Origin of the sequence: Tateyamaria armeniaca (assembly GCF_045797845.1) — a bacterium.
Classification (GTDB): domain Bacteria; phylum Pseudomonadota; class Alphaproteobacteria; order Rhodobacterales; family Rhodobacteraceae; genus Tateyamaria; species Tateyamaria armeniaca.
Window position 1 is genome coordinate 1,861,909 of record NZ_JBHDIY010000002.1, and the last position, 57,671, is coordinate 1,919,579.

Annotated in this window: 41 protein-coding genes (2 of these 41 only partly in view); 30 read left to right on the forward strand and 11 right to left on the reverse strand. The window is 60.8% G+C overall.

Features of this window, described 5'->3' with window-relative positions:
• From ACERZ8_RS09520 to ACERZ8_RS09610, 19 genes are all read left to right on the forward strand, one after another.
• A protein-coding gene (locus tag ACERZ8_RS09520; RefSeq protein WP_407591966.1) for an ATP-binding protein crosses the window boundary here: on the forward strand, nt 1-1,376 show its 3' portion. 568 nt of this gene lie to the left of the window's left edge; 1,376 of the gene's 1,944 nt are visible here — the last part of the coding sequence; its start codon lies off the left edge, out of view; its stop codon occupies nt 1,374-1,376.
• An 85-nt stretch (nt 1,377-1,461) separates the two neighbouring features.
• Nucleotides 1,462-1,686: a hypothetical protein gene (locus tag ACERZ8_RS09525; RefSeq protein WP_407591967.1), complete on the forward strand. Its 225-nt coding sequence runs from the start codon at nt 1,462-1,464 to the stop codon at nt 1,684-1,686.
• Nucleotides 1,686-2,384 (forward strand): hypothetical protein, encoded by a 699-nt coding sequence (locus ACERZ8_RS09530; RefSeq protein ID WP_407591968.1) that lies wholly within the window; start codon nt 1,686-1,688, stop codon nt 2,382-2,384. The genes ACERZ8_RS09525 and ACERZ8_RS09530 overlap by 1 nt, the downstream gene beginning before the upstream one ends.
• Nucleotides 2,385-2,396: 12 nt before the next feature.
• On the forward strand, nt 2,397-2,684 hold the full coding sequence (locus ACERZ8_RS09535) for a hypothetical protein (protein ID WP_407591969.1): 288 nt from the start codon (nt 2,397-2,399) through the stop codon (nt 2,682-2,684).
• Nucleotides 2,685-2,687: 3 nt separating this feature from the next.
• A complete protein-coding gene (locus ACERZ8_RS09540; RefSeq protein ID WP_407591970.1) occupies nt 2,688-3,848 on the forward strand; it encodes a hypothetical protein in 1,161 nt (386 codons plus the stop codon).
• Entirely contained in the window at nt 3,845-4,375 is a 531-nt protein-coding gene (locus ACERZ8_RS09545) for a phage baseplate assembly protein V (RefSeq protein ID WP_407591971.1), read from the forward strand. Before ACERZ8_RS09540 ends, ACERZ8_RS09545 begins: the two co-directional genes overlap by 4 nt.
• Nucleotides 4,375-4,752 carry a GPW/gp25 family protein gene (locus ACERZ8_RS09550; protein ID WP_407591972.1) on the forward strand — a complete coding sequence of 126 codons (378 nt, stop codon included), beginning with the start codon at nt 4,375-4,377 and terminating at the stop codon, nt 4,750-4,752. Before ACERZ8_RS09545 ends, ACERZ8_RS09550 begins: the two co-directional genes overlap by 1 nt.
• A gap of 16 nt (nt 4,753-4,768) precedes the next feature.
• Nucleotides 4,769-4,936, forward strand: coding sequence for a hypothetical protein (locus ACERZ8_RS09555; protein WP_407591973.1), 168 nt, complete (start codon nt 4,769-4,771; stop codon nt 4,934-4,936).
• Nucleotides 4,937-5,013: 77 nt separating this feature from the next.
• The gene (locus ACERZ8_RS09560; RefSeq protein WP_407591974.1) at nt 5,014-7,317 is read left to right on the forward strand and encodes a baseplate J/gp47 family protein; all 2,304 of its coding nucleotides are present in this window, start codon (nt 5,014-5,016) and stop codon (nt 7,315-7,317) included.
• Nucleotides 7,317-9,890 (forward strand): baseplate J/gp47 family protein, encoded by a 2,574-nt coding sequence (locus ACERZ8_RS09565; RefSeq protein WP_407591975.1) that lies wholly within the window; start codon nt 7,317-7,319, stop codon nt 9,888-9,890. The genes ACERZ8_RS09560 and ACERZ8_RS09565 overlap by 1 nt, the downstream gene beginning before the upstream one ends.
• On the forward strand, nt 9,887-12,307 hold the full coding sequence (locus tag ACERZ8_RS09570; RefSeq protein ID WP_407591976.1) for a hypothetical protein: 2,421 nt from the start codon (nt 9,887-9,889) through the stop codon (nt 12,305-12,307). Before ACERZ8_RS09565 ends, ACERZ8_RS09570 begins: the two co-directional genes overlap by 4 nt.
• A 163-nt stretch (nt 12,308-12,470) precedes the next feature.
• Nucleotides 12,471-13,592, forward strand: coding sequence for a hypothetical protein (locus ACERZ8_RS09575; RefSeq protein WP_407591977.1), 1,122 nt, complete (start codon nt 12,471-12,473; stop codon nt 13,590-13,592).
• Nucleotides 13,589-14,725: a hypothetical protein gene (locus ACERZ8_RS09580; protein WP_407591978.1), complete on the forward strand. Its 1,137-nt coding sequence runs from the start codon at nt 13,589-13,591 to the stop codon at nt 14,723-14,725. Before ACERZ8_RS09575 ends, ACERZ8_RS09580 begins: the two co-directional genes overlap by 4 nt.
• Nucleotide 14,726: 1 nt before the next feature.
• Nucleotides 14,727-16,577, forward strand: a complete 1,851-nt coding sequence (locus ACERZ8_RS09585; protein WP_407591979.1) for a hypothetical protein — start codon at nt 14,727-14,729, stop codon at nt 16,575-16,577.
• Nucleotides 16,538-17,593 carry a right-handed parallel beta-helix repeat-containing protein gene (locus tag ACERZ8_RS09590; protein ID WP_407591980.1) on the forward strand — a complete coding sequence of 352 codons (1,056 nt, stop codon included), beginning with the start codon at nt 16,538-16,540 and terminating at the stop codon, nt 17,591-17,593. The genes ACERZ8_RS09585 and ACERZ8_RS09590 overlap by 40 nt, the downstream gene beginning before the upstream one ends.
• Nucleotides 17,594-17,613: 20 nt before the next feature.
• Nucleotides 17,614-18,351: a hypothetical protein gene (locus ACERZ8_RS09595; protein ID WP_407591981.1), complete on the forward strand. Its 738-nt coding sequence runs from the start codon at nt 17,614-17,616 to the stop codon at nt 18,349-18,351.
• Entirely contained in the window at nt 18,348-22,097 is a 3,750-nt protein-coding gene (locus ACERZ8_RS09600; protein ID WP_407591982.1) for a DUF6519 domain-containing protein, read from the forward strand. The genes ACERZ8_RS09595 and ACERZ8_RS09600 overlap by 4 nt, the downstream gene beginning before the upstream one ends.
• A gap of 326 nt (nt 22,098-22,423) precedes the next feature.
• On the forward strand, nt 22,424-25,150 hold the full coding sequence (locus tag ACERZ8_RS09605) for an eCIS core domain-containing protein (RefSeq protein ID WP_407591983.1): 2,727 nt from the start codon (nt 22,424-22,426) through the stop codon (nt 25,148-25,150).
• Nucleotides 25,151-25,260: 110 nt separating this feature from the next.
• Nucleotides 25,261-28,437 carry a hypothetical protein gene (locus ACERZ8_RS09610; RefSeq protein WP_407591984.1) on the forward strand — a complete coding sequence of 1,059 codons (3,177 nt, stop codon included), beginning with the start codon at nt 25,261-25,263 and terminating at the stop codon, nt 28,435-28,437.
• Between the two features lie 15 nt (nt 28,438-28,452).
• On the opposite strand, the gene ACERZ8_RS09615 is transcribed toward ACERZ8_RS09610, so the two are convergent.
• The 8 genes from ACERZ8_RS09615 to ACERZ8_RS09650 all read right to left on the reverse strand — a co-directional run bounded on the left by ACERZ8_RS09615 (nt 28,453) and on the right by ACERZ8_RS09650 (nt 36,325).
• On the reverse strand, nt 28,453-28,869 hold the full coding sequence (locus ACERZ8_RS09615; RefSeq protein WP_407591985.1) for a hypothetical protein: 417 nt from the start codon (nt 28,867-28,869) through the stop codon (nt 28,453-28,455).
• Nucleotides 28,870-29,310: 441 nt separating this feature from the next.
• Complete coding sequence (locus ACERZ8_RS09620; protein ID WP_407591986.1) at nt 29,311-30,090, reverse strand: HpcH/HpaI aldolase family protein; 780 nt, start codon at nt 30,088-30,090, stop codon at nt 29,311-29,313.
• Complete coding sequence (locus tag ACERZ8_RS09625; protein WP_407591987.1) at nt 30,087-30,488, reverse strand: RidA family protein; 402 nt, start codon at nt 30,486-30,488, stop codon at nt 30,087-30,089. Before ACERZ8_RS09625 ends, ACERZ8_RS09620 begins: the two co-directional genes overlap by 4 nt.
• A gap of 4 nt (nt 30,489-30,492) precedes the next feature.
• On the reverse strand, nt 30,493-32,520 hold the full coding sequence (locus ACERZ8_RS09630) for an alpha-ketoacid dehydrogenase subunit alpha/beta (protein WP_407591988.1): 2,028 nt from the start codon (nt 32,518-32,520) through the stop codon (nt 30,493-30,495).
• A 6-nt stretch (nt 32,521-32,526) separates the two neighbouring features.
• Nucleotides 32,527-33,900 (reverse strand): TRAP transporter large permease, encoded by a 1,374-nt coding sequence (locus ACERZ8_RS09635; protein WP_407591989.1) that lies wholly within the window; start codon nt 33,898-33,900, stop codon nt 32,527-32,529.
• A complete protein-coding gene (locus ACERZ8_RS09640; RefSeq protein ID WP_407591990.1) occupies nt 33,843-34,334 on the reverse strand; it encodes a TRAP transporter small permease subunit in 492 nt (163 codons plus the stop codon). Before ACERZ8_RS09640 ends, ACERZ8_RS09635 begins: the two co-directional genes overlap by 58 nt.
• Before the next feature lie 55 nt (nt 34,335-34,389).
• Nucleotides 34,390-35,394: a TRAP transporter substrate-binding protein DctP gene (gene dctP, locus ACERZ8_RS09645; RefSeq protein WP_407591991.1), complete on the reverse strand. Its 1,005-nt coding sequence runs from the start codon at nt 35,392-35,394 to the stop codon at nt 34,390-34,392.
• A 31-nt stretch (nt 35,395-35,425) separates the two neighbouring features.
• Complete coding sequence (locus ACERZ8_RS09650) at nt 35,426-36,325, reverse strand: BKACE family enzyme (RefSeq protein ID WP_407591992.1); 900 nt, start codon at nt 36,323-36,325, stop codon at nt 35,426-35,428.
• Nucleotides 36,326-36,455: 130 nt separating this feature from the next.
• On the opposite strand from ACERZ8_RS09650, the gene ACERZ8_RS09655 reads away from it, so the two are divergent.
• From ACERZ8_RS09655 to ACERZ8_RS09690, 8 genes are all read left to right on the forward strand, one after another.
• Nucleotides 36,456-37,154: a PAS domain-containing protein gene (locus ACERZ8_RS09655; RefSeq protein ID WP_407591993.1), complete on the forward strand. Its 699-nt coding sequence runs from the start codon at nt 36,456-36,458 to the stop codon at nt 37,152-37,154.
• Nucleotides 37,155-37,174: 20 nt separating this feature from the next.
• The gene (locus ACERZ8_RS09660) at nt 37,175-37,324 is read left to right on the forward strand and encodes a LuxR C-terminal-related transcriptional regulator (protein WP_407591994.1); all 150 of its coding nucleotides are present in this window, start codon (nt 37,175-37,177) and stop codon (nt 37,322-37,324) included.
• A 295-nt stretch (nt 37,325-37,619) separates the two neighbouring features.
• Nucleotides 37,620-38,006 carry a PAAR domain-containing protein gene (locus tag ACERZ8_RS09665; RefSeq protein ID WP_407591995.1) on the forward strand — a complete coding sequence of 129 codons (387 nt, stop codon included), beginning with the start codon at nt 37,620-37,622 and terminating at the stop codon, nt 38,004-38,006.
• Nucleotides 38,003-38,494 carry a DUF4123 domain-containing protein gene (locus ACERZ8_RS09670; protein WP_407591996.1) on the forward strand — a complete coding sequence of 164 codons (492 nt, stop codon included), beginning with the start codon at nt 38,003-38,005 and terminating at the stop codon, nt 38,492-38,494. Before ACERZ8_RS09665 ends, ACERZ8_RS09670 begins: the two co-directional genes overlap by 4 nt.
• Nucleotides 38,491-39,192, forward strand: coding sequence for a hypothetical protein (locus ACERZ8_RS09675; protein WP_407591997.1), 702 nt, complete (start codon nt 38,491-38,493; stop codon nt 39,190-39,192). Before ACERZ8_RS09670 ends, ACERZ8_RS09675 begins: the two co-directional genes overlap by 4 nt.
• Complete coding sequence (locus tag ACERZ8_RS09680) at nt 39,192-40,880, forward strand: polymorphic toxin type 15 domain-containing protein (RefSeq protein WP_407591998.1); 1,689 nt, start codon at nt 39,192-39,194, stop codon at nt 40,878-40,880. Before ACERZ8_RS09675 ends, ACERZ8_RS09680 begins: the two co-directional genes overlap by 1 nt.
• A gap of 7 nt (nt 40,881-40,887) precedes the next feature.
• Nucleotides 40,888-41,613, forward strand: coding sequence for a GAD-like domain-containing protein (locus tag ACERZ8_RS09685; RefSeq protein ID WP_407591999.1), 726 nt, complete (start codon nt 40,888-40,890; stop codon nt 41,611-41,613).
• On the forward strand, nt 41,594-42,145 hold the full coding sequence (locus tag ACERZ8_RS09690; RefSeq protein WP_407592000.1) for an SMI1/KNR4 family protein: 552 nt from the start codon (nt 41,594-41,596) through the stop codon (nt 42,143-42,145). The genes ACERZ8_RS09685 and ACERZ8_RS09690 overlap by 20 nt, the downstream gene beginning before the upstream one ends.
• A gap of 298 nt (nt 42,146-42,443) precedes the next feature.
• Here ACERZ8_RS09690 and ACERZ8_RS09695 read toward each other — a convergent pair whose 3' ends face one another.
• From ACERZ8_RS09695 to ACERZ8_RS09705, 3 genes are all read right to left on the reverse strand, one after another.
• Entirely contained in the window at nt 42,444-42,671 is a 228-nt protein-coding gene (locus ACERZ8_RS09695; RefSeq protein WP_407592001.1) for a hypothetical protein, read from the reverse strand.
• Nucleotides 42,672-43,259: 588 nt separating this feature from the next.
• Nucleotides 43,260-45,422: a xanthine dehydrogenase family protein molybdopterin-binding subunit gene (locus tag ACERZ8_RS09700; protein WP_407592002.1), complete on the reverse strand. Its 2,163-nt coding sequence runs from the start codon at nt 45,420-45,422 to the stop codon at nt 43,260-43,262.
• A gap of 3 nt (nt 45,423-45,425) precedes the next feature.
• Nucleotides 45,426-45,890, reverse strand: a complete 465-nt coding sequence (locus ACERZ8_RS09705) for a (2Fe-2S)-binding protein (protein WP_407592003.1) — start codon at nt 45,888-45,890, stop codon at nt 45,426-45,428.
• A 126-nt stretch (nt 45,891-46,016) separates the two neighbouring features.
• Here ACERZ8_RS09705 and ACERZ8_RS09710 point away from each other — a divergent pair, with 126 nt between their 5' ends.
• The 3 genes from ACERZ8_RS09710 to ACERZ8_RS09720 form a co-directional block, all read left to right on the forward strand.
• Complete coding sequence (locus ACERZ8_RS09710; RefSeq protein ID WP_407592004.1) at nt 46,017-46,619, forward strand: TetR/AcrR family transcriptional regulator; 603 nt, start codon at nt 46,017-46,019, stop codon at nt 46,617-46,619.
• A gap of 380 nt (nt 46,620-46,999) precedes the next feature.
• The gene (locus ACERZ8_RS09715; RefSeq protein ID WP_407592005.1) at nt 47,000-54,733 is read left to right on the forward strand and encodes a two-partner secretion domain-containing protein; all 7,734 of its coding nucleotides are present in this window, start codon (nt 47,000-47,002) and stop codon (nt 54,731-54,733) included.
• Between the two features lie 2,092 nt (nt 54,734-56,825).
• Nucleotides 56,826-57,671, forward strand: partial view of an HNH/ENDO VII family nuclease gene (locus ACERZ8_RS09720; protein ID WP_407594227.1) — the 5' end (the start) only. The gene runs 1,848 nt beyond the window's last position; 846 of the gene's 2,694 nt are visible here — the first part of the coding sequence; its start codon is at nt 56,826-56,828; its stop codon lies off the right edge, out of view.

A 57,671-nucleotide genomic window follows, 5' to 3' on the forward strand; every position in this document is an offset into this window, starting at 1 on the left:
GGGCATCGGATGTTGATCCCGACGTCGCAATGCTATGCCGAGTGATCAATGAGACGCCCGAGCCCCTTCCCAACTGGCCGGTGGAGGAGCTGACCGAGCGGCTGATCGGTGCCTTGCAACGGGGCATGCCGACGCGTGTGACCGTCCTCGGCCAACCTTTGAGCGGTCGGACAACCCTCGCATCCCTGATCAGCGCGCGCCTGGGGCGGTCTGTCAGCGTGATCGACACCGGTCGTATCAAGGGACAGATCTGGGACCTTATCCGCATGCGCGTGCAGCGTCAGGCGCTTTTGCACAATTCCACAATCGCCTGGGCCGGTGAAAACGCGCTCAAGGGGATCGAGCCTTTGCCGGACAGCATCGATGTCGAGTTTGTGATCATCGAAACGCAAGAGGATGCGATGCCCGCCATCGGCTGGCACGAAGAACGGGTCAAGATCCCCTCTCTGACCAGCGTTGAGCGCAAAACGCTCTGGCAACGGTATCTGCCCGGGGCACAGGTTTGGCCGGACGGTGCCTTGGATCAACTCGCCGACCGGTTTCGCGTGACGATTGGCGAAATACGTCATGTCGCAGCACAAGGGGATGACAGCTTCGAAGGCGTTCGGCAGCGCACACGCGCCTTGTCGCATGGCAAGCTGGGCGATTTGGCGCGGCTGGTTGAGTGCCCGTTTGATCGCACGGACCTGCACCTGCCCGATGGGGTGTCGGACCAGTTGGATGAATTCCTGTACGAGGCAAAAACCCGTAACGCTTTCTGGGAAGACCCAGGCGCGCGTCGGCTGTTTCCGCGCGGGGTCGGTCTGATCGGTCTGATGTCCGGCCCGCCGGGCACGGGCAAGACGATGGCTGCACAGGTGATCGCCAATGAACTGGGTCTTGATCTGTTCCGGATCGATGTGGCGACGATGATCGACAAGTATATCGGTGAGACGGCCAAACGGCTCAAACGGCTCTTTGCCCGGGCGAGCGAGATCAACGCGGTGCTGCTGTTTGACGAGGCGGACGCCCTGTTTGCGCGGCGCACCGACACCAAGGACTCGCTCGACAAGCATTCCAACGCCGATACCAGCTATTTGCTGCAACTGGTCGAGGATTATCCCGGCGTGGCCCTGCTGGCGACCAACAAGCGCCAGCAGATTGACGACGCCTTCGTGCGGCGCATTCGGTACGTGTTCTACCTGCCCAGACCCGAACGCGCAGAACGGCTGGCGATCTGGCAGCAGGTCGTATCGGTGCTTGCCTCGCCACAGCAAGCTGCAGATCTGAGGCCCGATCTGGAGCGGCTTGCCTCTGATCTGCCGATGACCGGTGCGCAGATCAAGAACGCGGCCTTGGCCGCCGTGTTTTTGCCAAGCGGGACGGAACGGCGCTGAAGGCCGCGCATCTGACGCGCGCAGTGGACCAGCAAATGATCAATCAAGGCGGCGGTATAGGAGCCGAAAACGTGAGGGCAGGGCGATGAGTATCAAAATCAACCGGATCAAGTTGCGGATCCCCGCAGGCATGGCCGGCACCCCCGAGGGTTTTGCGCGCTCGTTTGCTGCGCGTCTTGCTCAACAGACATCTACGGCATCCGCGCCTCTGGACACAGTGCGCGTGCGCGTGCCGCAGACCAAGGGCGATCCCGCAGGCACAGTTGCCCGCGCGGTCGGGCGCGCCATCCAAAACAGGGGAAAAGACTGATGGAGACGCAAACAGGGTTCACCGGCAGTCCCAAGCTTTCGCGTGGTGCGCTTGTGCAGTTGGTGGACAGCGTGATCGGCGTTGAGCCGTCGATTGTGCCCTTCCAGTACAATCCCATGACGCTGAGCATTTCGATCGCGCCGTTCAACCCCAACGAGGTAGAGCAATCCGGGCGCGGACAAATCGCACCAACGTCGCAACCTTATGAGCCCAAGCGCACGTTCACAGCCGAGATCGAACTCGATGCCACGGATCAACTCGCCGATGAAGAAGTCGTGGCCACCGCTGTCGGTGTTGGCGACAGGTTGGCCGCGCTTGAACAACTGCTCTTTCCAAGCGAGGGTCTGATCGGAGAGCTGATCTCGGCAGTGGGCGATCTGACCGGCAATCCACAACCGCCCAAACGGGCAAGCGTGCCGATTTCTCTGTTTATCTATGGCGGGTCACGCATTCTGCCGGTTCGGATCACCAACTATTCGGTGGAAGAGTCGCAGTTCCTGCCGTCACTCAACCCGATGATGGCCAAGGTCAGCCTGACGATGGAGGTGCTGACGCCGGATGTCTTCCGCTGCGAAAGTGGTCCGTCGGTCGAGATTGCCCGCGCCACTTACAATTTCTTCCAGGTGCAACAGGCCACGCTGGCCATCGCGCATAACGCCCGCAATGCCTCCAAGGCGTTGAGCCTGTTGCCGTTCTAGAAAGGAGGTCCAATGGCTGTTTTTGATCCCAAAAGCCGATATGTCAGCCCCCCGCTGGAACCCTACGCCGTGACCGACCGAAGGGGCCGCACGGTCATGGCCCTGCCGATGCCCGAACCGCCGGTTGATCAATCTGTGGGTCGCTATCTGCCGAAACAGGGACAACGGCTCGACCATCTCGCGGCGGCGCTGGTGCTGGATCCATTTGGCTATTGGCGCATTGCCGAACTGAACGCAGCGCTCTTGCCAGATGCGCTGGATGAGGAGGAGCGGCTGATGATCCCTCCTGTCACGAGGTAGCCCATGCCCGATATCCGCTATCAGATCGCCGTCAACCGCGTCCCCGACAATGGTCTCACTTCTGAAGTGGCCGAAATCGAGGTCACGCAAACGATCGAGGGGCCTGCAACGGGGCGGGTCAAGTTCGCCGTGGACATCTGCGGTGAAGACCTCAGTCTGATGAATGATGCGCGGCTGAACCCCGGGCCCAACGACAACGAGTTGACGGTGATTGCCAGCATCGACGGCGCGCAGCACGTGCTGATCCACGGCATCGTCACCGAACGTCAGGCGAATTTCGTCGAGGGGGGCCCGGGATCGTTCCTTGAGGTCAAGCTGACGGACCGTCGGGCCGTGATGTCGCGCCAACAGCGCACGCAGGCCCATTCCGGCACAGCAGCCGAGATCGTGACCGGCATCCTCAATGGTCCCACCCCGCCGGGGGAAAAGAAATACGGGTTCGAACCAGATGTTGTGGACACGCCCATCGAGTATGATGAGGACAGCAACACCCTGAACCAGACCGAAGACGATCTGGCCTTCGTCGAAAAGCTGGCCGGACGCACCGGGTCACGCTTCTGGATCGACTGGTCGGTTGAGACCGGGTTGACCGGGTTCAACGTGGTTGAAACGGCGCATTTCAAACCGTCCCCGCCGCGTCCGTCGTCCAATCCGCTGGGCTTTGTCCCCCCGATCCAACTGGCCCCAACATCTGCGCCCAAGCTGACGCTGAATACAGGCGACGGATGTTCGACACTTGCCAGTTTCGATGTCAGTTCCAACAACGAGGCCCCAAACGAGACTGGCCCGGTTCAGCGCGTCGCAACGGACGGCGAAATCGACGACACCGATGTGCCCGGGCCGTCCGATCCGCCGCTGGGCGCTGACCCGCCCGCCACAGCCTCAAGATCGCGGCGGATTGTGTCTGCGGGCTCTGCGCAAGAGGCGCAATTGCGCAATCAGGCCGCGCTCAACGATGCCTCTTACTCCACCCGCGCCACGGCAGAAACCAGCGTGCAGGCGCTGAACGGCATACTGAGCGCCCATCAGGTCGTCACGGTGGAAGGTGCGGGCAGCATCAACAGCGGCGACTACTTTCTCGCCTCTGTCACGCATTCGGTCGATCCATCAGCCCACAAGATGCGCCTGGAAATGATGCGCAACGCCGCAGGAGCTAACCCATGAACCAGATGGCAGATCGCCCGGGCCAGGCCCAAACGGAATTTTACGGCAAGTACCGCGGTCAGGTGGTTGATAACACCGATCCGCAAAGCAAGGGCCGTCTGCTGATCACGGTGCCGCAGGTGCTGAACGAGGTCCCGGTCTGGGCCGAACCCTGCGTGCCCTATGCCGGGCGCAATATCGGGTTTTACGCCATGCCCGAGATCGGCGGCGGCGTGTGGATCGAGTTTGAGGCGGGCGATCCGTCCTATCCGATCTGGACGGGTTGTTTCTGGGCGGATGGCGACATCCCGTCCGAGGACGCGGACCCCAGCATCAAGTTTTTCCGGATGAACAAGGCGACCATCCGCATCGACGACTCAAATGGTGAAATCCTGATCGAAAATGACAGCGGTCATTCGATCACGATGACCACGAGCGAAATCACGATCAAATCGAACACCGTCAAACAAGAGGCGTCGGGCAGCAAAGTCACCGAGCTTTCGGCGTCCTCTTTCAAAGTCAACAACGGCAATCTGGAGGTGCTCTGATGGAACCTCCGTTCCAAGGGTTCCGCTATCCGCCCACACTTGAAGGGCCTATCGGTCGGTTTCGGCCCGAAACGGATTACGAGGCCTATGTAAACCAGCTGATCCGGCAGGTTTTGCTGACGGCGCCCGGCGAGCGGGTGAACCGGCCGGACTTTGGGGCCGGGCTGCGTCGTGCGCTTTTTGCGCCGTCCAGCCCGGAAACCGCCACCATGCTGAAAGCGACGATTTTTCAGGCGCTCACTCAGTGGCTCGGCAACATCATCGACGTCAACGAGGTCGAGACCCTCTTTGAGAACGGGCGGCTCGACGTGACGGTCGTCTACACGATCAAGGCGCGCGGTGATGAGCAGATCATCAACCTTGAGGTGGCGCTATGAAGGAGGCTTGGATCTGATGCCCACCAGCGCTGATCGCCTTTCACAACTGCGCGCGCGCGCCGCCGAATTCACCGGCATCGCATTTGTGCAGGTGGTGGACGTTTGCGATCAGCGTTTATTGCGCATCTACTTTGCGACCGATCCCACCGCGCTGGATGACCCGTTCGAGGGGGAACGCCGCTGACGCCGGACGACATCCGCATCTATTCGCACCGCAACGAGGCTGAGGATGTCGAGATCGAAACCGATCCTGCACTCTTTTTGTGGGCAGATGATCCGGTGGTGGGGCGCCGGTATCTGCAAGTCGAAGTCCGCGAACCAGGGGGCTTCACCGATTACCGCCTGCGGATTGACGACGAACGCATCGACACCGGGTTCAACGATGTCAGTTTCTCCTTCAAGGTCGGGTGCGATGACGACCTGGATTGCGCCGAGCCTGTCGACCCGTGCCGCCCACCTTTGCCCGAGGATGTGGACGTTGACTACCTTGCCCGGGATTTTGTCAGCCTGCGCAACGCGCTTTTGGACTTTACGGCGCAACGCTATCCCAACTGGCAAACTCCGCTTGAGGCCGACGTGGCCATGGTGCCGCTCGAGATCATTGCCGCCCTCGGGGACGAGTTGTCGTACTTGCAGGACCGCTACAATCGCGAAGCCTATCTTGAAACGGCCACCGAACGTCGCACGCTGCGGCGCAAGGCGCGGTTGGTTGACTATGAAATCCATGACGGACGGCAAGCCACCACCGCTCTTGAACTGACAATTGCGGACACGATGCCAGCAACCATCCAGGTGCCCGCAGGCGCGGCTGTCTGGGCCCTGGCCGAGGGTCAAGACCCCATTCCCTTCGAACTGGGCAGAGGGTTGCGCGATGCCATAGACAACTTGGTGTTCGGCGTGGACACCCGTTGGAATCCTGGCCAGATCACGCCCTACGCATTGGATGACAATGATGCCTGCCTTGTGCCGGGCGCGACCGAGCTTTTGGTGCGCAACGATCCCGCCGGACCCGAGAACCCGGGCGGCATCGTCTTTCTTGAGGCCGATCTGCCGGAATGGGTTGGACGCCAGATCCTGCTGCGGGATCTGGCCGCTGATGTGACAGAGACCGAGCGTCTTGTGCTGGTGACCGTAGAAGAGGTCGAATTGACCAGCGACCCCCTGTTTGCGCTGGACCTTGCGCGCATCCGGTGGCGCGCGGACACCGCACCTCGCTTCCATATCCCGCTGGATGACCTTGAGATTTCAGGAAACGTCGTGCCCGCCACGTCTGGCGAGACCCGCCGCCAAAGCTTTCGGCTGGGACCGCTGCAGGACGGTGACCCCAATGACTTGTTGCCCGCCGTCGAACGCGAAGGGCCGCTTTACTCCGATGCGGATCCCAGCCTCGTTGTGTCAAGCCATGAGACGGACGGCGATGCCGCGCGTCCGCCGATCTATCTTCTGAGCTTGCCCGGAACTGAAACCGATGGGCTGGCCTTCATCGACATGCTGGACGATCTGCGCGCCACGCAACCGGAAATCCATCTCACCGAAGACGGGCAACCTTTTCAACCTTGGGATTTCCAGCGCGCCCTGTTGTTGTGCGACAGCGACGATCAGGTGTTCACGCTGGAAGACGGCAGTTGGCGGCGCATCGTCGCCTATCAAAGCGGCGCGGAACAGATCGTGCATCGCGACTATGCCACCGGAGCCGGGTACACCATCCGTTTTGGCGATGGCGAATTTGGACGTTTGCCAGCCCGCGACGCAGTGTTTCACGTTGATTACCGCCTTGGATCGGGGACGCGCGCCAACTTGCCTGCCGGTGCGGTGAACGCACTGTCCATCCCCAACCAGACGCCGCCGCATGTGGGTTCTCTGGTGGGGGCGGTCGAGTCTGTGCGCAACCCGTTTCCCGTCCGCAACGGACTGGACCCCGAAAGTGCGACCGAGATCAAGTTGCTCGCCCCCGACGCGTTCAAGGCCGAGACGTTCTTTGCCGTGCGCCCCGAAGACTACGGCGCACAGGCCGCAAGGCTCGATAGTGTGCAGCAAGCGCAAGGGGCCTTTCGCTGGACCGGCTCGTGGTTGTCCGCCACCACTGCGGTCGATCCTGCAGGCGCGGGACTGCTCACGGATACGGTCAGGCAAGAGGTGCAGACCCTGCTGGACGCACGGCGCCAAGCGGGGCGTGAAGTGATCGTTGTGCCGCCCCGCTACGTCAATCTGGACCTGATCATAACGGTCTGTCTGGCGCGCAACGCCTTTGCCGGACAGGTCGAACCGCGCATTCACACGGCCCTGTTTGGCGATGTTCTGGGCATGACAACGGGCTTCTTTTCACCTGACCAATTCACCTTTGGCACACCGCTCAGCCGTCCCGCGCTGGAGGCTGCGATCGGGGGCGTTTCTGGCGTTGAAGCCGTGGTGGATGTTCAAGTGCGCATCCATGGCGTCACCGACTTTGCGCCCTTTACCGATTTCTCCCTTGACGTGGCGGACGACGAATTGATCCGCCTCGAAAACAGCCGCCAGTTCCCTGAACGCGGCTCTTTGCAACTGTCCATGGTCGGAGGCGCGTGATGGCTGAGTGCTGCGACGACAATACGCCCCATCCCCTTGAGGTACTGCCTGCCGGGCTCGACGTCATCCCGCGGCAATTGGCGGGATTTCCCGAGATACGCCAGCGCTTGCTTGAACGGTTGGCGGATTCGGGCACTGCTTTGGCTGGATGGCGGCCCTATTCAGACGATTTCGGTTCGATGTCTCTTGAGATGTGGGCCTATACCGCCGACATCCTCGGCTTTTACGATGAACGTGTCGCGAACGAGAGCTATCTGGGCACCGCGCAGCGTCGTCCGTCGCTGCGGCGGCTGGTGGGCGTGCTGGGCCACACGCCGATTGCCGGGATCGCGGGCACCGCGACCTTGGCCGCGCTGGCGGATGGTTCGGTGGCCGTGACTGTGCCCATGGGCACCGGTGTGAGGTCGCGCAGCTTTGACGGCAACCCCGCACAGGTTTTCGAGACAAATGCAGAGACCGTCATTCACCCGCTCCTGAATGCGTGGTCTGTCGACCCGTTCCGGCGGCGGCCGACGGTGGATGGATCGTTTTTTGTTGGTGATACGTCAGTGGCCGATGGTGACAAGTCCAAGGACAAGGCTGGCAGCGGTGAAAATCGGGTCAATCGGCTGTTGATGCTGACCGAAGGGTTTGGGCTGGCCGAAGCGGAACTGGCGCTGATCGAGGCGCGCCCGGGCCACAGTTTTGCCGAACAAGTGTCGCGCGTGACGGCCATTGAACCCTTCGCAGGCGCTGACGGGAAAACCTACAACCGCGCAGCCCTTGATCCGTTCATCGTCATCGACGAAGAGGTCGACCTGACGCAATTGCGGGTGCGTCGACCCACGCAACAGGTCGTGGCAACACTGAATGAACCGGTTGGCGGCGAAAGCGCGCTCAGCGCCGTGGGCAGCCAGACCCGCCTGTTTGTGGACGGGGCCCCCACGATCTTCCGCGCAGGCGATCCCATCATCGTTTCCCGTGATCTCAATGGCGACGATCCGGGCTATTTCTTCACGCGGATCGCATCCGTGGTTGCAGCGGCGGTGCGCGTCACCAGCATCCCGTCCGAGACCCTCAAGAATACCGAGGGCGATCCAATTCCCATCGAACAGCCCGTGATTGCAGCAACCCAGATGCGCCTCGACCCGCCTTTGCCCGCCGCCTTTCTTGATGCGGGGCTTGCCAGTTTCCACCACGGCTTTGTCGAAGCGGGCCAGCCCACCAACGTTTGCCGCACCACTGTCACACCGGCGGATATGGCAATGAGCGACGGGGTGCCTATCACGGGAACCGTGCGCCTGCCGCAGGACTTGCCCGGGACACCCGCCCAGATCAGCACGCTCACCGGGGGCGCGCTGGTGCTTGAAACGCGTTTTCTGCTCACGGATGCCGAAGCACGCGGCGCCTTGCTGGATGGACGGTTGAGTGTCGCTCAGGACGGCACTGCAAGGTTCGAGGCGCTTGACCCCACGCAGATTCCGCACACGCAATTGCAACTGCCTTTGACCATTCATGGCAACATCCTCGATGTGTCGCGGGGTGAAAGCGTGCGGGGCGAAGTGATGGGCAGCGGTGACGCGCGCCAGCCCAACCAGATGTTCCTGCTGCGCAAAAAGGACCTGACCTACCTGCCCGGGGCGATCACCGGGTCGGGCAATTTGCAGGATTCGACGCTGACGGTCCGAGTTGACGGGATCGCCTGGCGGCAAGTGCCCGGATTCTTTGGCTGTGGGCCGCAGGACCAAGTCTATATCGTGCGCCATGACGATCAGCAGAACACGATTGTCACGTTTGGTGATGGCAAGCGTGGCGCGCGCCTGCCTTCGGGGGTCGAGAATATCATTGCCGACTATCGATATGGCGTTGGCAAAGCCGCTCCACCCGCCAACGGTATTCGTCAGCTGTCAGGTGCGGTGAAAGGGCTGCGGGCGGTGCGTTCCCCGGTGGGCGCAGCGATGGGGCGTGATGCGGACGGACCGGAAGATTTGCGGACTTCTGCGCCGCAGACAGCGCTTTTACTGGGGCGCAGCGTGTCGAGTGTGGATTTCGAAGCACTGGCAAGCAGTGCGCCGGGCGTGATAGTGGCGACGGCGAACTGGTTGTGGATCCCGGAACAGTTTCAGGCGGGCGTCGTCGTGCACTACATCGGCGACGCAGACCCGGCCCTGATCACCCAAACGCTCAGCGATCAGGCTGACCCGACCGTGCCAATTTCGGTCACGCAAGCCACCCCGATCGCAGTGAACACCGCGCTGACGGTCAGTGCCGATCCGACCTTTGTGGCGAGTGACGTGGCGGCCGCCGTGGCCGAACACCTCATGGTGGGCATTTTCAATCTGTCCAACGCTGTGATCGGCGGAACCTTCTGGGCCACCGACATTTTCGAGGCGGTGGTCGAAGTGCCCGGTGCGCTTTCGGTTTCGGCCCTGACGTTCAGCGGGGATGAGGTCGCATTGCTGCCCAAACCCATCGGCGGCACATGCGTGCCAACGGCGCGATATTTCGACTTTTCTGCCGCCGGTGCCCTCACGGTCACAGCGGCCCCTGCCAAGACTCTCCCACCTGCCAGTGCCAAGGGAGGTGTCGCATGAACGCGCCGACCGCCCGCGACGGCTATGCCCGCTACTATACCGAAAAACTCTGGGCATTGGTTCCCGAGGTTTATCGCAATGAGGACACAAGCGGCGTCTATCGCCAGCTGATCGCACTGATTGCCACTGACGCTGTGGATGTGCGCCGCTCTATCGACCGGCTGTGGGAAGATCAGCATATCGAGACCTGTGACGATTGGGCCGTGCCTTACATCGGTGCCCTGGTCGGCACACGGCTCGTGTCGGCGCAGGATCGCCGGGCGCGGCGCGCCGATGTGGGCAACACGGTCCGCTTTCGCCGCCGCCGGGGCACGCCTGCATTGCTCGACACGCTTGCGCGGGCGCTCTCGGGCTGGGATGTGGTGCTTGAGGAAGGGTTCCGCCAACTGGCCCGTAACCGCCACAGGCTTGACGGGCCCGGCAGCCTCGGGTTCTTCACGCAGACCCCCACTGGCGGTACGGCGGATCTGCGTCGCCCCGTGGGCGCCGAGATTGCGAACGGCCCATTCGGTGAGTTTTTTCACACGCTCGATGCGCGCCGCCTGCAAGGCGACACGGGTCGCTTCGGCGTGCGCAAGCTGAATTTTCACATCTACCGCATGCGCGCCTTCGAGATGATTGATGTTGATCCCGTCCAGCTTGGTGACCCGTTGGGCGAAGGCAATTTGCGCACCTACACATTCGATCCTTCGGGGCGCGATCTGGCGCTTTATCTGGGTGGCGACAGCGGGTCAGCGGACGAAAAAGATGCCTTTCTGCGTGGCAACCTTGTCAGTGTAGAACCGCGCGAATGGCAGATTCTTCAACCCATGCGCTGCCGTTTGTTGGGACATGTGTCGTATGACATCACCGCCTCGGCCATCCTGTCGCTGGAAGGCTTGGCCGTTCCGCCGTTGCCAAGCGATCTGGTCGCGCTGAACAGTCTGATCGGGCATCAGTTCGACAGTGAACAGGCGCTGCGCCGGCGGCTCACGGATCGCGGGGCCGCCATCGGGACCACACCGCCGGACTGGTACATCGAATTGCTGGCCATGGCATTGGTGGAAGAAACCGGCAAGGCGCAGCTTTACCCCATGGCGGTCGAGGTCAGTGCGGGCGGCGCCCCCTTTCCGACCGAGCGTATCTCGGCTGGCAACCTCGCCGATCCGCGTCGTCATCCGATCCCTGCGGGCGAAGTGGCCCAACTGTTGATCTACCCCGAGGCCGGGTACTTCGCCTCCGTTCCCCCGGATGAACCGTTCGATTTTGTGCCGTTGGCCAGCCGATACTACTATGGTTTCTCGGCCGAGATCGGTGCTGGTCCCTATCCACGTCCCACGCTGGAGCAACTCCCTACCAATACGGCGGCGGATGGAATTGCCCCCAATGGGGGTGCGATGCAGGATGACGGGCTTCTGATCACCGACAACCGCAGCTATGATCTGACATTTTCCAGCGGCACGCCGCTGTCCTCTCCGTCGGTTCTGACTGTGGGTCCGCAACGACGCCCCTTTGTCCGTGTGGCGGGTGACACGCTGACCACGCCCACATTGCAGCCTGCAGATATCGACTCCGTCCTGATCATCGATGGCGGCTGGTACGCCGCTCAGGACCCGGATGGCGATCTGGCCGCAGGCGAACCGGTTGACTTCACGCTTGAAGGGGCTGCTGCAGCCGGGGCAGGGGACTTCGATTTCGATCAGGTCACCATCTCCTTTGCCACGCTTGATCCGGGTGGGACGCGTGCCGACGGTACTGTCATCCCCGCGCTGCGCCTGCGTGTCGCCGCGCGTATCCGACGCCTTCTTGTTCAAAGCGCGATCACCGGGCCCATTGTTGTTGAGGACGCGGGTGCTGACGATCCATCTGTGATCGACGAACTTGTGGTGTGCCAGTCGATTGTGGATGCGTCCCAGACGTCTTCTGGTGTCGCGATTTCGAACCCATTTGGCCGGCTGATCCTCGAAGGGGCCACGGTGTTCGGCGATCTTGAGGCGATGCGGCTGGATGCCACCAACAGCCTCGTGCGCGGTGTGATCCGCGTTGTGAACAATCAGGCCGGATGCTTCCGTTTCAGTGCGACGCTTGATGCTCCGAACCGCCGCTTGCCGCCGCGCTATCGCAGCATTATCGGGCCGATCCCGGCTGGCTACTTCAACTCCCGTCGCTTTGGCGATGCGCATTACGCACAGTTGTCGCCTTTGGCCTTGCCCTTGACCACGGCTGCTGAAAACGGGTCAGAGGTTGGTGCATTTTCGCATTTGATCACGCCGATCCGACTGGCCAGTATTCGTGCAAAAGTGAACGAATTCGGCCCAGTCGGGCAGTTGGCGCAATATTTGTTTGCTGATGATCCGGTGCTTGATGCGCCATTCGAGGCTGATCCGGTCTTTGTCACCCCCGGACATAACGCCGCCAGACCCGCCAGGTCCGGGTGAACTCATCCCCGAGCCGCCACCGTCCCCTGCACCACCACTGCCGACACGATGTCCGGATGATCCGGAGCCAGACCCTGAACCTGATCCCGATCCAGACCCTGATCCCGATCCAGATCCTGATCCCGACCCCGATCCGGACCCTGATCCTGATCCCGACCCTCAAGTGAGGGAGGGTCTGGTCGCACTCAACCTGCTCAATGCCGATTTGGGTGGCGCACCGGAGTTCTGGCGGAATGTGGACTGGCTGCCAGATCCAAATCGAGAGATCGAACCCAGCGCACCGACACGCCCGGGGATTCCTTTCGACAAGGTGGATTATCTGCTGGAATACGATGCACGTCAGAGCAGCCGACCCGAAGCGCAAGGCTGGACTGCAACTGGCCCCGCCACAGCGCGCTTCCGGCTCGAAAACGGGCTGCTGGCCATGTCGGCGCCGCCTGCGGGCAACCCCGTGTTCTTCTCGGCCTCCGCCCCGCTTGATCGCGGCGTGCCCGAGCAGATCCATTGCTATGCCGTGGTAGCACCCGGCGCTGCGGGCCGCGTCGTGGATGGTGCACCAGGCTTTTTCGAAGTGCGCCACGGGGTGCAGACCGACACGTCGATCACGGGAACGCGTGGAGGGTGGCACGACACGAGCGGCGGGCTCCAATTCCAATATGTACGGATGGATGGCAGTGGCGCGATCCGGCCCGTAACCGAAGAGGCGCGCGGCGATTTACGATCCGTCTGGCAAAGACTGTCAATGCAAGCAGATCTTCGGGCAGAAGAAACCCTGCTGAGTGTCGGTGATGCCATTGATCAACTTCCCTTGGGCGCCTTTGGATTCGTGCCTGATGCGGAAGGGGAACCGGGTTTTGTGGCACAGTTCGGCCTGTTCAATCGCAGGCTGGGCGGACAGGCTTGGCTGCGCAACGCGGTATTTTCGGCTCCGGGCCGTTTCATGCGCGTGAGACTGCGTGCCGTGGTGCCCGGCGATGATCCGACACTTCGTCTGGTGTTTGTGGCAGATCAGACAGCGCGCGGTGATGCGGTATTTGCCGTGCGTTACACCGATGATCCGCAGCAGACACGGACTGGCCTTGCCGGGACCCAAGTCACAGGAGCGGTCGCGGCCCCATCGGGCAACGACGTTGCCATCCTTGATTTACGTTTGACCGGGCTGCGCGACGGCAGTGCTGCCACGCTTTTGATCGAACGCAGTTCTCTTGCAGAAGCCGACACGTTGCGCGGGTCGCTGAGGCTGATGTCGGCCAGCCTATTGCCATCACAAGGAGGCGACAGATGATTGTTCTCGGACCCCGCGATGCCGATCTTGGTGGTGCCCCGGATTACTGGCGCGAAGGGTTCTGGCGGCCCGACACGCTGCTGCGGCGGCCTCGCATCTGTAATTTCACCTCGATCCCGTTCGATAAATGCGACCGCGTCATGGAATATGATGCCCGCCGCGCCGAAGCGCCCACCCCCGAAGAACAGGGTTGGAATTTCGATGGCACAGACCCGGGCATTTGGCGCCACGATGCCGAGAACGGAGTTCTGGAATTCCGGTCGGAGTTCCAGACACCGTCCTTGTGGCGCTTTGACGAGGATATCGAGACCCCGCCGGACCGGGGCGCCGCCTACGGGCTTTTTATGATCAGTCAAGCGGCTGCAGAAGACCGCGAACCGGGGCTTGATTTCATCTTTCGTGCGCTGCCCGAGGAAGGGCGGATGCGCGGCATGCGGGCGTGCTATTCACGTCTGTTTCACTGGCGCAGCCTCGACAGTTCGAACTTTCGACCACTTCTGCGCGCCGCGGCCCAGCCAGAGATGGAACAGGTCTGGCATGACTTCGGGATGGACGCGGAGTTTACCGGTGCCGAGATCGATCTGGATGGCTTTGATCGCGACGACGGTGGCAAGACAATCGGCAGCCTCGACGGCATCGTCACGAACGAAGACCGACGCTTCTTTCTTTATGCGCGTGAAGATGGCCCGCCGGTGTCCGCAATGTTCGGGTTTACCGACCAAGGCGCAAACATGAGTGGGATGATCCGGAACTACGTGGCCTCTTTCCCCGGTGTCTTCCTGCGGCCCGCCTTCTGGGCCTTCGTTCCGTCCGAGCGAACGCGCCTGCGCCTGGCGTTCTGCAGGGCTCCGGGCGAAGATGACGGGGGCGGGGGTGCAATCATTCAGGTGCGCTTTGCCACACCCAGCTCCGGATTGCGTGACAATACGCTTCCGCAAAACGAAGCTGACCCGGTCGAGCTGCGCTTTGACGGGGTGCCACCCGGTGCCTTGGTCGAAGTCGAGGTGCCCCTTGAAGGCCTGCGTCCGGGTGAGCCGCTGCATTTCACGGTCGAGCGGGACTGGCAGCGCCGCGAAGATTCCCTGCGGGACACCGTGCACCTGTTGTCGCTCATCCTGGAAGAGGCGCGTTGAAATGAGCAGCACGGACGTCACCCGACTGATGAAGGCCAGCAAGAAGGCTTACGTCGGCACGCGCGTCCAACAGGCGCGCCGCCTGCTCGACAGTGACGTGAATGAAGGGCGCGTGGCCCGCGCGGATGACTTTACCAGCGCATTGCGCGACGTGGTCGGACTGCGCGGCAGCCGGGATGACGGCTTTATGCCCGACCTTGTTGTGGGGCAGGTGGTGCAGTCGCGCCTGGTGCGTTTTGGCGCATTGGTGCAGGCCTTTGTGCTGGATTACGATCTCAAGCCCGGATCGATGCATCTGGGCGGGTGGTATGTGGAACAGCCCAAGGCCACATCGGTCGTGTTCCAGCGCGAGTTTCTGCAAATCGGACCGGCGGCGGCACCGCCAGCGCAGATTGGCACACAAAACCAGTTGTCTGTCTTGCGCGTCTGGGAACAACCCGTCAGCGCCACCGAAGACTCCGAGCTGTTCGAGCCTGCGATGCATGGTGCGGACGGGGCGCTGCGATTGCGCCGGATGCGGCGGGTTGAAACACGCACGGTCGATGCCGATGACTGTGCCAGCGCATTCGACGAGGTGCTGGAAACCCTCGGCAACGGCGACACGGCAACCTATCACGCGGACACTGGTGTTCTGCAATCAAACGCGCGCTTGCAACTGACATTTGGAACCGAACCACCCGGCGATTGCCCCGGCTGTGATCCGACCCTGCGCGGGCGCTATCTGGGCAGTGAGGATCAGGCCATCCGCGTGATGCTTGCCTCCACCGACACCTATGTCTGGGCAACGGATGAGGGCGCGCCGATCTACCGGGCCAAGGTCATTCTGGATGGCGGCGGAGCGCATGTGGAAATGCTGACGCCACCAAAAGACAGCTTTCACGAACCGGAAACCGACCGCGTGGTCGAATTGCTGCCGTGGTCCGTCCTTATAGAAAACGGACAACCCGGCGGCGGCAAAGGGTTCGACCAACCGCTGAGCAACGAGAAGGTGGCCGAGCGCGTCGGCCTCCTGGGGTCGGTCGACGTGCCCTACAATGGACTTGATCGCTCCTTCCACGTGCAACTGGATGCGCAGGCGGTGCAGGCGCTTGGACAGGCCGCAACCAAGAAATCGTCGCAAACACCTGAAGAGGCCGCGCAAAAGGCCGTCAAGACGGGAACCCCGCCGGGACAAGAGGTGGTCGCCCTGGAATGGGACGCCAGCCACCCCAACGCCGCAGAGCTGAATCCCGTGGAAACGGGTGACGGGGGCGATGTCGGCTATGTTTACCTGCGGATCTGGCACCGCAAACGGCCGGGCGAAGGCACGGCCCTCCCCGTGACTGCGGGGCTGCCGCTGGGCCGAACCGGCGTTGTGCCGGTCTTTACCGGTACCGGGCGGCGCGGCGACTACTGGCGCGCGACGTTGCGCACGGCGCAACCGGACCGGATACAGCCTTGGGACGTCATGTCAGTCGGCGGACAGCCTCCGGATGGTCCGGTCGAAGTGCTTGCCCCCTCGCGCTGGTGCAATGGCAATCGTTTTTTGGACAGGCGCACGAAGTGCTGTCGATCGAGGATTGCCGTCCCAACCTGCCTGCCATCACCAACCGGGGCTGTTGCACGCATGTGGTCGGGAATGGAGCGGGGACGCGGTACCGGAATGTGCAGAGCGCAATCGACGCATTGCCCGCCTCTGGTGGGCGGGTCTGCATCCGGGAAGGGGACTTTGACGGTGCTTTCGAATTGCGGGGCCGCGACAATGTCATCATCGAAGGTTGCGGCGCGCGCACAATCTTGCGCGCGACAGGCACCGACGCCCCCATCGCCCGATTGGACAGCACAGGTGGACGCGTTGTTCTGCGCAACCTGACACTTGAGGCCGCAGGTCAGATCGCGGTGGACATGGTTGGTACGGGATTCGTTCTTCAGGATCTTAGGTTGCGCTGTGCCGCCAGCGATGCCGCCCCGGTGCAGAACGCCATTCGTGCCATCGACGTGGCCCGCAGCACCATTCGCCGTTGTCAAATCCAAACCGCACCGGGCTCATCCGCCCACAGCGCCATACAAGTACGATCGCTTGGGGATGTCCTGATCGCAGACAATCAGCTCCAGCATGCGGGGGATGGCATTGACTGCGCCTGGGGCGGGATTCACGTCATGGGTGACAGCACGGGGATCGACATACGCGGCAACCGGGTCAACGGGGCGCTGGGTCACGGCATTACGATTGGCAGCGTGCAGTGGCGCGCGACCGATGGCAGCGATCTGGGGCACGCGGCGACCGGGTTCGGGCAAATGTCGCCCGACGAAGGTGTTCCTTTTCCCACAGCACGGCTTGGACCCGTCCCAGTCGATGGGCAGGACTATTTCCCCGAACCGGATTTGCCCATGTCTGATGTGCTCATTGCCGATAACGAAATTTCGGGGTGTCGGGGCAGCGGTATTGGTGCGCTAGCCTTGAATGTCGTACATTCCGACGTGTCTCGCGCCGCGCCCTTGTGCATGCGGCGCGAGACCTTTGTGCTCAGCGGAACGATCCGGGGAAACCGGCTGCGCGACAATGCGGCTGGTCCCGGCGCACCGGACGCAGACCGCACCCGAGGCGGGATCACCTTGTCCGATGTGCAAGAGGTGACGATCGAGGACAATAGGATTTCGGGTCCCGGCCGGACCGAGGCATCCGGCCCACGCTGCGGGATATTCGCCGGATTTGGCTCGGGCATCGTCTTGCGCAAAAACAAGATAGACCTGCGAACAGGTGCCTTGACCACGGACCGTGATCTTTCCGGCGGGATCGTTCTGAGTGCACGGGCACAGGACAACCTGTTGGAACTCGTCGTGCAGGACACGCCGATCAGCGATGTTCGCATCGAAAAAATACGGTGACCTGTGGCGTTGGACCAGCATTGGTTCTTCTGGCAGGCGGGTTCTGCGACATATCAGGCAATGCACTGGAAACTGCAGCCCAAAGTGTGGGCGGCGGCCCGTTTGGTGCCGCGACCGTCGCCATCGTTCATCCCACCCGCATCGCCGAAGCCATCGACTTGCCCACACAAGAACCAAGCCCGGATCGCTGGATCCAACCCGTTGGTTTGCAAGCCTTCCTGTCAGGTCCTGCGCAAAACATTGAGGCGACAGGCGGTGTGCTGGTTTGCGACAATCAGATTTCCACCCGTCTGGCCGAGGCCGGGTCCGACGACCAGCTGGTCCCGGTTCTGGTCCTTTCCCGTGGCAGCGTCACTTGCACGGACAATCAACTCAGCGCGCAGGTGCCGAATGGGTCGATTTTCGCGCATGCCATGGTCGTCGGGGCAACCGTGACAGCCACCGGAAACCGTGTCGCCGAAACTGTCGAAAGCACGCAGCTTTCGATTGCAGCGACAGCGCCGTTTCTGACCTCCGGCTTTGACAACCACCTGACCCATTGCCCCGTCATCTTCGGATGCGAGAACCATGAGGCGGATCGATACTTTGCAGAAGGCGGCAATCTGAATTGGTTCCGGTTGCAGTCCCAGCGCTGCGAAGCGCTCGCGGTGCAGACCCAGCCCACCCTGCGCGCATTCTGCACCGCCATATTCGGTTCGCAACAAACCCCCAGCCCAATTCGCGGGCTGTCCACGCTCACACGGAGGAATGGCCAATGAACGCCAGCGATATCTCCCGTTTCCTGCTTCAACCGCGCAAGCACTATGTCGACGCGATGGAACAGCAAGGCCGCGTCGTCACGGATGCTGACCGCAATGAAGGGGCGGCTCTGGACGACGAAGACCAGCGTCGCGTGCTACGCGACCTGATCGGCCCGACCGGCAGTCCCGATCAGGGCTTTGCCGTGGACCTGCAGGTGGGCGACGCAATGATTCCGCAGCCAGTGTCCTATAACGGGCAGGCCGCGGTGGATGTGCTGCCATACACGCTTTTGCCCGGTGCGCTGTATGTCGAGGGGCGGCGCTACGAACATTTGGGCGATGTGGTGGCCCTCCAGCCCGAGTACCTGCAGATGACTGCAGACACGGCTCCTCTGGCAAATCCGGGCGAGACGCATTCGCAATTCGTTTATCTGAGTGCGACGGAACAATGGGTCACATCGATCGAGGATGCAGAATTTCACGAGGTCGCGCTGGGCCAAGTGGACACCGCCACACGGGTGCGGCGGATGGCGCGCGCCGAGGTCTCCGAGGTCGAGAACGGGCAAAGTTGCGAAGACGCCTGGAACGCTGTGCGAGACGGGATCGAAGCGTCAACAGGCGGGACATTCAATGCCAGCGGTACACAGCTGCAATCTCCGGCACGGCTGCGGCTGACCCTTGTGCCGGGTGAGGCGCTCGATCCGTGCGCGCCCTGTTCGCCTGACGATCCGGGGCGGTATCTGGGGGCCGAGAACACGGCCTTGCGGATCATGATGGCCGCGCCGGACCGCTATGTTTTTGCACCCGACAACGCGGCAGGCATCTATCGCGTACGACTCACCCCCGAGGATGGGACCATCCCGGTCGAGATGCTCACGCTGCCCCGCGATGCAACCCGCTGGCCCCTGCGCAACACGGTGGTGGAAGTCATGCCTTGGGCGGCTGTCCTCGATCAGGGTGAAAAGGTGGCCGATGCAGGCGTGTTCCTGCGGGTGAGCGAAGGGTTTGATCCCGAAACAAGCCGGTTCGGCCTTGACGCAGCGGACCTGCCTGCGCTGGCAGCACTGACCCGACAGTGGGACGATGCGCACCCGAACCGGGCTTTTTTGCCGAACGACAATGACGCCGATGGGGATTACGTCTTTGTCCGGTTCTGGCACCGGCTGGAAAATGACGACGACCCGGTTCTGCTGGACACCGCTGGTCCGCATACATTGTTGAACACACTCGGAATCGAGCCGGTCTTTGACGGGGCCGGGATCGTCCGCGATTTTTGGATAGCGACCCTGCGTCCCAATACGCCCCGCACCGTCGTGCCCTGGGATCTGACGCAGGCAGGTGGCGTGCCGCCACATGGGCCTGAGCGCATGTTTGCGCCACTGTCGATGCTCACCTTCCGCCCGCCCGAACCTGGCGAGCCGGAAAACGCCGAGGTCGTCGACACGGTGCAGGATTGCCGCGCGCGCTTCAATCCGCTGGTGGACGGCGATGGGTGCTGCACCCACAGCGTGGGCGACGGTGTCACCTCGGTGGGTGATTATACTTCGATCCAAACCGCGATCGACAATCTGCCGTCCGGCGGCGGCAAGGTCTGCCTGCTGCCCGGGGTCTACGATGAGGAAGTGCGGATCGACCGTGACGACGTGATCCTTGAGGGCTGTGGTTTTCAAAGCATAATGCGCAGCCCCCTTGCCGAAGATCCCGCACCAGGCGTGATCTATGTCACCGGTTCGCGGGTGACACTGCGCGACCTGACGCTGGAAACCGTGGCGCAGGTCGGGGTGCAGATTAATGAACCGGATGGCGATGCCGACAGTGTTGTCAGCGATCAGCACCTCGACGGGCTTACGGTCTTGGCAGATCAACGCGAAGGTGAAGGCGGGCAAACCCGGTCCGGCATCGATATCCGCAACGCGCGCAACGTGATGGTAACGGGATGCGAGGTGCATCTTGATGGATCACTGACGGACGATGCCGCCCTGTTTGCGCAAGGCGAAGACATAACGATTTTGGACTGCCGGATCGAAAGCCTGCCCGACACGGGCGACAGTTCCGCCTGGGCCGGAATCCAGCTCGGCGGTGGCAGTCGCCGCACGCATCTTGATCGCAATGTGATCCGCGGCGGGGTCGGACACGGGATCACATTGGGCAGCCTCGTTTGGACGTCTGAAACCTCCACCTCCACCTCAACCACAGGCTTTGGTGCGGGAACCGGGCTTTTGAACCCCATTGACCCATGCGCGCCCAGCTTTTCCGTGGTGCGCCCGGTCACCGTCGAAGAGATACGCTATGACGCCAGTTCCGCAGGCGATCTGGAAGATATACGTATCACGGACAACCGGATCGAGGATATGTCCGCCAATGGCATCTCCGTTCTGACCCTTCTGCCGCTTGATGAAGAAGAAGGGCAGGGGGATCTGATCACAACCGACCGGATCACCATCGAACGCAATCGCATTCGCAACTGCGTGGATCAGTCGAACCGCCTGCGCGATCTCGCCCCGGCGCCCAAGGTCAAAAAGCTTGATGAAGGCGAGGCAGAGCTTGGTGGCCAGTTCACCGTCAGCGACACGCGGGATGCTGGCTTGTTTCTGGTCGAGGGCGAAGGCATTCATGTGATCGGCAACGAAATCCGCGACAACGGTACAGGTGATCCAAACCCGATCGCAGGTGTCTCAATTCTCTATGGCGACCGGATCGTGATCGAAGACAACCGCATTCGCAACAACGGCTTGCAACAATCCGGCGGTATCCCTTCGGCGGATGGCACCGGTGCTGGGATCTTTGTCTCGCTGGCCGGTGTCGCCTCGAACACGGCCACGCAGGATCAGGCGGACCCGTTTGGATTTTCATTGCGGGTCCAAGGCAATGTGGTGGACCACCCGAATGGACCTGCCCTGGCCGCGCGGGCCACAGGGCCGGTTTCGGTGGTGGGAAATCACCTCTTTTCCAATGGCAGCAACGCCGTGGCGCAAGAGGCGGGCAAGGCCGCCTGCGTGGCCATCACCAATCTGGGCGCACCGGCAGAGGCGACGGATCTGCCCGCGGGCGAACCCTCCGAAGACCGGTGGTTGATGCCCGACGGAACGCCTGAATATCTGCAGCGCGACACCGATCCTCCGGGGGCGGAACCGCGCATTGGACCCGGGGGGCGAATTCTGTTTTCCCGAAATCAGGTCACCCTGCGCTGGGTGTCACCGTCGGATGTGGGCACAGGTCTGCAAGCGGGCTTTTCCGTTGCGTTGTGCACGCAGGACAGCGTGGAGTGCACCTCAAATCAGTTTTCGCTTAACGTCGAGGATCCGGGCACCAAGAAAAGCGGCGATACTGTCTTTGCCCGCCAGCCCCGCATGTCGGCGCATGTGGTGACCGTTGGGGCCACGGCCAATTTCAGCCGCAACAGGATTGCCGAAGGCGTCAACGACGCGCTGATTTCGCATCTTACGCTGGGTGGGTTTCTTGCCTCGGGCACGGATAACCTCTCGACGCATCTGGGCTTCGTTTCGACCCTGCGCAGTTTTGAGGCCGGCACGTCCAATCCGCCCAGTGGCGATCCGCAATACCGGGTGGATCGGGGCAACCTCGTTCTGCTGACCCCAGTGGAAGAGACCAGCGGTTCGACCCTTGTCTCTCTTGCCACCGTGCGCAGTACAGCCAATCAGTTGTTCTCGGCCTTTGCAGAAGGGTGCCTGGGGGTCGATCAGGGCACCGAGTTCCGCTTCGATCTGATCGCCATTCTGGGGATATTGCCCAGAGATGGTTAGAACCGTGTCCATATCCAAGGTCCGCCTGCTGGACGATCCGAAACCTCGGCGCGGCATTGGGCGGCCCGGGCCGAGCGCGGGCGCAGGATTGGGGTTTCGCGCCCTGACCTCCTGCCGACCTGCCTTGGGTACAGACCTGGACGTCGCAACTGCGCCTGCCCAATCCGGGGTCTGCGCGCATTCGCGGCTATGTTCTGACCGAGAACGGGCGCAGTGTCGGCTACCTTGCTGCGCGGGCGACCGCCTTCAATACCGGCCAGGGCCGCGAGCCTGTGATGTGGATCGTCTGTGCGTTTCTAATGCCCGCCAGCCGCGGACGAGGCCTGTTGCCGCGGTTCTGCGAGCTGTTGTCCCGCGCGCATTATCCCAGCGGCAAGGCCGCCGCACGGATCGCCGCCGACAATGCACGGATGCACAGATTCATGGGCAAGGGGCGGTGGCGGCAGGTGCGCAAGACAGCACGCTACACGGACTACGTGCTTGATCTGGCGCACCCTTTCAAGGCGGACCGGGGAGGTAGAATGGCGCTCAAGGCCAAACCCAAGGCGCAACAGCGCCCGGCGGCAAAGCCCAAACCGACCGCCCGCGCCTCACCGGCTGCGCCCCGTCGCGACGGGGTGGCCGCATTGATGCAGGCCAAGCTGACGGTGAATGCGCCCGGCGATGTATACGAACAGGAAGCCGACAGCGTCGCTGCCCGCATCATGCAGATGCCCGAGCAGCAGGCAAAGTCCAAACGCAAGAAGCCGGGCCCGGACAGTGGCGGCGGTGTTCAGCGTCAGGCCACGAGCGGGCTACAGGCCAAGTGTGCCACCTGCGAGGATCAGGACCGGCCCAAAGACGATGCAAATGCCCCAAGCCTGCAGAGAGAGGAAGACGAGGAGGCCATGGCCGCCCCTTTGCAACGCGAGGCAGAGGAGGAAGAAGAGCTGCAGGCCGCGCCGCTTCAAAGGGAAAGCGAAGACGAGGAAGAGATTCAAGCGGCCCCTTTGCAGCGGGAGAGCGAAGAGGAAGACGTGCAGGCTGCACCGCTCCAGCGGGAGAGCGAAGAGGAAGACGTGCAGGCTGCACCGCTCCAGCGGGAGAGCGAGGAGGAAGAAGCGCAGGCTGCACCACTCCAGCGAGAGAGCGAGGAAGAGGAAGCGCAGGCGGCACCGCTTCAACGCGAAAGTGAGGAAGAAGAGGCGCAAGCCGCGCCACTGCAACGGGAAGACGATGAGGAGGACGTTCAGACCGCGGCGCAGCCCGGCGCGCGTCGTCGCCGGATGAGTTCAGGGTTCGAACACAGGTTGCACCACCTCAAAAGTGCGGGCGGGTCACCGCTTGCCCCCGGCTTGCGCAGCTTCATGGAAAGCCGGTTTGGCCATTCCTTTGCCCATGTCAGGGTCCACACTAGCATGCAGGCGAGGGCACTGTCGCAAGAGGCGCGGGCACGCGCCTTCACGGTGGGACGGCATATCGTCTTCAACCGGGGTCAGTATAGCCCTGACACGGATGCAGGGCGGCGGCTTTTGGCGCACGAGCTGACACATGTGTTGCAGCAGCAAGGCGGTCTGCACCGTGTGCAGCGTGAAGTCTTTGGGCCCGAGGCCGATAGCCAGACAACGTCGCCGCGCGATGACGCGCTGGCGCGGCACCTCGAACGTCTTGTGGGCAGTGCCAGCGGGCAACTGCCCAAAGCCATCGGCACCATAGTGGCGGAAATCCTGCGCATGGCCGCCCATGGACCGGGTGCAGAGGAATTGCGCGCGTTGCTGGCCGACGGGGCCACCGCCGCCGAAACCCGGCGGGTGATCGAAACACCGGATTACACACTGCGCCTCACCGTGCTGCGCAATGACCGTGGCGCACGGACCGAATGGGAGCTGTTGCGCGCAGGCGAACGTGACGCCATTTACCACCATCTGGAACAGACCAGCGCCAGCGCCGCCCTGCCTGACGGGGACGTCGATGAAGGGCATGTGCCTGTCACATCGCCCCTGCCTCCACGCTACCGTTCGGATCCGAATGTCAATCCAATGGTGACGCAGCGACCAACCCCGATCGAATCCGCGCCCGCACCATCTCAATCTGCGTCGCAGGGTTCGACGCCAACACAGGTCAGCGGGCCGGACACCTCTGCACTGGACGCCGCGGATGCCCCAAAGGCGCAGGCAACGACGTCGCAGACATCCGGCGGTCGTGGCGACAGCGCCGGAACGGATGCGCCGGAGGCGTCCCGCCCGCCCGTGGACGAAGTCGAAGAAGAGCCGATCAGTGAAGAGTCACCGCCCGATGTCCAGCGTTTTGCACGGTCAAGTGCCCAGGTCCCGGTCACGGCTGAGGCAGAAAGCGCGGTCGAACAAGTTCTGTCCAGCCCCGGCGCTCCCCTACCTGCCGAATTGGCGCGCGATATGGGCGAGATGCTGGGGCATGACTTTGACGGCACGCGCATCCATCACGGACCAAACGCCGTGCGTGCCGCAGCGCGCGTCGGCGCGCGGGCCTTTGCCGCGCGCGGGCATGTTGTCTTTGGCCAGGGCACGTTTCAGCCGCAGACCCGCGCGGGTCGCGCCCTGATTGCCCATGAACTCACGCACGTGCGCCAGTACCATCAGGGTCGCGGTGCGGGCCTGATCAAACGCGACGAGGAATGCCCGCCCCCCGAGCCGGTACCAGAGGTCGAGGTTGTCCCCTCTCCAACCTCTGCATCCGAAGACCCCGCATTCACGTCAATGGAACGGCGCAGCGAAAACCGCGCCGCCAATCAGGCGCAGCACGAGTCGGGTGAAAACAAATCGAATGCGGCCAATGATGCTGCACCGGTGACAGAGGGCGAAAACCGTACCCACGCGCAAACGGATCAGGTCGCCACGATGGAGACGGAGGCCGCCAATCCACCCGCTTTCGACCGCGAGGGGTTCATCCAAAGCGTGCTGGACGAGGTCGAACGGATTGCCCCCGAAGTCCTGAACGACGTCATGGAGTTCTCGAGCAGGGTAAGGCCGCCGAGGTCAAACGGGCCGTTGACAGCGAGGCGGAAAGCTCGGCCGAGGACTCGCGCGACCCTTTGAACCGGGCCGCGACAGAAGATCCGGGGCCCGGCCAGTCGCCGCGCGAAGCGCAGACGCTGAATGTGGAACCACCGGGTCCGCAACCCGGAAGCGTGCGGGCGGACCGGGCCATGCCGCCACCGCGCACCCAGTCCGAGGTCGACTTCACCTCCGAGACGACGCGGACTGAAAACATCCTGCGCGAAGCGTGCGTGACCCGCAGCTACATGGACGAACACGCTGACCCCGAACTGGGCGCTGCCGCCCAAGCGCAGGACGGGCTTCAGGAGGCGACACAGAACGCGCCGCAGGACTACCGCACGCAAGAGGCCGAGGCGCTGCAAAACGCACGTGGCGGTGCTTCGCAGGCGGGCCGCGAAGGGGTCAGCGACCTGTTCGAGAACCGCGCGACCAGCTTTGCCACGGTCGGCAATGATCAGGGTGCCGCCTCGACAGAGAATGCCCGCAAACGGCAGGAAGTCGCGACCGAGGTCAACACGATCTTTACCGAGACGCAAACGGCGGTGACAGACCGGCTCGACACGATGACGACGGATGTCACAACGACTTTCGACACCGAAGCCAATGCTGCTGTGTCCACATTCGAGGACTTTATCCGCACCAACGCGGAGATTTACGAGAAGAACTGGCTGGAAGACCTTGTCGATCTGTTGTCCGACAAGCTGTTTGACTCCCCGCCCGCTGAAGTCTGGGACTTCTACGGCGAAGGGCGGCGCGCCTTTATTGCAGAGATGCGCGTGGCCATCGGAAATGTCGCCGATATCGTGGAAACCGGCCTGCGCGAGGCCAAGGAACTGGTTGAGGATGGCAAACGACGGGTCGAGGAAAAGCTGTCTACCCTGGGCGATGACCTCGCGGACTTCCGAAGCGAAATCTCGGACCAGATGAACGAAAGGTTCAGTGGGCTTGAGGGCGATATCAACCGCAGTCAAAGCGAACTCGTGACCGGTCTCGGTCAGCGCTATGCCCGGGCGCTGGAAAGCGTGCGCAACATCGAACAGCAGGTGCGCGACGAATACTCGACCTGGGTCGACAGCGCGCGCGACGCCTACAACGCCGCCGTTGACTTCATAACCGGGTGGATCGACCGCCTGACCTCGATTGTCGGGGATGCCGCAACACGCATCATGCGCCAGCCCGGACAATTCCTGCGCAATCTCGGGGCCGGGATCTTGCAGGGCCTGACGATGTTCATGGACAACATCGGCAACAATATCAGAAGCGCGGTCGTGACCTGGCTGACCGGCAATCTGGGCTCAGCGGGTATTGAAGTGCCGACCACGTTCGACGCCAAAAGCCTCATCGGCTTTGCCATGGAGCTGGTGGGACTGGGCCTGACCAATATCAAAGATATTGCCCGCCGCGTGTTCGGCCGCCGCATCGTCGCAATGATCGAGGCAGGTGCCGCGGGGTTCGAACATATCAAACGCTTGTTTGACATTCTGGTGAACGAAGGGCCTGCGGGTCTTTACGATCATTTACGCGCCGAATTCGAACGCATCAAAGGCGAAATGATGGAGAAGATCGGCCAGGCGCTTGCACAATCGCTGGTCGTGGCAGGCATCCGAAAGGCGCTGGGCCTGCTGTCTGGATTGCTGTCCGGAGGGGCGGGCACTGTCATTACCATCGTGTCGACGATCATCGATGTGGTGCTTTGGTTCCGCGACAACGCGGCACAACTGGCAGAACTCGTCTCCACGATCGCGAGCACCGCTCTTGCCGTACTCAATGGCAATGTCGGCGTGCTTGCTGGTGCGATCAACACGGTCTTGCAACGGCTTTTGCCCGTCGCACTCAGTTTCGTCGGCGCGCTTGTCGGCATCGGCGGTGCCGTGCGTCGCATCCAACAGATCTTCCGCGCGATCCGGCGCCCGGCCACACGCGCCATAACCGCTCTGTTCCGACGTTTGAAACGGGGCGTCCAACGGCTTTTGCGTCGCTTGAGGCGTCGGCGTGGACGGGGCCGTGGCAGGCGGAGGGGCCGAGAGCGACCGATGAGTCCAATGGCAGTGGTGCGCGCCATTGCACGCGAACTGAAACGGCCGGGCCGGGAAAGAAATCCCGCGCGCGCTTTGGCTGCGGCCCGACGCAAGGCCAACCAGTTGCGCAGCCGGTATCAGCGACGCCTGCAACGCGGTCGCATCCGGATCACCATTCTGGACAGCAGCCCCAACCAGGTCACCACCGATGGCGACATCGATTTCGAGGTCTCCGTCAACCCGCGGGTTCGCGATGCTCAGAATGTGCTGGTGGATATCAAGCAGCAGTTCCGCCCCAACATCAACGCCAGCCATGCGCGGGCACGCCAACCCATCGAAAGGTCACTGGACAGGATCTCCGTTCAGCAGGCGGCGCATATCAATGACTGGCCTCAGGCCAAGACCGCGCTTGAAGCGCAAAACCCTGTCCGCGATATCGTTGCCAGACCTGCGCTGGCCTCACATCAGTTCGGCAACGCGATGGGACCCCACATCGAAGGCGGCGTAAAGGACGCCGATTCTGCCGCACCCAACAGCCAAATCACCCGCGTCAAAGGTCTGATCAATTCGGGCACGGCAAATTTCCGGGCCGCCAAAGATCAATTGATAACAATTTTCTACAGCAGCCGCGCGTCGAGTGCCACGTTGCGGCGAAAAGTGAAGGAAGGCTACGAGGCGGAAAACGCAGCGGTCCCAAATGAACGCGGCTTCCCTTCCGGGTTCAACGGCGAAAGGGTGCGCGCAGACCTCTACGAGGGACCGGCAGGTTGGGTTGCGACACGGCGTTCATTCTTTTCGACACGGATCGCAGCGATCCGCAGCAGGATCGACAATCAAGTGTCGAATTACGACGCCGCGACCAGCTTGCCCGGCTCCACGCGGGCGCAAAAGATCAACAGCTTTGGCGTGACACAGTACTGGCAACCGTGGGATTCCGTGCGCGGCGTAAAGCTTCCCGGCGCCGACATGAATCTTTTTCACGGTCGCAATGCGACACGTGCGGGGTTCAGTATTGCCCGTGCCCGTGCCGGTGGCTATTTCACGCAATCCCACGGGGGGACGGTCCATTTTGATGTCGACCACAAGGCGCCTCTTGTTCAGCACTGGAACAGAACCGGGTTCAACAGTGGTCAGGGGTCGCGCAACTCCGCAACGACGCGCACCAGCAATCTGCAGGTGGTCAGCTCATCGCTCAATCGTTCGAAGGGCGGTTTGGGTGGCAACTACAAGCTTTTTGTAGGTCCCAATTTCACTGGGGGCGGCGCAACGAACACCCATTTCCAAGGCACAAGGTGGGTCAGACGCTAAATGTGCGGGTGCGCGTCACGATGCCTTGTAAACCGTGTTGACCGTTTGGAAACTCCCCGTGCCGAAATGGATCGGCAAGGGATCCGGAAAGCCGCTCATTGGGTTCATGGCGGGGACGATAACCTGTAGCTGTGCGCGGAACTGGGTGCCTTTCAGGATCAGCGGACGGCCAGCCGATGTTGTTTTCTGCGCCTGCTGATCTGGCCCAAGGGCAAGAATGCTGAGTGATCCAACCCCGCCGACCATAGCGCCGACAGAATAGGTGACGCCCGGCACCAGCACACTCGCTTCGTCCCCGACCACGCAGGCCGTGACACCATTCGAGTTCTGTGGCGTACTGCCAGTGATGACACCTGGGGACGACACGACGATTGCAGCAGAAAAGACAGGATCGAAAATCGCCTGATCATTGGACAGAACAACAAAATCCATGGACCGCCTCCTTCATCGAAATTCTAACATGGATCACGCCACCGCGCGCCAGCGTTTTTGTTCGACCGCATGAAGTTGGCAATTCGCGTTTCGAACCTGCCTGCCGAAAGAGCCAACCGCCTGATCACCCCAAGAAAATGATTTGGCCGCTTCATTCGGATGATTTGAGCAGGCCAAGGTCAAACGTCTTCAGGCCATGTCTTGGAGCGATTCTTAGTCTTACTGTGCAAACCAGACACCGGAAGTGCGTCGGCACGCTAAGTTTCTGATGTTCCACGTGCCGCACCCCGTCTCGAACGGAATATGTGCGTGGCCCGCGTGGGGAAAAGATCGTGTTTGATGCCCACCCAAGCGCAACACGCGAAACAAAAGGCATAGCATCCAGAAACCACCAGCGTTGATTGACCAACTCTGCAGGCTCCGACCTGGCTATCAATACGACTATTCTGTCAATCGCTCAGTCCATCGCGAAAAAGCATCAGCGATCAGGATCTTGTCCGACCCGATCACAAAGGTCGAAACCCCACGGCTGCGCCAATGGTCCATCAGACTTTTTGCCTCGTCCTGATCGGAAGAGAAGACTGGCATCATCACCGGCACCTTTGCCGCGACAGCGGTTGCCACCATGTGCGCCACCGCAGCATTGACCTCGGGCGCGCGCCAGTTGCCTTCAAACCCCATGGAAACAGACAGATCGAATGGCCCGCACATCAATGCGGTCAGACCCGGCACGCGCACAATGTCCTCAATATTTTCAACGCCCTTCGCGGTTTCAACGAGGGCAATGGCGCCCACGCGGGCCTCTTCCTTTGCCACGTATTCGGTCCAATTGCGGATGAAATGCCCGCCCGAGCGGCAGCAGGGGCAGGCCCCGCGCAGCCCATGCGGCGCAAACTGCGTGGCCGCAATTGCCTGCTGCGCCGCCGCAGCCGTTTCAAGGTTGGGGATGACCACGTGACGGATGCCCGCATCCAGCGCCTTCATGATCTGAACCGGGTCGTTGTCGGCCAGCCGTACGGCGCTGGCAATCCCGTTGGCGTCCGCCGCCCGAGCGAGGTTTTCCGCCGTTTCGATGCCGAAGGGCCCGTGCTGGCAATCGATGATGGTAAAACCAAAACCGTTCAGTCCGATCAGGTCCACCAGTTCGGGTGCGGCAATTTGCGTCCATGTACCGAGACTCACCTGATCAGAGCGGAGCAGCGCCTTGAGGTCGCGCGTCATGACGTCAGCCCCAGAATGGCTTTGCATTTGATTTCGACAATGATGCCCGGCATGGAAAAGCTGGGCACGCCAAAGCCCGTCCATGTTGGGTAAAGGTTGGTGAAAAAGCGGTCTTTGACTGCCATGAAGGTCTTTAAATTGCCCATATCGGGCGCGAACCAGCTTTCCAGTTCGACCACATCATCCCAATCCGCCCCGGCGGCCGCGAGCACCTTGCCCACGTTTTCGAACGCTTGGGTGCATTGTGCCTCGACCCCTTGGACGACATTCAAGTCCGCATCGCGCCCCACCTGACCCGAGCAATAAAGCGTGTCGCCCACCAGAATGCCGGGGGCGTAGTGGTATGTGTCATAGATGTTCTCCATCCCTTCGGGGATGATGACTTTGCGTGTGGGCATGGGATTACCTCCTGTAGCAGACGGTTTCGATGGCGGCGGCGATGTCGCGGGCGTCGGGCATGTAGTCCCGTTCCAGCCGGTCGTTGTAAGGCACAGGCATTTCGGGTGCGCCCACGCGAGCAACGGGCGCATCGAGCCAGTCAAAGGCCTGCTCCATGATCGACGCCGCGATTTCTCCGCCAAAGCTGCCGAACAGCGGTGCCTCGTGCACCACAACCGCGCGGTTGGTCTTGCGGACGGAAGTCAGGATCGTGTCCATGTCCAACGGCTTGATCGTGCGTGGATCGATAACCTCGACGCTGATGCCCTTCTTTGCCAGACGCTCGGCGGCCTGCTCGGCCCGTTCGACCATGGCAAGGGTCGCGATGACGGTACAGTCACTGCCCTGCCGCACGATACGGGCGCGCCCCGGTGCGATCTCGTAGGATTCTTCGGGGACAGGTGTTTCGGCGCCAAGGTAGAGCAGCTTGTGTTCCAGAAACACGACCGGGTTGTCCGACCGGATGGCCGCCGCCATAAGCCCTTTGGCGTCATAGGCGGATGCGGGGGCGTAAACCTCTAACCCCGGGACATTGGCAAAGAGCATTTCGAGCGATTGCGTGTGCTGGGCGGCCAGACGGATACCTGCCCCTTGCGGCCCACGGAAGACGATGGGCACGCGCGCCTTGCCACCCAGCATGAACCGCGCCTTGGCGGCCTGATTGACGATGGCGTCCATCATCAGGGTGACGAAATCAAACAGTTGTATTTCGATGATGGGACGAAACCCTTGCAGGGCCGCACCCACACCGCAATTGGCAAGCACACCTTCGGCGATTGGGACGTCGCGGACACGCTCCGGCCCGAATGCCTGTTGCAAGCCGACAGTGGTGCCAAAGATGCCGCCAATGGCGCCCACATCTTCGCCCATCAGGATCACGCGCTCATCACGGGCCATTTCGAGGTGGAAGGCCTCGTTTATGGCCTGTTTGTATGTGATCGAGCGGGTGCCGGGTTGTGGCTCCGCGCTCCCGACCGGTTGCGCCGGAACTTTGACCATTTTCAGGGCAGCCTCCAGTTCCGGCTCCGGCAATTCTGTTGCCCAATCGATCGCGGCTTCGATGGTGGAATGGACGCCGGCCTGCATGGCGTCGACCTCATTGTCGTCGATGTCACCGGCGGTAAGGAGCAAGTTGCGCTGGCGAGTGATGGGGTCCCGGGCGCGCCAGCCCGATTCTTCTGCCGTGCTGCGATAGCCATCCAGATTGGCGCGCATGGAATGGTCGTCCCAGCGGTAGGTCATCGCCTCGATCAGCGTCGGGCCTTCACCTGCGCGGGCCCGCAACACCGCCTTTTCAACTGCGTCAAAGACGGCCACGGGGGAATTGCCGTCGATCACGGTATTGGGGACGCCATAGGCATCGCCCCGCGCGGCAATGCCCTGACCCGCAACCACGCTTTCGGTTGATGTGGTCAGGCCATATTGGTTGTTTTCGCAAAAAAAGATCAGTGGCAATTGCCACAGTGCGCACAGGTTCATCGCCTCGTGGAAGATGCCCTCGTTGGACGCCCCATCGCCGAAGAATGCAATACCCACGGCGCCGTCTCCCCGCAGTTTGGCTGCCAGAGCCGCCCCGGTGCCAAGCCCCATGCCTGCGCCCACGATCCCGTTGGCACCCAGAATGTTCAGGTCAAAATCGGCGATGTGCATCGAACCACCGATCCCACCACAATAGCCTTCAGCCTTGCCCATCAGTTCGGCAAACATGCGCCCGATATCCGCCCCCTTGGCGATGGTATGGCCGTGGCCGCGATGATGGGTCAGCAGGAAATCTCGCGGCTCAAGCGCGTGGCAAGCCCCCACCGCAATGGCCTCCTGCCCGACCGAGGAATGGGCCGTGCCCTTGATCACGCCTTTGAGGAACAGCTCTTTCGCGCGCACCTCGAACTGGCGGATCAGCATCATCTGTTCCAGCAAGGCCAGGTGGTCCTTGCCGCTCAACCGGTTGGTCTGTGGGCGCGGCAACGTGTCGAGGATGGAAGCATCAGCCATGAAAGATCACCCGTAGACCAGTTGAGGAAGCCAGAGCGACAGGCCGGGCCAAAGGACGACAATGATCAGCGCCGCGATCTGGATCGCGATAAAGGGCCATTGCGCGGCAAAGATGTCTTGCAATGTGACATCCGGCGGGGCCGCCCCCTTGAGGTAGAAACAGGCGGGCCCAAAGGGCGGCGTCAGGTAGGCGATCTGCATGGACAGGTTGAAGACGATGCCGAACCAGATCGGATCATAGCCAAGCTGCGTCAGAACCGGCAGGAATACAGGCATTGTCAGGAACAGGATACCGATCCAGTCGATGAAAAAGCCCAGCAGGACAAACACACCGATCATCACGGCGAGGATCACGGCAGGCTCACTCGAAACACCACCCAGCGTGGTGCGGGCAAAGTCGATACCCCCCATCAGGTTATAGACCCCGATCAGGGCGTTGGTGCCAAAGACGAGCCAGAACACCATGCCGCAGGTGCGGAGCGCCTGGATCAGCACATCGCGCAACATCTCGAAACTGAATCGCCCACGGACCCAGGCGGCGATCGCTGCGCCGAACGCGCCAAGTGCCGCACTTTCCGTGATTGATGCAAAGCCCGCGTAAATCGACACCAGCACACCACCCGCCACCAGCATGGGCAGTGCCACGCCGCCAAACAGCCTGAACTTGTCGGTAAGCGGCATGTTCCGCTCTTCCGCGCTGAGGGGTGGACCCATGGCCGGATTGAACCCGCAGCGGATCAGGATGTAGGCGATATAGAAACTCGCCAGCATCAGCCCCGGCACAAGCGTGGCAAGGAACAGGTGGGATATGCTGACCTCGGCTGTGAGGCCGTAGAAGATCAGGATGATCGACGGCGGGATCATTGTGCCGAGACTGCCGCCCGCGGTGATCGTGCCAATCGCCAGTTTCTTGTCGTATCCCAGTTTCAGCATCTGCGGCAGCGCGATGAGGCCAAGCAAGACAATCTCGCCGCCGATGATGCCCGTGGTTGCGCCCAGCAGAACGGCCACAAAGGTCGTCACCACCCCGATGCCGCCGCGCAAGCCGCCGGCCCAGACATGGAAGGCGCGGTAAAGGTCACCTGCCACGCCCGACTTTTCCATGATGGACGCCATGATCACGAACATCGGCACCGCGATCAGCGCAAAACTGTCAAGGAATTCGACCGTGCGGCTGCCGACGATAAAGAGCGCTTTCCAACCGAACTGTGTGACGGCCAGCACCACGGCGATGGAGCCGGACACAAAGGCCAGCGGTACGCCAAGCATCAGCATCAGGCCCATCGCCCCGATGATCAGCAGTGTCATCGTGCCGATGTCCATCAGGCGTTGCGCCTTGGGATCATGCGTTGCAGCACCAGCAACAGGAAAATCACACAACCCACGAACAAGAGCACCTTGAGGTAGCTGGGCAAGGGCGAGTTGAGCGTGCTGCCGGACCGCTCCGGATCCCACGCGCCTGACAGGGAAAACCGCCAAAGCGCCTTTTCCGCCATGCGCCAGGACGCATAGCAGAGGCCGGACAGATAGATTGCGCCAGCGATCAGGCTGAGCGCGTTTGATAGCCGCGCAAGGCCGGGTCGCTTTTCCACAAGGAACGAGATCCGCATATGCGTGCCTTCGGCCATACAGAACGCACCGCCAAAGACAAACCCGGCTGACGCCAGCAGGATCGAGGCCTCGTGCGCCCACGTCGTCGGCGCGTTGAAGCCGTAGCGGGCCGCAACCTCGTAGACCATGACAAGGATGATCGCGGCAAAGCACCATGCCGACATGCGGCCCAGCCAAAGGGCCAATCGCTCAAGATATGTCATTTGACGGCTCCGACATGGGCCGCACCGTCGGGGCACGACCCAGTTCCGTGAGGGATCAGTTCAACCCGATGCTGGCCATGAACGCCTTGTGACTGTCCACGACCGCCTGAGCATCCGCAGATTTGGCGCCCCAGTCTGCCCAGACGTCATTGGTCATGGCGCGGAAGGCGGATGCGTCTGCGTCACCGAAGGCGATAAAGGTCACCCCCAGTTCATCCTTGGCCTGCGCCTCGGCGGCGGCATCTTCGGCCGTCAGCGTGTCCTGAAGTTCCGCCGACATCGCGTTGCAGGCGTCCTCAAACTTCTGCTGGTTTTCAGCCGACAGCGCATTCCACGCATCCATGGACACCGACATTTCCGTCACGGCCATCGAATGGCGCGCCAGCACGGAATATTTTGCCTGATTGTGCATGCCCAAGGCGACGTTCAGCGCGACGTTGGCAAGGTCCGTGGCATCCAGCACGCCGGTTTCCATCGCCGTTACGCTTTCGCCAACACCCATCGTGACCAGCGATGCGCCCGCGCGGCTGAGCAGGTCAGAGGCAAGGCCGCCGGGCGCACGCATCTTGATCCCTTCCAGATCGGCGACCGAATTGATTTCGACCTTGGACGGGATCTGTTCAGAGGGCCAGTAGATCGGGCAGACGAGCATCAGGTCATATTTGGCATAAAGCGCACGGGCCAGTTCGAGCCCGCCGCCTTCGGTGAACCAGCGATCCCGGGTGGCGCTGTCGGGGTAGGCGGCAAGCGTATCGCCAAGCACGCCAAGCGCGGCATCCTTGCCTGCGAAATAGCTGGGCGCAGTGTACTGACCGTCAAGCAATCCATTCTGGATCGCATCAATCGTCTCGCCCGCGCCAACGACCGAACCGCCGGGCAGGACGGTGATCGCTACCTCGCCGCCGGTGTCTTCGTTGAGCTGCGCGGCCATCGCCTCGAATGCCTTGGTGGTCGAAGCATTCGCACCCAGAAAGGTCTGCATCTTCAACTCTGCAGCACCCGCCGCACAGGTCATGGTCAAGGCGCTTGCCGCGCCGATCATCAGTGTTTTCAGTGTCATTTGGTTTCCTCCCATAAAGTCTGCATGCGGCTCAGGCCGCTATTCTTGGTTTTTCCATTTGAAGAATGTCGCGGGTTTCAGCGACGGTCGCAGGTTCGCGCCCCAGACTGCGGGCCTGCGCCACGATCTTGTCGATGACGTGCGCGTTGGTCATATGCCGCGCGCCGTCCATATAGGCGTAATCACCCAACCCGATGGAGATATGGCCACCCTGCCGGATGATCTTTTCCGTCAGTTGAAAGAGGTCGCCTTTGTAGTTCACAACCGTCCAGATCGTCTGAAAATCCGCTGGCAGAAAAGCGGTATGCGCATCCAAACCGGCTTCGGTTCCGGGGTGTCCGGCAAAGATGATTTCATCCGTCATGCAGAAACAGACATAAGCCGGACCGCGCAGGACACCCATCTTGAGAAACTGTTCGATCTGCCGGGTAAAGCTGACGTTCCAACTGACCAGATAGGGTTTCAGACCGAAGTGATCGATCCGCTTGGCGAAATACATCAGCGTCTCAGTCGAGTTTTTGTAGATCAGGTCGGTGGTGTCATAGGCACCGGTCTCGGGGTTCCACCAATCCACATTCACACTGCCACAGTCCATCGGCGCGAAGTCCGGCGCAGTGTCGACCGATTTCATCATCGCCTCGACGGCGGCAAACCGTTCGCGCGCGTCGGCATCATTGGCCACATAACCGAGTGTGGGATGGATCAAGATATCGGACTGCGCGCGGATGCCCGCATTGGTTTCAAGATAGAATTCCGAGGCGTGATCCGGTGCGCCGTCTTCTTTGCGACCGTGGTAGTGAAACACCGAAGCGCCCGCGTCATAGCAGCCCTTTGCATCGGCGATAATTTCATGCGGCAGGAACGGTACATGGGGATTTCCCCGGCGTGTCGCCAGCTCGTTCACGCGTGCTTCGATGATGATCTTTTCCACGGTTTCGCCCTCCCGTCCGCGCCGTAACCCAGCTGCGGTTGCGCAAAGCTATAGAGCAGAATCGGTAGAATGAATATAAACAGTTATATATGGCATTGCACTTTTCCAATATTTATATAACCTAAGATATATGAGCGAACTGAATTCCCCCCAAACGCGCGATGTGACCAGTCTGCTTGGCGGTGCCTTTCCGGGGCACACGATGCAGCGGCTGCGCACACCCGACGGCGCGTACCGCTACAGCTATGTCAGCGCGGAGGTGCAGGCCGCTTTTGGCCTTGATGCGCAGGCCCTCATGGCCGAGCCTGCCGTGGATCATTCATGGATTCATGCCGATGACCGGGCACGTTTTGTTGCGGCCCTTGAACACTCCGCGCAGCATCTCACGACGCTGGACGAAGAAGTGCGGGTGCTGTTGCAGTCCGGCGGCATCAAATGGGTCCGCTCTTTGGGTCAGCCACGCCGCATGGACGATGGGACCGTGATCTGGGACGGTGTTGCGCTAGATGTCACGGATCGGCGCGAAGCGTTGATGGCACTGGAGCGCGCGTTGAGTGATGCGCGCCGCAATGAAGTGTCCGAAAGCCGGTTTGCCGCCATTGCAACACAGGATGTGTCACAGCCGCTGAACGCTTTGGCGCAGGCAGTGGCCGCGCTTGAAACCCACGGCAGCAAAACGCCCGGCGGCGTGCCCCCCAGGTGGCAGAGGTGGTGCGCAAGTTCGAAGACTTCACCCGTGCGCTTTCTGCTGCACGATCAATGGTCGAGGCCAACCCGAACCAAGTCGAAAAGCAACAGGCCGCACAGTCTGCCGTTTGCAACGCCCTAACGGCCCGGCAACTGGAGATTATGCGGCTTGTTCATTCGGGCGCCTCCAATCAGGACATTGCCGAAGCGCTGTCGATTTCCATCGGCACGGTAAAACTGCACATCTCAGCAATTTTGAAACGGACCAACGCGCGCAATCGCACAGAGGCGTCCCGCCTTTGTTTCGGGTGAGGCGTGTGAGAGCCTTGTAATAATGTGGATTGCTGGAATTGGAAAAGCACGCCGGATTTGAAGTGTCTCCCGTAGGCGGGCCTCAACCGGCAAGTTGACAAAAATCGGGTTGCGAAGCCTTGCGCGGTGCAAAGATCACTGCGCAAACCCATGCACCGGAACAGGTGCTGAACTGATCCGCGCTGTATGCGACGATAACTGCATTGCAACTCGCGACAGAAACCCTACCATTGGTAGAGTAGTTTGGTTGCTCGGGTGTCGGCTTTTGAATTTTCCGTCAGCGCGTATCTCCGATATGCACACATGTCCCCTTATCAACCCCGGTCCGGTGCCGCATGTGGGCGGGCCAATTGTCACTGGTGCGGCCACTGTCATCGTTGGCAAGATGCCGGCCGCGCGTATTTCCGATACATGTGTTTGCGTTGGCCCGGCTGACAGCGTCGCCAAGGGGTCGTCGTCAGTACTGATCGAAAACAAACCAGCGGCACGCATTTCTGACACAACCGCGCATGGCGGCGTCATTGTATCCGGCTTTCCCACGGTTCTGATCGGCGACAAGGGCGGCGGCGGGAGCGGTGGGTCACACAGTGCCATGCCGGGTTTGTCGCGTCAGGCCAATGCGCTGCTGAAAGCCGCGCGCGAACAAAAGCCGTTTTGCGAGCAATGCGAGGAAAACGCGTGACGCCGACGGGCACTTTCGGGGTGATTGACCTTGCCTCGGCAGTCCCGCTGCGCAGCAAGGTTGTGCGCCTTGAGCCGCCTATGGCCTGTTCATTGCTGGATGCCAGCACCTATCTGGATGTTGTGCCGGTGGGGCCATGGTTGATTGATCTCGACAAATGTTCGGAACTGCGCCGCATCTGGGTCAAACAGGTGCGCAATGTCGAGTGGGGCTATACGATCCGCACCTCGCTGAACATCGCCGATCTGCGCCGCCATTTGCGCAAATTCGCGATGGCAGATGTTGAGGGGCAGCCCAAGCCGGTTCTGTTTCGCTATTTTGATGCGCGCATCATCCGGGCATTTTTGCTTGAGGTGTTCACACCGGAAGAGCGGCAAAGCTTTCTCGCCCCCATGCACAGCCTTGAGGTGCGCGGACCAGACGGCAACGGCACACTTGTGTTCGAGCCGGACGCGTCTGATCAGGCGCGGCTGTTATACGCAAAATGATGCGCGTTTCCCAAACCGCTCTGGCCCCCTTCCGCGAGGCTGGCGTCGCGACCTGGGCGATGGAAACGACCGACTTTCTTGCCAAAACCTATGGCACATACTTCTATGCGCTTGGCACCCGGACTCATGATCTGGAAGCGATGTGCACGACCGTGCATCGCTGGGCCAGTCGCAGGGGCTGCGACGGAAACCGCCTGTTGCGCCAGCTTTGCTGCCTTTCAGTGTCTTTAGGCCACCGGTTTTGGCAGGATCCGCGCTTTGGCGATTATGTCGCCACAACTGTCGAAGACCGCAGTATTCCGCGGGCCAAGGCGGTCGCCATGCTGATTGAGCATGGCACGACATGGCTGGATGCGTTGTGGACCGATGACGACATCAAGGATTTTGGCGAGCGGTTGTGTACCTTGATTTTGGGCCACTACAGCGTCAATTCCGAAACCCTCAGATATGTATTGCCCGGTCACGGCCCGATGTTCAGCGCCGAGGATGAAACCCGGCTGCTGGTGTGGCTGGGTCCGCGCCTGCCCGCGTGCCAGTTCAATCATCAGCGGCTTGCCTATACCTGCCTTGCGCTCGCCCTTGGCACCGAGTGGTGGAAAGACCCGCAATACCGCATGCTGGCCCATCACGTGTCGGCCCAAACCGACCCGCAACAACTGGTCAATCGTATCTTGCCCATGTTCAGGGCGATGCCCTGATGGGGGGCAGCCCGCATAGCGCCGATGGCCTCGGCAATGCGTCCATGGCGGCGGCAACCGGCGCGGATCGCCCCGTTGGATTGGTGGCCGAGGAATGCGCAGCCGCGGGCTGGGTCTATGCCTACTACGACGACAAATGGCAGACGCCCCTCACGATGCTGCCGATGACTGTCAACGACATCAACGGCGCGGTGATCGACGAGGGTGGGCGGACCATGGGCCTGCCCACTTTCGGGATGGAAGATGGCCAGCCGATCCAGTCAGTGCGCAACCAGTTGGGCACACAAACCTATCAGGCCCCCCGCGAAGGACGCGTGTTGGTCGAAATCGGCCCCGATCCCGGCGGCCCGGACCCGGCCGCCCTTGAGGCACAGATCATTGCTGACCTTCAGGCCTTTGCCAGCGAGATGGAAACGGCAATCCAGCCTTGGGTCCAGCAATGGGAAGATGAGGGCTGGTGGGGCTTGATCGGCAGTTTCTTTGAAAAGACCGGTGACGGCCTTTCGGCATGGTGGGAAGGCGAGGGCGAGTTCTGGCAGGCCGTCTGGAACTGGCTGCGCAATCTGCCAGATCTTGCGGCGGACGCTTTTGAGGGGGCGGTGACTGGGGCCAAGGAGCTGTGGGACCGGCGCGTCGAAATCCTGTCGCTGATCCAGTATCTCGCCGAAGGGCTTGTCAGCGAATTCGAGGACGGTCTTGAGCTGCTGCTGGATCTGCTCTCGGGCATTCCCGGTCTGGAAGAGATCGTTGATTTGCTCAAAGCCGTCGTCGAGGACAGCGCCGAATGGGCCTCGGCGATGATCGAAATGGCGCGCGAAACGCGTGTGCTGACGGTGTTGGCGGGCACGATCATCGGGTCGATCATGATGATCCCGCCGAATTTCTGGACGGATATCGTGGGGCTGGCCAGCGGTTATCTGATTCCCGAAGTTTTCATGGCGATTGTCTTTGCCCTGATCGCTTTCTTTTCCGGCGGCACATTAGGGGGCGGGTTGGTTGTCCGCCTGACCGCCTTTGTCACCAAGGTCACTTCGAAGCTGGCAGCAGCCGGGCGCGCCGGTGTTGTACTGATCAAGATCTTTGACTTCCTGACATCTATCACATCCAAAATGGTCGACCTTATCAAGGCGCTGCGGCGCAAGATTGTGGAACGTGCGAATGGCGCAACAGGAGAAGCCACGCCCGTGATCCGCAGCACGACTCGGCGTGTCAGAGATCCCGACGAGATGCCATGTTTTAACAAGCCGCCAAATGCGACGGATCAGGAATTCCTCGACCAGCTCGCCGAACAGGAAAACGCAATCAACAACAGTGATCTGTCCGACTTGATGGAGCGCCGATCCGCCGTTGTCGAGAACGGCACTGGCGCGCTCAGGGATCGAGCGGCGCAGACGGCCGCGCGGGATGCATGGGTGTCGGATCGCACTGCTGAATTGCTGGCGGAAGGTGAACTGTTTGATGATGCCGTGGACCTCGCGCAACGTGAAGCTGCAGTTCTGGACGCGACACATGTTCTTGATATTGTAGCTGGCGGGGACCCGGCGGACATTTCGGGGCTGCAAAACCGATCAGTCAACCGGTCATTGGGGTCGCAATGGCGTGGCAAAGTCGGGGCATTGGACGATGCGTTGCAGTCACAAGCTGCCGCAGGTGCGACAAAACCAAACGTCAGACTAAGGCCGTGCTAGGAAGAATATGACCTATATCAGCGAAATCAGAGGCCGCAGCGGCAAGGATCACATCGATAGCGTTCTTAATCGAGTCGGCCCTCTTGCCGACCGTCAGTCCGTGGACGAAGGGACCCTTCAGGCCTGGACTGGAACCTTACCTGACATCCTGATTGATTTTTGGCGCCACCATGGGCTTGGAACACTGCAATCGGGCTTGATGCGCCTATGTTTGCCTGATGACTTTCAGGGACTGCTCAGCCAGATTTTTCATGCAGACAAGGATCTGTCCCACACCGACTGCCATGTTATCGGCTATGGCCCGTTCGGGCATCTTGTCCTTTGGAGTGCGCGACACTGGATCGTTGAAGTGGACCTATTAAGAGCACGTGTTTCGTCGCCCGGGCTGATGGACGCGAGCAAAAAGAAGAACGAAAATGCATCTGTCATTGCACACCTGCTGGGCCATCAGCCTGACAGCCTGGACGCCTATGATGACAGCGACAACAAGCTCTTCAAACCCGCAGTCGGCGCGCTTGGGCAACCCCAATCTGGCGAAGCGTTTGGTTTTTTTCCGGCGCTGGCCATGGGGGGCGCCAAGTGTCGAAAACATCAAAATCGTCCCGGCGCTCGAACATTTTCTTTTTCTAGCCCAACTTCAGCAATTCCAGCTTGTGGACTATCTCGGCCAACCGCCGCGGATCGTGCGGGACATCGGGTAAGGCTGCGACTGGATGTGCAAGAGCAATATTGAAATCGCACTGAGCAAGAGCATTCATCTGAAACCCCATGATGTGGCGCCGGAAGACCGCGTGTTTTCCCGCGCCGAAGTCGAACAACAGCTCGGCCACATTTTGCCACCTGCGATGGAGGATTTGTTGCGCCCGACCGGCGCGCCTGCCTCGTTCGAAGAGGACGTGCGCATCAAGGTCGTCGAGCGCAACCAAATGACGGACAAGGACGGCCACCAAAGGGTCCTCGTGCTATACGGGATGACATCGGGCAAGGACGGGATCGTTGCGAAATACAATACCTACCGGGGTCGCTTTGCCCGGCGCAGCACGCCCTTTGCCGAAGATGGACTGGGCAACCTGTTCGTGGTCGACGCCGTTTCGGGGCAAGTCAAGTACTGGTATCATGAGTGCCCCGAAGGTGAGGCGAGCCCAAAAGCGATGACACTGGTGGCCGAAGACTTCGAGTCGTTTGTGTCAGGGTTGGAAGCCATCAAGGAGCAGCCTAATCCCGAAATGTCGCGCGGTGTCACAAGCGCCAGGTTCGATTTTTGAGGCAGGCCAGAGACCGACAAGACTCAGCACAGTCGTGAAATGCCAAAGTATTGTATCCCAGCGAGATCACTGGGCGCGGGTGCAAGGACAGTATCGACACTGTCTTTGATCGTGCGGGCCCGAGCGTTCACCCACGCCTTTTAGACGAACGGGCATGGTTGACAAGGACAGAGAGGTCGCCGGACATCCTGATCGACATCCGATGCATCGGAAATACGAAACGCTGGCCGGGTCGGCTTAGTGCCGCAGTGCGTGCGGCGATCACCCTACGGCCATCGCCCACATGCAAGGCGGCGTGTTAGATGCTGCAGCCCCGTTCGCGCGCCAGTGCATCAACGGCTGTTTTCTGAGCCGGTTCCGCGTCCGGGTTTGCGAGGACGCGGGCGGCATATCCACACCATGGGCCAATATTGTCCGGTTCAAACTGTGGAATGGGTTCAGGTTCGAATTCGGGTTCTGCCGGAGGTGGAACAGCCCCGCATGACGCCAGCCCGGCCAGTAAAAACACCAAGCAAAAAAACCGCATATCGATCCCTCCAAGTTGAATGGGGTCAGGTTCGCAAGCCTGAGGGGAATTGCAAGCATAACTTTGCCGTGGCGTTGATGAATTAGGAGCAGTGGAACGTGCGTGTACAACCATGGTCCTTCAAGCAAGACGTCGAAGACAAGGTTGCCAACCAGCAATAAATTGGTGATGCCTTTCGGTGGTTTGCGTCCCAACCTCGGCGCAAGAATAGCTTCAAACCTAGTCTTGTGGAAGTGGACAAACCGTGGATTGTGGATGCCACCGCACAAGTCCGAAGACCTGCCTCAAAAACCGCACCATATCCAACGCGGATCAGTGAAGGGGTAAGGGCAGTCGGTGAGAGTCGCGGCTTCGCCATCGATATCGCGCCGACTGGCAGGCGTGAAATCTTGGGCCGACGAAGTATTAAGGACGCCGATAAGCGATCACGCGGAACCTTCAGTACCGGGAAATGGCATCAGCGCAACCGTGTTCGCCGCACTTAGCTTTGAACAACCCGCGCACGTGTACTGCGCCTTTTCGCGCCGCAAGGACAGTCCGGGAATACGCACGCTGCCAAAGCGCAATTATGGCAGCGTGCGTGGTTCGTCAGGCGAAAGCGACACCTGCATTGATCATCGGCAGATCACCCACAACCATGCCGGTCTTTGCGATAGCGTTTGCCAAGGCCGGTGCGGAGGGCGGCGTGCCCGGTTCACCGATGCCGGTCGGGGGCTCTGCGGATGGAATGATGTGTGTCTCAATCGCGCCAATGTCGCGCATGCGAAGCGGTTCGTAATCGGGGAAGTTATACTGATCCACGACACCGCCCGTCAGCGTGATTTCATCCCGCATCACGTGCCCGATGCCATAGCCGACCCCGCCTTCGATCTGCGCCTTGATCACATCGGGGTTCACCGGGATGCCACAGTCAACGGCGCAGGTGACCTTTTCAATCTGCACGCCTGAGTCAGCATCACCCGAGATTTCCACCACTTCGGCCACATAGCTGCCAAAGGATTTGTGCACTGCGATGCCTTGCGTGCGTCCCGCAGGCGCATTTCCCCAGTTGCCCTTTTCTGCCGCAAGCCTCAGCACAGCGGCTTTGCGCGTGGCATCCGTGCTGTCGCCCAGATGGGCGAGCCGGAATGCGACCGGATCGCGACCGGCGGCAGTGGCGGCCATGTCCATCATAACCTCCATCGCGTAGGCCGTGTGCGTATGCCCCACGGACCGCCACCAGAGGGTGCTTGTCGCCTTCTTGGTGTCCGTCAGGCCCACGTGGAACCCGGGGATCGTGTAGGGTGTGTCAGCCACGCCCTCGACCGAAGAATGGTCGACCCCGTCATGCACCGAGAACGCTTCGAACGCGGTGCCTTTCATGATCGACTGCCCTGCGATGCGGTGATCCCACGCGACGATCTCGCCGTCAGCAGACAGGCCGACCCTGACCTTGTGACCAAAGGCCGGGCGGTAGTAGCCACTGCGCAGATCGTCTTCACGGCTCCAGACCAGTTTCACTGGGCGACTGCGGTCAGTGATGACAAAGGCAAGCCCGGCTTCGACCTGGTAATCGGCCGTTGGTGTCGCGCGGCGTCCAAAAGAACCGCCAGCCAGCATCGTGTTGATGCGGACCTTGTCCATGGGCAGCTCAAATATCTGTGCCAGCGCCATGTGCGGGCCCGTCGGGAATTGCGCACCATCGTGCAAGGTGATGCCGCCATCCTTATTGGCCTCGATTGTGCAGTTCAGCGGTTCCATCGGGGCATGGGCAAGCAGCGGGAAATAAAAGGTTTTTTCCACCACCTGTGCGGCTTGATCCATCGGACCCGGTTCGTTTTTCAGGACGTTGTATTCGGCGTCACCGTCCAGTGCGGCAAGGATTTCTTCTTTGATCTGCGCACTGTCGCGGGTTTCGGCGTTGGACAAGTCCCATTCGACGCTCAGCGCATCGCGCGCCAGCATCGCAGCCCATGTGTTTTCAGCGTAAACCGCGACCGCTGCGTTGTTCGGCAGGGTGGCTGCACGGATGAACCCCTTGATCTCCTTGGCATCCGTATCATCAAAGCTGGACACCAGCCCGCCTGTCTGCGGTGGCCGTGCCAGCATCGCGATCATCTGGTTGGGCAAATGCACGTCCATGGCAAACATCGCACTGCCGTTGCCTTTGATCTTGCTATCCAGACGGCGCACATCGGGATTGCCGATCAGACGCCATTGATCCGGTGTCTTCAACACTGGCTCCGCAGGGGCCTCCAACTGCGTGGCGGCAGCGACAAAATCGCCAAGCGGTTTGGCCTCTCCCGCACCCGTCACCATGCCGTCCACAATATCGAGGGAGGATGCATCCGCACCAAGCGCCTCGGCGGCGGCATTCAGGATCACGGCCCGTGCTGCTGCACCTGCAGTGCGGTACTGCATGAACGAGTTGGCCATCGCAGTTGATCCACCCGTGCCCTGAAACTGGCCAAAGGCGAGGTTCGCATAAAGTTCGGGGTTGGATGGTGCAAATTCATAGTCGATCTGGTCCATGCCAACGCCAATTTCCTCGGCGATCAGTGTGGACAGGCCCGTTGCAGGCCCCTGACCTTTTTCGAAATGCTTGATGATCGCGATCACACGGCCATCGGCTCCGATCTTCACAAACGGGTTGATCTGCGCGGCATCCGAACCTGCGGCCAGCGCACCATCAGGTCTGAGACCGACGACAAGGACTGCACCTGCGGCAGCGGCACCTTTGAGAAACCCACGGCGCGATGTGTTGAGTGTCATCGATCAGCCCTCCATGATCTCGGAGGCGCGCTGAATACCGGCGCGGATCCGTTGATAGGTTGCACAGCGGCAGGCATTGCCGTCCATGTAGTCATGAATCTCTTCGACATTCGGCTTGGCGTTTTCGGTCAACAGACCTACCGCGGACATAATCTGCCCCGACTGGCAGTAGCCGCATTGCACCACATCCAGTTCTTCCCATGCCTGCTGAACGGCAGCGCCAACCGGCGACTCCGAGATTGCCTCAATCGTGGTGATCTCTGCACCTTCGACGTCTTCGATATAAGTCTGACAGGACCGCATCGGCTCTCCGTCCACATGCACTGTACAGGCCCCGCAAGAGGCAACGCCGCACCCGAACTTGGTTCCGGTCATCTTCAACTCGTCCCGAATGACCCACAACAGGGGCGTGCCCGGTTCTGCTTCGATGGTGTGTTCAGTGCCGTTCAACTTCAGTACAAGGCTCATGGCAGACCTCCTGATTTTGCGATTCTTGACTAGGGTAAACTGATGAGTTTACGGTAGCAGCGATCTGCAATCTGTAAACCCCTGAGTTTACCTATCTTGCGGCACAAGGCATACAGGACAAAAAACATGGAGCCGCACACCTGCGCGTCCGAGCAAAAGCGAGAGCAGATTTATCAGGCTGCCGTTGTCGAATTTCAGGATAAAGGGTTCAGCGAAGCAAGCATGGATCGCATTTCCGCGCGCGCCGGGGCGTCCAAACGCACGGTCTACAAATACTTTGAAAGCAAGGAAAAACTGTTTCAGGAATTGCTGCGCAGGCATTGGGGGCGGTTCGCGGCAAGCCTTGATGTCACCTATGACAAGAACCGGGATATCCGCGATCAGCTGGTAGCGCTTGGGCGGGCCGAGGGCGCACTGCTGACCAATCCCGACGTGATGGCCATGACCCGTCTGGTGATGAGCGAGGTTTTGCGCAGCCCGGAGCTGGTCGGGGAAAATCAGGAAAAGACCGATTTCAAAGCCGCGTTCGAAAGGATGCTGCGCGATGCGGATGCTGACGGTGTTCTGGTCATCGAAGACCCTAAGGTAGCGGCCGAAGAATTCATTTCTCTGATTAAAGGCAAGGCCTTCTGGCCTGTGGTTTTTGGTGCTGCGGTCGTTTCGGCCGAGGAAATGGAACAGATCGTTGAAGGCAGCGTCGAGATGATCATGCGCCGGTACGGCGTTTGATTGGAACAGCTGGACTGAGCTGCAACGGAGCCGGGCATTGCAAAGTTGAAGCTTCTCAATGTTTGCGCTCGACCCGTTCAACGGTCGGTGCATTTTACTGCGGCGTAGGTCGCCGGAACATGTAAAGTTTTGCACCAAAGTGCACCAAGAATGTCCTGAATTGCGCAAGGCGCGCCACGTAAAATTCTTGCTCGCTGTGGACACTTTCAGTGCTGCTTCACCCAAGCCAAAAAATACGCGTGCGAATGCACTTTCTGTTGCAGCCGGGGGTTGAGCGGCTGCTCACTTTTTTGTTAACTAAAAATGAGTACAAATAACAAGTGAGTGATGCGATGCGCATAACTTTTCGGCTCATCGTAAATATTCTTTGCATTTATGCGATGGTGATCCACCCGATCGCGGTCAGTGCCCAATCCATCACAATTGACGGTTCTGCCCCCGCAGCGCAACGCCCAGGGTTGTCAACGTCGGGCGGCAAACCCCTTATTAATATCGCGCCGCCCACGAATGGCGTGTCGGTCAACCGCTACTCCTCGTTCTCGACCAACTCCGGCGCAATCTTCAACAACTCGACCTCCGCAGGGGCATCGCGCACCGGCGGTTCCGTCGGTGCAAACACGCGTCTCGGCAGCGGTGCTGAGGCGCGTGTGATTCTCAATGACGTGCGTGGGACCCAGCGCTCGAACCTTGGTGGTGATTTCGAGATTTTTGGCAAGAAAGCCGATTTGGTGATCACCAACCAGAACGGAATAACCTGTAACGGGTGTTCTTTCATCAACTCTTCGCGCACCACGCTGGGCACGGGTGCAGCCAGCGTGAACGCCAATGGCGACGTGATTCTGGACGTCAAAAAGGGCAATGTTCACATCGGGCGCGATGGCGCGACGGCGGACGGTCATCTGAACCTTGTCGGGCGGACGGTTACCGTCGATGGCCCCGTGCAGGCCACCGTGGTCGACGCGATCGGCGGTGCATCGACGTATAATGCGAGGAACCGCGCAGTTGGAGCGAACACCGGCTCTGGTGCGGCGGGCAGCCTTTATGCGGTGGATGCCACGCAATTCGGCGCAATGACGGCTGGTCAAATCCGCATCATCGGCAATGAAAACGGTCTTGGCGTGCGCACCCAGGGCAAATTGACGTCCACAAGTACAGACGTGTCGCTGCATTCCAAGGCAGGCATCAACCACGCTTCGGTACAGGCCAAGCGGGATTTCGTGGTGCGCGGCGCCAACGGGTTTGTCCAGCAGGACAAGGGCGTGGTGACAGCCGATCGCAATATCGACATCCGCGCGATGACCTATGCGCAGGCGGGCACAGCCCGGATGGAAGCCACGGGCAACATCAACATCGATGCAGGTGATGCCATCCTGATCGCGGGCGAGGTCATGTCGGCCACGGCCACATACGACGCTGTGAACAAGGTGATCAATGTCGGCGAGATTATTGCGAGCGGCGATGTCGAGATCGTGGCTGGCGAAGTCTGGAACATGCGTTCCGATCGCCGGATTGACGAGTTTTTCGCCGAAGGCGGTGTTGCCGACGGGTGTTTCATCTATTGCTTTGACTTCGGATATTTCCAGGTTACCGGGTCCGCCAACTGGACGGACCGGGCCTATATGGTCGGTCACGGCGGTGTGGTTGCGGCCAAGAACCTGAGCATCACGGCCAGCGGCACCGATATCAGCAACTCCGGTGTGCTCGTCGCGGCCCAATCGCTGCTTCTGGACGCCAAGCGCACGGTCACCCAGCAATCTCTGAAAGGGATCTACCGGACTGCCAATTCTGGTGCCTACCTCAAGACCGACATCACCAAAGCCAAATCCAATGCGGTCGCCAACAAGATTGCCGCCATGACCGGTGGAACGGTGCGCGACATCTATAACGGTGTGCGCGATCCGCTGATTTCCGGCAGCCGGGTATTTTATGGCGCCAAGGCTCACGGCATCGGTTCGTTGACCGTCAAAGCGGGCAACCACGTCCAGAACCTTGGTGGAGAATTCAAATCCAACGGCCGGGTGCTGCTGGAAACCACGAACTATGATGTGAATCTGCGCGCGCACGGGCGGTGGTCGCACAACTTTTCCTATGGCAACAACTTTGATGTCATTGCCGGACGCAACATCAATCTGACCAAGGCGCACTTCATAGCGAACGCCGGGACGCTCAAAATCGATGCCCGCGACGGGATTGCCGCTGATCAAGAATCCATCGACGCGGCAACCTATCGCAACCTCTTCATCCGCGAGATGGGCGACAGTTTTAACAACACGTTCACCATCAACACGCCCGGTTGGGTGAATATCGCATCACGCGGCACGCTGACCGGCAGCCGGTCCATCACCGCCGCGTCCATCTACATGCGGTCGACCCATGGCGAGGTGAACCAAAACTATGCGACCCGCACCACCGGGCAGAGCAAATTCGTCTCTTCCGGCAACATGCGCATCGCAAATTCGGAATCCTCCGGCGACAAGCTGATCCTCGAATCCACCGCTGGCAACATCTACATCCAAGGCAATGCCCGTGGGACGGCGATTGATATCGATGCCGAGCATTCGGTGATCAATGGCACCTCGACGATGTACGCAGGCGGCGGTGGCATCAACATCTGGGCGGGCAGTTCGATCACCAATGAAGGTGGTCGCATCTGGTCGCATGGCAATATCGACCTGCTGGCGGGTCGCAAGCGCGGCGGCAACATCACGTCGTCCCATACCACAGCAGCGGCACTGTCGGGATACATCCGTTCCTATGGGACAACCAAGAACGTGCGCCTCGACACCGATCGCGGCACGATCCGCCTGACAAACAACGGCGTGATCGCATCCGGCAATGTGACTTTGGATGCGTCGGGCGAACTGTGGATCCAGCGCAGCCATGTTGAAGGCAACATCGTCGCGCTCGAAGCGCGCACCAACTACATCGTGAACGAGCTTGGCTCGCTGGTGAAGGCGAACCTTTATGACGTGAACACGCGGGGCGGAAAGCACCTTTACAACCGCACAGGCGCGCGCATCTGGGCCAAACGGGATGTAAAGGTCACGGCGAATGCGATGTACAACCATGGCCAGCCCGTTACCGCAGGCCGTGACATCCGCCTCACGCTGGCCAACCGGCTCGAAAACTACAACTCCGGTGCCAATCGCGCCGTCCTGAATGCCGCGCGCCACCTGGTGATTACGTCTGCCAAGGGTGATGTGTACAACCGCACCTCGGACATGACGGCGGGCGGGAACATCAGCATCGATGCGGGTGCGGACCGCGTGCAGTTCTGGGACAGTGCCAAACTGACAACGGGCGGGGCCCTCGACATCACGGCGGGTGAATCCGGATCGAACTACGATGGTATCCACATCACCGGTGTGCCACTGAATGCGACGTCGATCACGATGAACACCGCAGGCCGCGTTGTCCTTTACCCCGGCAGCGACATCACCACGACGGCGGGCGATCTGAACATCACTGCGGGACGCCGGTTCTATCAACTTGATTCCGATCTGACCTCTGCCGCGCAGATGTTCGTGACGTCCAACGGGGCCACCATCACCGGCGCGCGCAGCCAGTCCGTCAACTATATGAAGTACGACTCTGCCGGGTCTGTCGAAATCTATGACGGCTATGGGCGCAACCCCGTTCTGAAATCCACAACCGGGTCGGTGGATGTGATCAGCAGCGCAAGTCATATCGACACGCGTCGCGCCACTATTGATGCAAAGCGGTTCATCTATCTGAGCGCGCGCAACAACCTTGCCCTGCAAACCAACACGACCGTGAATGCCCGCACGCTGGATGCGACGCTGAAGGCGGGTGTTGGCGGCCATATCTACTATCGCTACGGCGCGAACGTGTCGTCGGGTCGCGATGTACGCATGGACAGCCGCAACAACATCTACATTCATGGCCGCACGCTGAGTGCAGCGCGCGACATCATCTCGAACTCGCGCGCGCAGGTCGAGGTCTATAACGACGGCGCATCCCGGGCTCGCCTGCAGGCGGGGCGCAACATTACGGTGAATTCGACCCAAGGGCGCATTCTGACGCGGACATCGGATTGGGCGGCGAACACGGGCAACATTTCGACAAATGCAGGCACCCACAGCGTCGAATTCTGGGGTGGTGCGACCGTTGCGACGGCAGGTGCGTTCAGCGCGCAATCGGGCAACTGGAGCGGTCGCGGCGTGAACCTGTCTGGCATGCCGATCACGGCCACTTCGATCCATCTTGGCTCGGGCACCGGTTATGTGCTGCTTGAGCCGGGGTCCGATCTTACGGCGACCTCGGGAACGATCACCATCGACAGCGCGGGTCGCTACTATCAGCGCGACTCTGATGTCACGGCACCCGGCGATATCACCATCACATCGAACGGTGCCGAGATTGACGGATCGCTTCTGCGCTCGAACAACGGCGCGGTCAGCCTGACGTCTGGTTCGAACGTACGTCTTTATGATGCCTACACCCGCAACCCCGTCATTTGGGCCAAAGGTGCGATCACCATCGCAAGCACCAATTCCCATTTCGAGAACCGCGGCAACATCAACGCCGGTGGCGCTGTTTCCGTCACCTCGCGCAACAACCTGCACAATGAATATGACGGGCTGATGGTGTCACGTACGGGCAGCGTGTCGGTCCGCTCGACCCATGGAAGCGTTTACAACCGCTACAACGGGACGCTGGACGGCAAAACCGGCGTGAGCGCGCGCGCGGCGTCCCACATTTACAACCACGGCGGAACGATGAAGGCCCGCACCACCGATCTGACCGTGATCGCGGGCGGGGCAGTCGAAAACCACAAGTGGAGCACCACGCGCGGACGCCTTGAGGCGGGCCGCCACATCAATGCACAAGCGGGCACGTCGCACTTCTGGCACCATAATTCGGACATGGTGGCGGGTGGCAACATGCGCGTCGGTTCGACCAACACGCACCTGTTGGCACAGGTTGGGGCGACCTTTACCCAAGGTGGGACATTTACTGCGTTCTCCGGCAACTATGCAGGTTACGGCGTGCGCCTGTTGGGCACACCGATCACGGCAACTGCGATCTCGCTGTCCTCCACCTCGGGATATATTCAGGTTGAGCCTGCTGCGCTGACCGCGACGGCAGGGGACATCACGATTGATGCCGCCGGGCGGTTCTATCAACGCGATTCCGCTTTGACAGCGTCGGGTGCGATTTCGATCACTGCGAACGGCTATGAAAACGATGGCTCGTGGACCACGGCCAACGGCGGCGGGATCACCGTGGCGTCGGGCGGCAGCGTCGACATCACCGACGCCTACGGCCGCGATCCGCGCCTTTGGGCGACAGGTGCGATTTCGATCACCAGCGCAAACTCCCATTTCGTGAACAACGGCGTGATCAATGGTGGGGGCGCGGTTTCTGTGACGTCGCGCACCAACCTGCACAACGATCACGGCGCTTTGATCCGCTCGCGCACTGGCAATGTTTCGGTGCGCACGACCCATGGCACGATCTACAACCGCTATATTGCGGCGCTGCACGCGAAAAAGTCCGTCACCGCGCGCGCTGATCGTGGCCACATCCACAACCACGGTGGCACGATGCACGCCATCGACACCGACCTGACGCTCACCGCGTCCCATTCCATCGAGAACCACAAATGGTCGACGACCCGTGGCCGTCTGGAAGCCGGGCGCAACGTGAGCGCGCAGGCCGGTGTGTCGCACCTGTGGTCCGTGGCATCCGACTGGATCGCGGGCAACAACATGCGCGTAGGATCAACAGACCGGCAGGTCGAGGTCACAACTGGCAGCACCTTCACCCAAGGGGGCAATTTCACTGCCTTTTCCAGCAATTATGACAGCCGTGGCATCCGTCTTTACGGCGCGCCAATCACGGCGAAATCCATCTCGCTCAGCTCGACCACGGGCTATGTCCTGCTTGAACCAGCAGCGCTTACGGCGACGGCCGGTAACATCACCATCGATGCGGCGAAACGGTTCTATCAGCGCGACTCGCACCTGACTGCGTCGGGCGCGATTTCCATCACCTCGAACGGGGTGGACATCAAGGGATCGGACCTGTCGGCGAGCGGCGGGGACATTACAATCGCCTCTCTCGGCAGCGTGGATATCCACGACGCCTATAGCCACAATCCCTGGCTTTGGGCCTCGGGCGCGATCAGCGTGTCGAGCCAGAATTCTCATCTTGTAAACAACGGTGCCATCAGTGCTGGGGGCAACGTAACGCTCACATCGCGCACCAACCTGCACAACGACACGAATGCACTGATCCGGTCGCGTAATGGCACCGTCGCCCTGCAATCGACCCATGGAAGCATCTACAACCGCTATAGCTCGAAGGTGGAATCCAAGGGCGCGACCACCTTTGACGCGATCAACATCTACAACGATGGCGCATCCGTGACCGCTGGCGGGCGGATTACGATGACGGCAAGCAACCATTTGCGCGTCATCGACTCCGGCGCCGTACGGTCCAAGCTGGTGTCCGGCACGGATCCGAACCTGTCGACATCCGGTTTTGGCGGGTCTTTGCGCAAGGCGCTGCAACTGAACTCCGGCACAAGCAGCGTGTGGGTGCGCCGCTCTGATCTGACGGCGAGCACGACGCTCAGCATGACCAGCGCCAATTCGAGCATTCACAACGAATACGCCGTTCTGAATGCAACGCGGTCCGCCTATCTCCGCTCCAAGGGTGAATTCCGTGCGACGGGCGGGTCACTGGTGGCCAGCGGTGTGACCATCGACAGCGATCATCACCTTTACCTGCTGACCGGCCATCGCCTGACCGCACGCAATGGTGCACATGACGTCACGCTCGATGCGTTCTACGACTATCTTGTGCGGGACAGCTTTGTCATGGCTGGGCGCGACGTGACCCTGAGCGATTCACGCCATATCTACATCTATGACAGCGACACACACGCCAAGACCGGCAAGGTCGACTACGTGGCGCGCGGTGAGATCAAGCACCGGATTGAAGACACGGACGATTCCCATACCACGGCAGGGACCGACGTGCGCATGGTTGCTGGCGGCTTGCTGCAGAACTACCGCGCCGAAATCGTGGCGGGGAATGATGTGCACCTCGAATCCACCGGCAGCTATGTGTCCAACAACGCTGCCGATGTACGGGCCGGGCGCGACCTGACGCTGCTTGCCAAGCGCAACCTGCACCTTCAGGATGGAACAAGCGCGCGTGACGGGGCCCTTGTCTCTGGCAGCAACATGACACTTACGGCGGGTGATACGCTGTATGGCGATGCAGGCTTCATCACGGCCGGTCACTGGGTCAAGTTCAAAAGCCGCCTGACACCCCGTTTCTACGCGCAGGTCTATCAGAATCTGGATGCCCTGCATTTTGGCGTCAACGTCAGCCAGGGCTCGTTCACCAGCGATTTCAACATCAATTCGACCGGTGCCATCGACATCTATGCGCGTGATGGTGTGACGTTGAAACAAGGTATGCGCGGCGACAACTGGGTGCGGGTCAAGTCCGGTCCAACCGGCAAGATCACGGCTGGTTTCATGCTGCGCTCCGACACCAAGTGGCTCGAAGTGAAGGGTGGCGGCGACATCACTCTTGGCAATGTGCACGCCGCTGGCAACGCGACCATCGAGTCCACCGCAGGGTCGGTGATCAACACATATAATATGTCATCGGGTGCAAACCTGATTGTCCGGGCGCACAAGGATATTGTTGCGCGTCATTCCGTGGCCACACGGCGCGGTGCGTTCCGCGGGGCGGGTGCTGTCAACATGAATGCCGGGCGCAACATGGCGATCACAAATGCGCTGGTGTCCTCCAACGGCCAGATCGACATGTACGCCGCTCAGAAAGAGTTTGGCACCCTGTCTGTCACCACCACCCTCGCCAATTTCAAGGCCGGAGTTGAAAACCGCACCACGGACGCCAAGGCGATCACCATGGTCGCCAACTATGGTGGCAACATAAACCTGGTCGGTGCCGAGATCTATGGCCGTGGGCTGGTGAACACCTTCGCCGGTGCAGGGGGGCGGTCAGTACACGACCTCTGCCGCGAACATCGGCGGCACACAGGTCAAGACCCTGCTGCGCGGACAGGACGTGCGCCAGCACTCCGCGGTCCTTACGTTGGCGGACACTGATCTGATTGGCCTCAGCAGCGTGTCGCAAAACGCGCAGGATGCGGGCGGCATCACCATGGATCGGGGCCGCATCCAGACACATAACCTGCGCGTTGAGGCGTTGAACGGTGCAAATGCCACGGCCACCTATCGCGACCTTGCCGACGTCACCGTTGGCAATCGCATGGTAATCGACGTGGCGGGTACGGCAAATGTGAAGGCGAACGTCATTAAGGCGGGCATCTTCGATCTGACCAACACGCCCACTGTCATCCTCAACGGGTCTGTCGGCAACTATGCTGACAACAACCTGACAGTTACCGCCAAGAACAACCTGACATTCCAGGGCACCAGCCATCGCCGCAACATCAACGCGGTGTCCCTGAACGGTGTGCTGAAAAACGGTGGCCATCTGCGCGCGAATTTTGACATTCGCCTGACAGCGAACCGCACGGCTTCGGGTTTGAACCTGCTCAACGACGGTCTGTTGAATGCGACGCGCGACGTGTACCTGCATGCGCGCCGTGGCATCGACCCCGGTCGTGTTCAGGCGCGCAACATCTTTGTGGAATCTGAAATCGGGATCATTTCCGGCACGGGCGCGATGATGGCCGATCAGGATATCACGCTGATCGCGGCAGACATCACCACCCGTTCCGTTCTTGCGCAGAACGCGACCATTGACGCACGCGGCGGCAGCTTCTCGGTTGTCGGTTGGCAGGTGACGGATGGAGGTAGCTTTGCCACCGGTCTGGATGAATACGCCATCCGCATGGGCAACATTGTCGGTACGATCAGCGAAGTGGTTGACGGCGAAACGCAGGAAGTGACCGAGGCCGAGTTCGAACAAGACCTCCGCTCGTCCGGCAACGCGATGTTCCACGTTGAATCCGATCTGATCATCGACGCACGCGACGATATCAAAATTCGCAAAGGTGGCATCCTGTCCAGCCGTGGCGACATGATCCTGACGGCCGGTCAGGGTGTTCTGGTGGAAAGCTGGTTCGGCGAGTCCGTTCAGGACGTTGTGGTCAACACCGTCTTTGGCATCCAAATCACCCAGCAGCAGAAGCAATTCGCGCACCGTCGCGCCGCCATCGTGGCTGACGGAGATCTGACCATCACGGCCTTGGGCAACGGGTTGGATCTGTCCGCGAACGGCATCGCCAGCCTTGTCGCACATCGCGACGCCGAACGCGCAACGGAAACCGGATATGCTTACGAGGATGGCAACGGTGTCATCTGGAACTCCGGCACAATTTCGGCAGGCGGCAACCTGATCCTGAATGCCGCCAAGGACATCGTGAACAAGTCCACGCGTGTGACCTACACGCTGACCAGCGAACACAACTGTGGCCACCGCGCTTGCGGCAACGATGCCTATATGTTCGCACCGGGCGAGCTGATCGCGGGCCAGGGCCTGATCATGAACGCAGGCGTCGATATTCTGAACGACGCCAGCCAGATCGCTGCCGCAGGGAGCCTTTATGCCGAGGCAGGCAATGACATCTACAACGATATCCAGACCGCCCACTTCCTGAGCTACTACTACTACAAGAAGAAGCGGTTCCTGGGCATCAAGACCGGCGAAACCATCGACAAGCGGTACTCTGCCGCGATGCAGTCCGGCGTCTTCCAGACATCCTTTGGCGACATCGACCTGATCGCGGGCCGTAACATCGACAGTTCGGGCAGCTATGTCTCTGCCGGGGCCAATGCGCGCCTTGTGGCGGGCAACGATGTCTACATGGACGCGATCTCGGTCGAGCTGCACAATTACTACAAGAACTCCGGCTTCTCCGGGTTCCTGACCTATTCGTCGACCAAGACACGCTACAACAACTTTGAAACGTCGATGGCGCAGGTCGAAGGCTATGACGTGTCTGTTGAGGCAGGCAATGACCTGACCGGGATCGGCGTGATCCTTTTGGCGGTGAACGACCTGTCGCTGACCGCTGGCAATGACATGGTCTATGACGCCAAAACCAACCGCAAATATCTTGAGGAAAGCGGTTGGAGCTTTGGTCTCACGTCGTCGAGGTTCACCATCACCCAGTCTGTGCTGAACAACGCCAACAACGATCCGATCCACGCCTATATCGCTGACAACCCGATGCTTGGCGCGGCCTACCAGCTTGCAACGGCCGAGGATGGCTGGGGCCGTCTGAACGGCGCGCTGGCCCTGCTGGTGTCCGGCGCCCGCACCCTCAGCACCGCGCGGGATCAAGAAGTTGGTACAAGTGTCTTCGGCTCCAAACTGGCCGAAAGCTTCATCCCCAGCGATATTCAGGCGATCCAGGAGATCGGCAATTGCGGCGGGGGCGACGTGACACGTTGTGTTCTGGCGGCGGCTGGCATCGGTTTCCGATTTGATGCGTGGCATTCGCGCTCGGAATGGGACGAAAGCCTTGTGACCCGTCTGGGCGCTGGCAATGACATGTTCCTGCTGGCTGGGAACGATATTCAGCTGGCCGGTGGGACAATCGTGAACACCGGGCGCGATCTGGTGATGACAGCAGGAAACGATTTCCTCGCCACGGCGCTCGCGAACACCCGGTCAAGCGAGTCCTCTTCCTTTGGCTTTGGCGTTTCGCTGTTCTCTGGCGGATTCACCATTTCGGTGGATGGCAGCGGGTCAAACAGCAACTCGACCCTCTATTCCAACGCATCCATCAACGCGATGGAGTCGATCACGCTGGTGACAGGCAACGACGCGATGTTGCTGGGGGCTGTGATGCAGGCGCGCCCTGTGGTCGGCGTCGAAGAAGACGCGGACGGCAACCCGATCCTCGATGCCAATGGCTACGTGACCGAAGTGCTCGGCGAGACGGGCGGCAATATCTATCTCGAGATCGGCAACGATCTTGTCATCGCTTCGCAGCAGAGCACGTCCAGTTCCAACAGCTGGGGCTTCGGGCTGAGCCTGAGCTTCACTGGCGGCACCCTGTCCGGCATCGGT

Bases quoted from the DNA above. Each gene is read 5' to 3' on its own strand.
- ACERZ8_RS09665 (WP_407591995.1), top strand. From the start codon at position 37,620: ATGCACACATGTCCCCTTATCAACCCCGGTCCGGTGCCGCATGTGGGC.
- ACERZ8_RS09680 (WP_407591998.1), top strand. From the start codon at position 39,192: ATGGGGGGCAGCCCGCATAGCGCCGATGGCCTCGGCAATGCGTCCATG.
- ACERZ8_RS09540 (WP_407591970.1), top strand. From the start codon at position 2,688: ATGCCCGATATCCGCTATCAGATCGCCGTCAACCGCGTCCCCGACAAT.
- ACERZ8_RS09615 (WP_407591985.1), bottom strand. From the start codon at position 28,869: ATGGATTTTGTTGTTCTGTCCAATGATCAGGCGATTTTCGATCCTGTC.
- ACERZ8_RS09525 (WP_407591967.1), top strand. From the start codon at position 1,462: ATGAGTATCAAAATCAACCGGATCAAGTTGCGGATCCCCGCAGGCATG.
- ACERZ8_RS09640 (WP_407591990.1), bottom strand. From the start codon at position 34,334: ATGACATATCTTGAGCGATTGGCCCTTTGGCTGGGCCGCATGTCGGCA.
- ACERZ8_RS09620 (WP_407591986.1), bottom strand. From the start codon at position 30,090: ATGACGCGCGACCTCAAGGCGCTGCTCCGCTCTGATCAGGTGAGTCTC.
- ACERZ8_RS09585 (WP_407591979.1), top strand. From the start codon at position 14,727: ATGAGCAGCACGGACGTCACCCGACTGATGAAGGCCAGCAAGAAGGCT.
- ACERZ8_RS09675 (WP_407591997.1), top strand. From the start codon at position 38,491: ATGATGCGCGTTTCCCAAACCGCTCTGGCCCCCTTCCGCGAGGCTGGC.
- ACERZ8_RS09685 (WP_407591999.1), top strand. From the start codon at position 40,888: ATGACCTATATCAGCGAAATCAGAGGCCGCAGCGGCAAGGATCACATC.
- ACERZ8_RS09630 (WP_407591988.1), bottom strand. From the start codon at position 32,520: ATGGCTGATGCTTCCATCCTCGACACGTTGCCGCGCCCACAGACCAAC.
- ACERZ8_RS09715 (WP_407592005.1), top strand. From the start codon at position 47,000: ATGGTGATCCACCCGATCGCGGTCAGTGCCCAATCCATCACAATTGAC.
- ACERZ8_RS09535 (WP_407591969.1), top strand. From the start codon at position 2,397: ATGGCTGTTTTTGATCCCAAAAGCCGATATGTCAGCCCCCCGCTGGAA.
- ACERZ8_RS09580 (WP_407591978.1), top strand. From the start codon at position 13,589: ATGATTGTTCTCGGACCCCGCGATGCCGATCTTGGTGGTGCCCCGGAT.
- ACERZ8_RS09625 (WP_407591987.1), bottom strand. From the start codon at position 30,488: ATGCCCACACGCAAAGTCATCATCCCCGAAGGGATGGAGAACATCTAT.
- ACERZ8_RS09565 (WP_407591975.1), top strand. From the start codon at position 7,317: ATGGCTGAGTGCTGCGACGACAATACGCCCCATCCCCTTGAGGTACTG.
- ACERZ8_RS09610 (WP_407591984.1), top strand. From the start codon at position 25,261: ATGCCGCCACCGCGCACCCAGTCCGAGGTCGACTTCACCTCCGAGACG.
- ACERZ8_RS09710 (WP_407592004.1), top strand. From the start codon at position 46,017: ATGGAGCCGCACACCTGCGCGTCCGAGCAAAAGCGAGAGCAGATTTAT.
- ACERZ8_RS09600 (WP_407591982.1), top strand. From the start codon at position 18,348: ATGAACGCCAGCGATATCTCCCGTTTCCTGCTTCAACCGCGCAAGCAC.
- ACERZ8_RS09660 (WP_407591994.1), top strand. From the start codon at position 37,175: ATGCGGCTTGTTCATTCGGGCGCCTCCAATCAGGACATTGCCGAAGCG.
- ACERZ8_RS09690 (WP_407592000.1), top strand. From the start codon at position 41,594: ATGTGCAAGAGCAATATTGAAATCGCACTGAGCAAGAGCATTCATCTG.
- ACERZ8_RS09695 (WP_407592001.1), bottom strand. From the start codon at position 42,671: ATGCGGTTTTTTTGCTTGGTGTTTTTACTGGCCGGGCTGGCGTCATGC.
- ACERZ8_RS09555 (WP_407591973.1), top strand. From the start codon at position 4,769: ATGCCCACCAGCGCTGATCGCCTTTCACAACTGCGCGCGCGCGCCGCC.
- ACERZ8_RS09700 (WP_407592002.1), bottom strand. From the start codon at position 45,422: ATGACACTCAACACATCGCGCCGTGGGTTTCTCAAAGGTGCCGCTGCC.
- ACERZ8_RS09570 (WP_407591976.1), top strand. From the start codon at position 9,887: ATGAACGCGCCGACCGCCCGCGACGGCTATGCCCGCTACTATACCGAA.
- ACERZ8_RS09545 (WP_407591971.1), top strand. From the start codon at position 3,845: ATGAACCAGATGGCAGATCGCCCGGGCCAGGCCCAAACGGAATTTTAC.
- ACERZ8_RS09705 (WP_407592003.1), bottom strand. From the start codon at position 45,890: ATGAGCCTTGTACTGAAGTTGAACGGCACTGAACACACCATCGAAGCA.
- ACERZ8_RS09655 (WP_407591993.1), top strand. From the start codon at position 36,456: ATGAGCGAACTGAATTCCCCCCAAACGCGCGATGTGACCAGTCTGCTT.
- ACERZ8_RS09550 (WP_407591972.1), top strand. From the start codon at position 4,375: ATGGAACCTCCGTTCCAAGGGTTCCGCTATCCGCCCACACTTGAAGGG.
- ACERZ8_RS09530 (WP_407591968.1), top strand. From the start codon at position 1,686: ATGGAGACGCAAACAGGGTTCACCGGCAGTCCCAAGCTTTCGCGTGGT.
- dctP (WP_407591991.1), bottom strand. From the start codon at position 35,394: ATGACACTGAAAACACTGATGATCGGCGCGGCAAGCGCCTTGACCATG.